The sequence below is a fragment of the Brevibacillus sp. SKDU10 genome, from assembly GCF_001645205.1.
Taxonomy (GTDB): Bacteria; Bacillota; Bacilli; order Brevibacillales; family Brevibacillaceae; genus Brevibacillus_B; species Brevibacillus_B halotolerans.
The window spans coordinates 57,672-114,072 of record NZ_LSSO01000172.1 but is presented as its reverse complement, the minus strand read 5'-3'; the positions used below and the strand labels follow the sequence as shown (position 1 = coordinate 114,072).

The following is a 56,401-nucleotide window of genomic DNA, read 5'->3' as shown; positions in this document are numbered from 1 at the left end:
TGCATGGCAGAGGTCTCCCGGCGGAAATCGTAGAGTATGAAGTAGATCGTTATAAGCAAAAATTATTTATTATCGCATGTCAGATCATTGAATTAGAGGCGGAGGAGAAATGATATCCTCCGCCGTTTTTTTGCTGAAGAAAAGATATAGCATGAACGGAGGTGAATGCAATGGGCAACGATATGGTTGTTGAGCTACTTTCTGTCCAGAAAGAGATGTTTAAGGTAAGGCAGGGCATGCTGGAATGGAAAAGAGACTCGGCTTCGTTGCAAGCAGCTCTGGGACAACTGGGACGCGGATTTTTACAAGAAGCTGATAGGATGGAACGGCGCATTAAAGAGGTGCGTTCTCAATTACAGCAACTGGGAACCTCCGTACAAGCCAAGCTTCGTGTAGAAATAGACGATCAGGCGACACAAAAAATTTCGCAGATGCGCAGTCAATTTAGCCAACCCGTGGTGGTGAGCGGCGGAGGAGATGACGGCGGCTCTGCTAACCCCTTTGCTGACCCCGTAGGGCAGGGGATGAGCTGGTACAAAAACTCAATCCCTGAATCTCAAGCTGCGGCAAAAGAACGCGGATTATTTATTGCCAAAGGAAAAACGGATGCCGAGGTCCAAGATTTAGATCGTAGTGTTGAGAAAATCATCCAAATCAACCCGGAACTAAGCAAGACAGAAGCTATAAACATCTATAACAAAAGTGACGATGTAAATGCAAAGGATAAGGCTGCATTTGCCGAATATGCTACCAAATTAAGTATGACTACAGGGTTTTCTGCTGACCAGAGCTTAAAAATGATGGCTCTATTACGCGACAGCACAGGAGTTAGTGATCCTGAGCGACTGGCAAATTCTCTTCAATATATGAGTAACAATATGAAGGATTTTAGCGATGATTTTGTACCCTCTATGATCAAATATACCTCCCAGCTAGGGATGGTAATGGATACACCAGAGAAAATGGCGATGATGGTCGGCGAAATTGGCAACATGGGTATTCCATCAAATGACATGCCGCTAGGCGCGTTAAAAGATATTGCCTTAAAAATGTCTTCTCAGGGTGAGCTGAGTAAAGTATTACAAAAAGGCTATGAGGCGGACGGGAAAAGTCCTGAGGAAGCCAAACGGCTAGCTGACATAGAGGCCATTCAAGTAACCCAGCTCTTGCATTCAGATAATAAAAGCGATAATCAGCAGGCGATGGGACGTATTTTTATGAATCTTGCTTCTATTAAAGATGATAATGTACGTCAAGAGATGCTAAATGCAGTAGGCTCAGGCTCTGGTAAGGAGCTATTGCAGCATCTAGTGCCGCTGATGGAGAAAACGGGTAAAATTTCTGCTGGCGAAGTTGAAAATAAAGTGGCTAATAATGAAGCAAATAAATCCTATAAGGCTGCAATTGACCAAAATCCTTGGTTTGAATATATGCAAGCCCAAAGTGAAGCCAAGGCAGCCATGGTGGACTTAACAGCTACAGTAGCCAAGGATTTAACACCGGTCATAAAAAAGTTAGCTGGTATATTGACTTTCTGTATCAAAACTTTTAATGAATTACCAGAGTTGGCTAGATATACCATAGAGGCGATAGGTATCTATACTCTTGCTAAAATGGCGAAGGGAAAGTCAGAGGAAGAGGAAGAAGAAGAAGAACCAGATGACAGTCCAGATGCAGGTGGGGAAGAACGTAAGAAGCGTAAGGGCTCGAAGAAAAAAAGAGGAGGCAAAAAGGGGAAAAGAAAGCTAGGGCCCTTTACATTCGGTGGAAAAAACACGGGAGGACCCAGCAAATCAACCAAAAATAATCCAAGTAGCCCAAGTAATAAGAAAAAAACTACGAAACCAAAAGCTAAACCCAAGCCAGCCAAGCCAGTTACTCCTAAATCTAAACCTCCTACTACAGTCCCTAAAAAAGCTGGCAAGCCCACTACCGGATTCGGCAAATTAAAGGACATTGGCGGTAAAGCTTTTGAAGGGATAAAAAGCTTTGGTGGTGCCGCGTGGGACGGATTAAAGAACCTGGGCGGCAAAGGCTTTGGTGGGGTGAAATCCTTTGGAAAAGGTCTGTTGAAAAAAATCCCTTTTGTAGGAGAAGCAATGGGCCTCGCCTCATTGGTTACCTCTGACAACAAACCGATGGAGCTATTAAAACTTGGTGGAAGTGCCGGGATGAAAGCGGCAGGTACTATGATTGGCGCTACAGTCGGCTCGATTGTGCCAGGATTAGGCACAGCGGTTGGCGGAGCAGTTGGTGGATTTTTAGGTTCGGTTGGTGGAGACTTCCTCATGGAAAAATTGCCTGATTGGTTCGGATGGGGCAAAGAAAAGCCAGAGACACCACCTGCACAAGTACCTCCAGCACCAGCACCGACTCCAGCTAGTGGTGATGCCAGCCCTAGTCAAATCAAGTCTGCGAGCAGTAAGCCACAAGATACGTTAACAACGACACCTGCACCACAAGTAACGCCGGCAGCTGCTAATGCCGCAAATAAGAAGGATACAGCTCAAAATCTATCGGTAACGGTCTCTTCCATGCCTATCACGCTACATGCAGATGGTGTGCTTCAGGATGTTGCAGGTATGATTCGATTATTGAAGGACCCTACTGTTACCAATGAAATTAAACGTATCATCGAGACTGCTTTCGTCAATGCATTAGAGACTAGAGGTGGAAAAGCATGATTCGTATGCAGGGAAAGTATCGGCTGACGTTTCCCGTAACCCCAGCAGAGGTGCAAATAAAAGGCTACGGAAATGATGCAGAAACATCTACCAGTATTTCGCTTGTTACCAAAAACAGACTATCTGCTAATCGAGCGAAGTCAATTTCCTTTGAGTTTTGGCTTCCAGGCGATATAGAATCTCCTTTAATCGAAGTGCAAGGCTATCAGGGACCACGTGAATGGTTAGCCGGTCTAGATCGAATCTCAGGGAAAGAGGTTCTGCTCACAATTGACGAGTTAAATTTAGCATGGAATGTCTTAATCGGCCCTGTGGATGGGACGTTTAAAGGAATGAATGTAGATTATTACGGGTCCATTGAATTACCGATTTTTATTAAAGATGAGTTCGTAGAGTGGTCTAGCAATAAAGAGCTTCTACAGCCGCCTGTGATCATGGCTAAGCAACAAAAGGCTCGTGCCAATACGACAGGAAAAACCGCAAAGAAACAGCAATCATCCCCATATCTTTTAACACCAGCCAAAAATATGATTCATCAGGATAGAGAGATGCGTAGCAAACAGCTTACTCGTATCCAAAAGAAAAATGCTGAATATAAAAGCAAAGCCTAGGAGGGAGCGGCTATGCGTGTGATTTATGGAAAAGATGCTACCCGACTTGATGTAACACCTGCCGTGACGGATGTTTCTTGGTCCTCATCCAGAGGACAGATTGCCCAGGTGTGTCAGATTCAGCTACGGAATCCCCCTGTATTAGCTGCTGCTGGCTATCTCATGATGTTTCCTAATGAAGCCAAGGAAAGCGAACAGCTCTTTCACGGCCCCTTAGTCGAATGGAATCGGGACGAAAAAACGAAGGAGCTGAGCGGAACTGCTTACGAGCTGTCATGGTATTTACAAAAAAATGATTGCTCAAGACCCTATTTGAAAGGGGATGCAGGGAAGGAGCTGGAGAGGATTATCCAGGGAGCAGGCATTTCGTTTCAATGCCCTGCCTTTGGATTTACGGTAAAGGAACGGCTCCCTTCCCAGCCGTACACCTCGTTGTTTACAGATATAGCGGAGAGAGCCTTTGAACGGACAGGACTTCGCTATTTTATCCAGCACCAACGTGATAAGCTGATTGTGCTGGCAGAGGGAAATAATCCTTATGTCCCTGTGTTTCAGGCTAATATGCTGGAGGCTAGCTCTACCGGGGAAAGCTTGGAGGAGGTGTACACGGCTGTAACGGTAGAACGCTATGAAGGAGATCGGGTAGCAGGCAGAGTCACGAGGGAACATCAAGATTTGATGAAAAAGATCGGACGGATGCAAAAAATCATTGATGCAGGCGAGGAGAAGAATCTCGCCTCTTTGGCGTCCAAACAGCTTGCTACGTTAGCTAAAATACCGCGAACACGCTCCATAACCGTTCGTCACACAAATTCACTCATTGCTAGATTGCGGGCAGGCTGGCTGGTGAAAATTCAGGAGATAAATGGTCAACAAAGCAGTTGGATCGTGACCTCCTGCAATACCCGATGGAAAAACAGGGAATTTGTGATGGACTTACAATTGGAATGGAGAGGATAGGATGCAACAAGCGATTAATAGATTGTTTACCCAAGCAAGAAGTGGCATTAGTGATACCCAGATCGAATTTGGCACGCTACAAAATTATGCCCCAGTGGTCATGAAACTAGATCAGGACCCAACGCCCCTAAAAGAGGTAGAGGATGATCTAGTATTCTTTAAAGATGAGCTATTTACAGAGCCTCAACTAGGGGCTACCTATGCTCTAATGAGATGTTCTTCGGGGCAATATCTGGTGCTGGGTGAGGTGAAATAAATGTTTCCTGCTTTAGAAAGTAATCGAGAGTTAACAGATACTCCTTCCCCGATACCCTGGACTTATAAATTGGATTGGACTACGTTTCAATTTATCAAAGGAACAGATGGTCGCCATGTAAAGACTAGTAATTATGCTGAGTATTTGGAAGAGATTGCGAAAAAAATCCTGCATACCAAACGATTTCAATATGCGATTTACAGTGATCGGATTGGGGTAGATTTTTTTGAGCATATTGGCAAGCTCCCTAAGCATGTACCTTTAGCCTTGATTAAGCGGGATATGGAGGATGCGCTGGAGGCTCATTCAGAGATTGAGCGAGCAGAGGTTATGGATATTCGATATCTAGAGAATCGAATAGGTTTGAGACTAGAGATTGAAGGGATACGGGGAAAGACTAAGGTGGTGGTAGATATTTGGAAACGTTAGAGCAGCCGCAAATGCCCGTCCTTAGAGAATCTCCAGATGAAATTTATCAACGAATCGTTAATCGCGCCCTTGCCTACGCTGAGGCGAAAGGCCAGACTCCTCCAGCAACAGAAGAAGGGGAGGTTTTTTATGATTTTTGGTACCCTTTAGCAGAAGAAATAGCTGATCAGCAGCTATTATTAGAATACGCTTTTCTTCAGGGCTTTGTTGTGTGGGCAGATGGTGAATTCCTGGAGGCGCACGGCATCGCAGAGGGTGTTGAAAAAAAGATAGGTGAAAGTGACGAGGATTATCGGAAACGTATTATCGATAAAAAACGAACGACAGAAGGAAACGGCCGCACTGAAGATTATGTTAGCTGGGCACTCGCGTTGGACGGAGTAGGTGGAGCTGTTGCTGTTGAGCATGAACGCAGTGACGTATCGGTCGACCTGTACCTAGTGGATCTTGATGGGGTGCCGGTCACTTCTGAATTTGCGGGCAGGATTAGAGGATTGCTTGAAAAAAAGCGAGTAGCTGGTCACGATCTACAGTGTCATTCTGCCGACATTTTCGACATTGAGGTCAAAGTCAGACTCAGTATGGCGGATGATACAAAACGCGATCAAACGATGCTCCTGCTAAAAAAACGAATACAGGACTATGTAAGAAAGCGCAACACCATTGTGTATCAGAAAATGGGCACGCTTTTTTGGGTTGATGGCATTACCGATTACGCTGATTACACGTTAAATGGCGGTACAAGCAATATTACAAAACCGCAAAAAGCCGTCTTTCATGTGATCATGGAGGTTCTGACATGATTCCATTTACGTACCGTGAACGACTGCCTCCCTATTGGTATGAAAACGATGTAGCAGAGATTCATTTTTCGGCAACAGGTCAAGAAAGCTTGTTTCAAAGAGAGAAGATTCAAGACATAGGTCGTCAATTTATTTTGCCGCAGGCTACCTACAGCTTGGATATTTGGGACTGGATTTATTTTAACGAAATCCAAGTGGGAGGCCATGAGGAAAGACGGCTGAATATCATACGAAAACGACTGTCCAGCCTCCCTTTTACGCTCGAAACACTTCGCTCAATCGGCAAAGAAGCAGGGGATCTTACAGAAATTGAAGAGGATTATCTGCAAAAAGAAATAAAATTCCATTTCAAAAACACACGGACAGTTCAAGTAACCCAATTGCTTGAAGACTTCGAGGCAATTCGACCCGTACATGTTAAAAAAGCAAATGTTACACTCTTTGATCTATTCGTTTGGCCTATAAGACATCAGAGGCGCAGCAGGGTTTTATCTCGTTCGAAGTTCCCCGGTCCTTTTTTACTGCCAATAGACGGGACGGCTCCTATCGATGGAACATGGTCGTCTACAGGTAAAGAAATCCTACATCGCATGCGATATGGATACGTAAAGCGTCACCACTTCGGGACGCCTTTTTATTTCCCGTACAGTACCCCAATCCATGGCTGGCCGATCGGATTAGCAGGGGTTCGCTCCTGCCTGCGCGTAACACTTGCTATGCAAGGGAATTTTCATCATCAAAGCAAGCTCCCTATGCGACTGGTACAAAGCGTGTTATTTCCAGGACCTAATTCATTTCCCATCGACGGAACAATCCCGGTAGACGGGAAAATGAGTTTTCAAGGCGGAAGAATTTCAGTAAGAGAGCGGATTAACGTCAAAATAACTCGAATTAGCCATAAGGCAGTGTCACCAGATTGGACAGAAAATGAATGCTATCCCATAAATACCTTGCCTATAGATGGCTCCTGGGCAATCCAAGGAATCGGGGCCACTCCCCTACAGATTGAACAATTTGGCGGCTCCCATAAATCAAAAATTCAAGTACGCCGCAAAGACGGTGTTTGTATAAAAAGGATGGTGATTGTGTAGTGGCACAGCTAACCACGTTGCACGGTAGAAACAGTATGGCGAAGGCTTTCGCGGGAGATGCGGCATTTCCTAAAGTAGCCGGCTTAGCCTTTGGCACAGGGGGGCATGATCCCAGCAACCCCGTAAAGGATAAAGCATTGACTGCTAAACAGGTGGATTTATTTAAAAGGGTCATCGTTATTCCTATCGAGACCCATTCCTATCCAGGGGACGGCATTGTGAGATTCTCCCTTACATTGACACACGACAAGATACCTGGGAATGCTTTCAGTGAGGCGGCTTTAGTAGATGAATCAGGAAAGGCCTTAGCGATTCAGACATTTGGGCTAAAAACGATTGGACCCAATGAGGAATTCTACTATGACTGGGAGGAGGTTTGCTAATGGAATACCAAGGCGAGGCCAGTAAATTAACAGGTAAGATTCAGCTTGTCAGTGAGGACCTATCTAACCCTACGTATTTTACCCCACAATTGGCGAATGAATCTTTCTTGAAGAGGATTGCGAATACGGAGGCAGCGTGTCTTACAAATACGGAGCAGATTGAGCGGACGTTAGGGATGGTTGATAATCTAGCCCAAAGTAAATTAAGCAAAGGTAAATCCTCTTTTGCTGGTAACGGGGTAGCGAAAACAATTGCTCACGGATTAGCTAGTACTCCTACTGCAGTTCTTATCACGGCTAACGAAAATCCTAAAGGATATCTTGGGGAAGTGTGGTACACCGCTGATGCAACTAATCTTAGTGTATTTAACAGTGGTTCAGCTACAACAGCTTTTACTTGGGTTGCATTTAAGTAAGGGGGTGTACTCTTTTGACATTATCTATTGGGGAATTGAAAGAACAAATACAAGTTGCTGGGGATAAAAGTGCTATCGTTACTCGGCTGGATATGCAGGCGTTGAAGACAGCTATAGAAAGCAAGCAAGGTAAAGTAGTAAATGCGTTAAGTTTGCAGACAATTAAAGATGGTATCTCTACAATGATTTTTGAGGCTGATTTATATTTTGCTTCAGAAAGGACTACACATGATGGGATTAATTACATTGGCAAAACGAAACTAAACAAGCTAGGGGAATCTGTGAAACTAAGAGAGTATACCCCAGCACAGATGTCTTTTCTTTTGAATCAAGGTCCTATCACGTTTGATAGCACACTTCAGTATTTTTATATGCAAGGAAACAAATTTGATTTAACTGGACAACTGATAGCTAATATAGGTCAGAGATCAGATATAGATAGTTTGGATAATGTCTATACAGCTAATTCAAAGTACCCTTCTGGCCCTCCATACGAATCTATTTTAACGGTAAAAAAATACACTAGAAATCTAAATTTACTTTGGGAGAAAACAATAACACTAAAGTTTTCTATTCATGAACCAGATAGAATTTGGGTAAATGATAGTTTTGTGGTAATTCAATGCGACCGCACTGAGTTAGTTTTTTTGGACACAGATGGTAACTATCTTTATTCAGACAGAAGAGGTTCAGGTTATTGGACGACTTATTACAATGTATTATCTAAGAAGGTTGTAGATGCGGGAGGTAAGAAAGAAACATATTTTTATAGGAACCTTTTGGATGGTGGTGACTTCTCCAGTGATACAACCTGGAGATACCAAGTAACAGACACTAAAATTACCCCGATATGGCAAAAAAAATACGGAACTAGAGTAGACGATTATGGGCAATGGGCAGTAGATGATAGTAAGGATATTTGTTATATGACAAGGATTATCGGAACAACAACTTATGGATATGAACTTTGTAAGTATGGGAGTGATGGTCAAATACTAGCAACTGCCAAAAACCTGCGAGCAGCTTCCATCTGCATTGGTAAAGATGGTTTTCTGTATGCATTGGGGGAGGACAAATTAATGAAAATAGATAGTTCATTAAAGGTTATGAGTGAAGGCTTAATATTACAAAGATCATCTCATAGTTCTATAGCCATTGCAGAATAGAAGTAAACAAAAGGAGGATTTTTCATGATTTATATAGAGCATGAAAACAGCGTTGTAACGTTTGTACACTATATGCCGTTCGATGAAGTAAACGGATTAGGCAAGAGTTCCGAAGAATTGCAAACAACTGGTCTATTGGTAGATTCGATTCCTCAGCCAGAGGCAAACGGAAAAATTCCTAAGTTATTTATTAATCCAAAAACTCAAGAATTGTGGTATGAGTATACGGATAGACCATTGAGTCCAGAAGAAGAAATTGTACGATTGAAAGCCCAGTTGAAAATTACACAAGATGCGCTCGATGCATTGCTGTTAAAATAGGAGGAATAAACGTGAATAAACTTTATTTTTACTGCATGATGAGATGGGAATCAGGAGCATGGGACGAGGAAGAATTATCAATAGCTGTTTCAAAAGGACATATTACTAAGAATGAAAAAGAGAACATAATATCCACTCAGCAATAACGTCTTTTCCATTCGGAGAGGGCGCTTTTTCATCAGAGAGCTGTTTATACGGCTCTCCAATTACAAAGGCGGTGATAGAGATGCCAGAAGTAAAAAAACCAGACATGCCGCTGTTACGCGAAACAGCCGAAGAGATTTATCAACGGATGTATAATCGAGCGAGTGAACTTGCTCAGGCCCGTGGTGAGACGCCCCCTTCCCCAGAAGAAGGCGAAATTTTTTACGATTTTCACTACCCGCTCGCATTAGAAATATCCGAGCAACAACAATTGGATGAATATCGCTTTTTGCAATGGTATTTACCCTGGGCAGACGGAGAATTTTTGGACGCCTGGGGATTATTTTTAGGTGTGAAGAGAAAAACGGCTGAGCCCGATGATCTGTATCGCCAACGCTTGATTGCTAAGGCGGGAGAAGAGGAAGGTTCAGGGGCTGAGTACGATTACAGGCGCTGGGTAAAGGAAGTACCCAATGTAGGAGAGCTGTTTATCTGGGGTGAGGCACCAAATACAGTGCATATTGCGTTAACCGATCAAAAAGGGCAACCAGCCGATGAAGCTTTAGTAGAAGCTGTAACAAAGCATCTAGCACAGCCAAATAAGCATAGTCTAAACGACAAGCTAGTGGTTCAGGCAGCGAAAGCATTGGAAGTAACAGTCAGCGGAGATTTGCTGGAGTGGGAGTCCTCTGCATCTGTAGATGAAATAAAACAGCAAATACAAGCTGACATTGTGGAATATATCAATAAGCAGAGTAAGAAGATTCTTTATTCTGAAATCTATCGCTTGTTTAAGGTAGCTGGTGTGGTAGATTATCGGAATGTTTCGTTAAATGATGCTCAGAAAAATATTGATCTCACCTTTTCAACCATACCGATTGTGAAAAATGTGACGGTGAGTACGCCATGACGATGATTCCAGAAAAATATCGGGCGATGCTGCCACCCTATTGGTATGAGAATCAGGCAGCGGTGCATCATTTTGAGGCAGGAGAAGCTGAGAGAGAGTACCAACAGGCTCGCAAGCTAGACTTAGAGCGGCAAATGATGATCACAACAGCTACATGGGGACTGCCGTATTGGGAGGATATGTTTCAGGTTACTCCCAAGCAGGGAGATTCCTATGAGACGCGACGTGCACGTGTCATGGCAAAGTATCGGGAGCGTTTGCCCTTTACGCCAGCGTTGGCAGAGAGTATTACCAGACTTTTTATCAAAGAACAGGCAACTGATCACGTTCTCATAGAGGAAAACCCAGATACAGGCTATTTCTATATCTCGGTTCCCATATGGTCAATTTATGACGTTGCCTCGTGGGTGCATGATATTCATAAGCGAAAGCGAGTCCCACATGTGTTTATGCCGCAGTTGGCAGTGTCAGACGAGATTCTGTTTCATGAAAGAATTACAATCAACCAGAAACGTTACCACAGGGTGCATGAGTTTCGAGCTGGTATGACTCCTCTTAAAGATCAAGATGAGGTGGTGATTTGATGGATAAAGCTTATTTGGCACGAGTTGCGGAGGACTTAGCAACTCGTGCCGCAAGTCTCATCGTAAACAATCAAACGGTTCAATTGAGGTCTGCCAAAAGAGAAGGAAGAAAGCTTGTAGTCATAACGGAGCCGGTTAGCGGAATCACGAAGGTATCTTCCTTAAAACTACTAGATGAGGCAGGCAATCTTATTACGGAAAGAATGGCTAATGTAGATGTGTTAAGTGATCAATCATTAGAATTTCGGTTTGAATTTGAAGTGAGAGGAGCGAACGACTGATGCCCTATAATCCTAAACTAGATTGGAACTATGACGATCCTGTCATGGAAACGGATATCAATAGATGGGAAAAAGGAATAGACGATGCGCACAAGCTGCTGGAACAGCATACAGTGGCTATTTCGGCTTTACAGATTGATGTGAAGACGATAAAAGATGCGGTGTTTAACAACTTTACGGATAATGTTTTTTTTGAGAACTTTGCAACACTGGACGATATCAAACTATCTGAGGGCTGGTATGACGAGGCTAACAAAAGGTTGGTGGTATAGTGGCTGTTATAAAAAAACTTGAAAAACAATTCGATGAACTTTCATATAGTTCCCAGACCCAGACATTAACCATACCAGGTTTAAATAATATTAAGTCTGTAAAAGTTAACACTGGAACCGTATCTTTTACAGTAAATGGTTCGATAGTAACTTTTAATTTATCAAGCGGCTCCTATACACGAAGAGTTCAAACAGGTGGCTCCTATACACCGCCTGATAGTAAAGAGGTAACTACTACTCAGGAATATATTACAAGTCATCCAAACTATTCTTTTCCAAGTAGCATTTCCTACAATAGCGGTGGTTATACTGGAAATCTCAGTAAGGATGGAAGCCCAGATAAAGTCAATCTTTCCCCTGGGGCCGCAGTGTTTATTTATCAATATACGCAAAAATATCGTGGTACAGTAACTAAACCTGGAAGTGATACGAGAACCTATGCCTATTATTATCAATATACGGTAACTATCGAGTATTCCGATAACTCTAATCCGACTATCGTACTCACGTCTCCAACCAACAACCAAACCCTAACCGAAAACGCTACGTTAAACATCCAAGGCACCGCCTCCGACACCGACAAAGACAACGTAGTCACAATAAAATACCGCATCAACAACGGCACCACAAGGGCGTTGCAATCCGGAGTATCCAACGGGAGCACGCCTATTTCTTTTGCCAAAACGCTAACATTCAGAACCAAACGTCTCTATGACGGCACCACCGATCTCACAGGCTCTGATTTAGCCGAAAACACCGATCATACCCTAACCATCTGGGCAGAGGACGACCAAGGCGGTAAATCACCCGAGGTGACCCGCAAGTTCCGAGTCGTCCACAATCGCCCTCCTGTTATCAATGGTCAAAACGAAGACCTCGGTGTATTTAGCGCTATCCCGTCGAAAACATACACCGTCACAGAGCCAGAGGGTGACGCGTTTACCATCACAGAAAAAATCAACGGCAAGGTGATTCGCACGTTCGCTGGAACTGACAGCAAAGAAAACACCGCAACAATCCCATTGGACACATGGTTACGCCTCTCCTTGACAGCGGTACACACTCTTACAATCGAGGCAACCGACAGCAAAGGCATGACCTCGACTCGATCGTATACCTTCCGACGATCAGCCGACAAGATAGCGTTTGCTCTAGGGAAACCATTCGGTACCGACATAGCTGCCAAACGCATCTTAGTGACAATTGACGCGACGATTCCTGCCGGTGCCGATTACAAAGCCGAGGTGTGTAACAACGCGTTCGACGAGTTGCCGACATGGGAAGACGCGACCAACCATGTTAAATTCAACCGAGGCTTCATTTTCACCAACAAGGAAAAAACAGCAGAAAAATGGGGCGTTAGCGTACGTTTTTCATTCACTAGAGGAACAGCAACTGAGCCAGTTATCGTAAGAGGATTCGGAGGTGCATTCGATTGATCCTGACTAAACCAAAAGCATTATCTCAAATTGAGAAGGAGAGGGAGCAGGAACAATTGCCCATCCAGACGTTAGGCCAAGAACTTGCAATGCAGAAAGTGGAGTTGGCACAAAAAGACATCTTGATCCAGACTTTAGGCCGCGAGATTACTGGTCTAAAGCTTGAATTAATTCAGATAAGGGGTGGCGCGTAAATGGAATTTTGGAGAATCGCATATCAGTATAAATGGGTGACCGCGGAGCAATTACGACTAGCCGTTAAAACGGAAAGTAACCCGTATGGAGAGATCACACCGGCCGATTACGAAGAGATTACCGGAATCAAATTCTAGGAGGGTGCGCATGGGAGAACACGACACTGTATCAATTTTACAAGACGTACGGGAGCGCATGGTCCGAGTGGAAGAAAAGGTCGACCACTTATCGCGTGACCGTGAAAAGCTCGAACAAGTACACGACAAAGCACGGGAAGCACTAGCGTTGGCCCAAGAAAACGCTCGTGACATTGCGGAAATCAAATCGGATTCGCGCCGAAGCTGGGGCGTAATTATCGGGATGGGAACGAGTTTTATCGGGTCCATCCTTATTTATTTTCTAACGAAATGAGGTCGAACATATGACGAAGCAAGAACGGCTAATCTCGCTAATAGCACCGCATGTAGTCGGACGCTATCCGTGCCCGTCCGGCGTTATCGCGCAGCTCATACTAGAGGTCGGATGGGACTTACGGACACCGCGCGATATGGTTACGGGGCACGAGTCGTACAATCTCGGCAATATCAAAGGAACGGGGCCGGCTGGTAGCGTTACGATCTTGACCACGGAATATTATTCGGCGGCGGACGTAGCGAAGGCTCGGGCCAGCGGTGATCTCGTAAAGATACTCGGCACTTCCGGTGCCAAGACGAAGGTACAAGTAAAGGCTCGGTTCCGAGCGTACAACAATTACGGCGAGGCCATCGACGACCATTTCGCTCTGCTGAAGAAACCGCGCTACGTAAATGCGGGCGTGTGGAAAGCGAAGACACCACGGGAGTTTGCGGAGGCAGTCAAACGGGGCGGGTACGCGACTGACCCTAATTACGTTACGTTAATTATGTCGATTGTAAACGGAAATAAGTTAGCCCGTTTTGATAAGCCGGGGGTCCCGGTACCTATAATGAAAATCGAGGAGGCGGTAAGCTTGGCGTTAAAAGAATGGCAATTCGAACTCGCTGATAAGTCGATAGATAATCTCGCGGCACAGGAATTACTGTCGGATGCGGCCGAATGGAAGGAGCGTTTACGGAAGGAGCCGCAGAAGGTAATCGAGGACATGCCGTGGCTGGTCTTCGTACTAGCAGATCGGGTATGGAGAAAGGTAGGTGCATAACGTGGAACTTACGTATGACATCGCGACGTTGGCCGCAATCGTGGCGGCTTTGACTGGAATCGCGAAAGGATTCGGGGTGCCGACGAAGTACGCTCCGTTGGTAGCGATTGTGCTTTCGGGCGTGTTCGTGTTCTTACCGGACGGGGCGCTAAAGACGAATCTATTGACTACGGTTGTGGTCGGACTGACGGCGGCGGGTGCATATTCGTATGTTAAGCCGGACAGTAGCGAGGGGAAAAAGTAGATAGCTCTAGTTAACCTTGAACCAGACTGAATCTAACCATATAAAGAATGACTGCCCACTTATTGGCCTAATGGCTGGTAGGTGGGCGATTTTTTTGTTGCATGTTCCCGTTATGTTCGCATGTAATAGGAACAAATGTTCTACTTCAACAGAGGGCGGCGGTCATTATGCTGGATTTGTTTGTTGAGACGATAAAACCTATCTCTCACACTCAATTAGAGGACGTACAGTATATCATCAACGATTCTATAAACAACAACAGGCCACTATTGGTTATCTGGTCGGATCAATCGGGAGCCCATACGTCATGGGGCTGGATCGCGGCTAATGATAACGAACAAATCAAGCTATTGACGGACTGGAGCTCACATACGATCCGCGTCAATCAAATCGTTGACATCATCGTATCACCTAACCTAGACTTGATAGATTGGCTATGGACGGAGGATGAGTTTTACTATGCAAAAACGAACAAAGATTAACGACCTATTCGGCTCCATGCGTATGGTATTGCCGGAACAACGCGAATGGTATCTAAAGCACCGAAGAGAGCTATCGTTACTACCGAAGCCTGATCTCGATCATGACGAAGTCATGGCGATTAACTATAGGCTGACGGAAAGTAAACGTTATAACATCGAGATAGCCGTTAAGTATTGGCGGGAAGTCTCCGAGAATGGAGGCGAGTTCCTGACGGTGAGGGGCGTTGCCAAGTCGTTTGATACGATTATGAAGCAGGTAAGGATCGAGGAGGAGAACGGGGATTGGACGTGGGTGGATTTCGGGAACATTGCGAGCGTTGTGTGATGTTTTAATTACGGTACGAGTTAAGCCCGGTTGAGGATGTCGGAGGCCACGTTAAAATTACGAGGGGGCAAGTTAGAAATGTACTACCGAATGGAAGCAAACATTCTTCGAAACCTACGGAAATTATGTCCTATATAATGAAAGAAAAATAACACATGGGTGCGTTCCCAAATATTGCAAGGGTGCGCACCTATATGTTAAAATGGGGTTGTTACGAAGAAAGGTCGTTTTTGAGAGCTGACGGAAAATCCCCGCTAAATCAACGTTTGACAACGTTATAACCTGATTAAAACATCGGGATGTGGCGCAGCCAGGTAGCGCGCACCCTTGGGGTGGGTGAGGTCCAGGGTTCGAATCCCTGCATTCCGACCATTTAGAATTTAGGCACTTCTTCAGCATTTCGATGCGAAGAAGTGTTTTTTCGAAAGAACAGCTTTATGCATTCGACCATCTGTATCCTTCCTTCGCTGAAAACGAAATCCAATCAGAAAATCATCCCAATTTAATTAATAAAAAGCTCCACTATAAGGTTGATAAGTTATCATTCTTAGGAGAAATATCAAACCAATTTATATAATCTCTCCCCCTGCCACCTGAATAATCCCTCTCTCTGGATTTTTACAAGGGCTTTTGACCTATAAAAATTATCCGCGTTTAAACGATAAAATAAATAGAAGCAATGAAATGTTTTGTTATAAAGAGGCTGATCATAGGCAAAACGCGAATGTTTTCTGTAAGATGACATGATTACATTCTGAAAAGTATAGCCATTTTGCAAGCTGCCAACAAAAGACTAAAAAGGTTTCCGCTTATGTTTCTATTTTGATTTGTAATAGAATGCAGGTAAAGATTTTCTTATGCCCGGGCCTTTTTTCTCTTGGCTCTATGGAAAGCCTTCCCTTATAATAGAACATAAAAGACAGAGGAGAATGGATGATCTAATTGTGAAAATAGATAGTAATCAGTTTGTTAAGACCCTTGCATCTAATGGGCAATGGACATCAAGTGATGTTACTCAGGTAGCACAATTACAAGGGCTATTGGATAATCAGACAAATCCAAATGGACAAGATCCCTTGTTTTCTGATGTGTTTGAAAATGAACTGCAAAAATATCAGCATGTAATCTCAAAAGAGCAGGTTCTAGCTGAATTAGATGGAACGAAACAGCAAAATAGCTGGAATTCCTCTCTAACTTACTCTTCACCTTCACTTGATCTAACCTCTAATAAGGACGAATCCATGACGTGGGGCCGCCAGCAGATTGTGGATAAAATTGAGCAGGTGAGCAAACGCTTTGGTGTCAACTCTTCCTTGGTCAGAGAGGTGGTCCGCGCCGAGTCTAACTTTAACCCTACTGCTACCTCTCACGCGGGAGCAAAAGGGCTTATGCAGTTAATGGACGATACTGCTCGTAGTGTAGGAGTAAGCAATTCTTACGATCCTGATCAAAATTTGATGGGCGGAACCAAATATTTGAGCAAACTACTAGATCGATATGATGGCAATGTTAAGGTTGCCTTGGCTGCCTATAATGCAGGATCTGGTCGAGTTAGAAGGGCTGGAATTGAGACAGATGAAGACTTTGATCGTCTAGCAGCTAATCTTCCTCAAGAGACACAGCGCTATGTCGCCAAAATAACGACGAAATTGCAAGCGGAAGTTTAGGTAGGGTATAGTAAAGAGGAGAAATTCTCTTAGGGGGACACGTAGATGGAACAACATCAACAACGAAGCGGTGGCAGCCAAGACTTTTTTGTCATTAAAGCAAAAGAAAACGGAGTACATGTTATTGGATTGACCCGCGGCACAGATACACGCTTCCACCATACAGAAAAGCTAGATAAGGGTGAAGTTATGCTAGCCCAATTTACTGAGCATACATCTGCTATCAAGGTACGTGGCAAAGCAATTATTCAAACCAGACATGGAGTTATTGATACAGAGGAATAATGGTAGAAAATGTAGAAGAGAAAGTGACCATAGGTCGCTTTTTTTCTTTTCCGGTATATAAAGTGAAGAAAATGTTGTTGACGTCTATCAGTAAGGATAGTATGATTAAGCTATAAGGAACAAATGATAGAAGTAGGAACAAATGTAACAGGAAATAATGGAATAATTTGTGAAAAGAGCCGCGGGCTAGTTTCGTATGAATGTCATACGATCTAGCCCTTTTTTGTTTAGAAAGGTTGGCTTTTTACACAAAAAAGGGAAGAGAGACAGCTTAGATAGGAGGGAGAATCCACATGTCATTTTTGGAGATGGTGCAAACAGATCATTTGTTTATCTTTCCAAATGAAACCCGCCAAGACGTAATCCTAGAAACCATGGCGAAATCATTATGGAGTAAGGGCTTTGTGCACGAGAGCTATGTAAACGCTGTCAAGGATCGTGAGCAGCATTATCCTACTGGATTGGAGTTGGCTGATGTACATGTGGCTATTCCGCATACGGATGCGTGTCATGTTAAACAGCAGACGATTGCATTGGGTCTTGTGAAACAGGGTACCAAGTTTCAGTGCATGGCAGATGCCAGCAGAACTATTTCAGTCAAGCTTATTATCATGCTAGCGATTGAAAAAAGTGAGGCTCATTTGGAGATGCTGGAAGAAATTATGACGTTCATTCAGGATGGTTCACGCTTGGAGGCACTTAGTCAGGCTAGCACACCAGTAGAATTACTTTCCGTTATCCAACCTGTTAACAGTTACAACCACTAATTTTAGGAGGAATTCATTATGGCAAAGAAAAAAGTTATGGTGATTTGTGGCACAGGTGTAGCAACTTCTACAGTGGTTATGCAGAAATTAAAAACGTTCTTCCAAGAAAAAAGATTAGAGGCTAATTTAGAGCAATCAAAAGTAAGTGATATTTTAAATAAAGGTGACCAGTATGATCTGATTATTTCTACTACAGCAGTTCCGGCTCAGTTACAGGATAAAGTGATTAATGCTGTTCCTTTGTTAACAGGAATTGGTAAAGAAAAAGTGTTTGCTGAAATTGAGAAACGGATGACCGCCGAATAGCCATTTTATTGAGTTAGGGGATGAGGAAATGGAGTATTTACAAAAAATTGTTAATTTAGGGCCAACTGTTGTATTGCCCATCATCATCTTCATTTTTGCAATTCTCTTAAAAACAAAGCCTGGACAGGCATTCCGGGCTGGACTCACTATTGGGATTGGATTTGTTGGGGTCAATCTGATTATCGGATTACTTAGCAGTTCACTCGGTCCTGCCGCTCAAGATATGGTCAAAAATTTGGGAGTGGAGTTAACGATTATTGATGTAGGCTGGCCGGCTAGTTCAGCCATTGCGTTTGGGACAACGATTGGCGCTTTTGCTATCCCGATTGGCCTTGGGGTCAATCTAGCGATGCTTCTTTTCGGACTCACGAAGACATTAAATGTGGATGTTTGGAACCTGTGGCATATCGCGTTTACAGGATCATTGGTAACAGTTATGACTAATAGTGTACCAATGGGGCTATTAACAGCGATTGTTCATGCAATCGTGTTACTTGTACTAGCAGACATGTCTTCAAAACATGTGTCAGAATTTTATGGTTATCAGGGCGTTACATTCCCGCATGGTACCTCCACTGCTTTTTATGTGATCGCCATGCCACTCGAAAAATTATGTGACATGATTCCAGGGTTACGCAGCTTAAAAGCAGATCCAGATTCTATCCAAAAACGGATGGGAGTGCTGGGTGAATCAACTGTGTTAGGTCTTATTTTAGGTATTATTATTGGTCTTTTAGCTGGATGGAGTGTCAAGGATGTTTTAACCTTAGGGGTAAATACAGCCGCTGTGATGCTACTGTTACCTCGAATGGTAGCTGTTCTTATGGAAGGGCTGTTGCCAGTATCAGAAGCGGCTTCAGAATTTGTTCGCAGTAAGTTTCCAGATCGCGAAGTAAATATTGGGATGGACTCTGCGCTAGCTGTAGGACATCCAGCCGCTATAGCTTCATCGTTAATTATGATCCCTATAGTGCTGGCATTAGCCGTACTTCTGCCTGGGAATAAGGTATTACCCTTCGGAGATTTAGCGACCATTCCGTTTATTGTCTGCTTAATGGTTCCTGTGTTTAAAGGAAACGTAGTACGTACGGTTCTGGGTTCGACGATCGCTCTGGGAGTAGGTTTATTATTAGCTACCTACGTATCTCCGCTCATTACTACCGCGGCAACTATGGCAGGGTTTAAATTCCCTGAAGGTGCTGCTGCAATTTCTTCCTTGGTCGATGGTGCCGTTCCTACCACAGCATTATTTGTTTTTGGGGCTAAGCTGGGTTACTTTGGTATCATTGGTATTGGCGTTATTGCCATAGGTACAGCCATTTATCGAAGACGACGGGAAAAAAGAGAGATACTACAACAACGCGAGATGTGATAAAAATAAAATAACGAAAGATCACTTGTTCCTTTAGATCATAAGTAAGGTTAACCAGGAGAGCATAATCTCCTGGTTCGTCTACGTTTGTCTCGCACTTTTGTGCCTGTGAAGAACAATTTCTGCCATTGGTATAGATTGAGTGATCGGTGTGGATCAATCTCCATAAATGAAAGGAATTGTGAGCAATTGTCAGGGATTCTGCTAAAAAGGGAAGGAATGGTGGCAAATGAAGAGACAGTTACTACAGATTGTAAAGGATGAAGATCCCAAAAATCCGCTGACTGACGAAGAGATTGCCGGAAAATTAGGAATTAGGAGGGATAAATGTACGTTGTTGCGTCAACAGCTTCAAATCCCTGATTCCCGCAAACGGCGGTTACCATTGCTACTAGCAGAAATGAATCGGATTTTAAAGGAGCATTCACAGATATCCGATCGCAAGCTAACAGGAGAGCTACGTAAAATAGGTTTTGAAATATCAAAATTTACTGTGATGAATTTACGGAAAGAACAGCAGGAAGATTGGCAAGAGATGCCTTTGGCTACCGGAACTAATACTTCTTTAGGCAAAGAACGGTCAGTACACCGAAAACTGCGTCAGTTTGCTGATTTGATCGAGAGCGATGGCTTTCTATTACCATTTGTCCAACAGGTGAAGGCAGTCATCTTATATCCGTACCAAAAGCTCCCCATTTTATTTCAGGGAGAAAAGGGAACAGGAAAGCGAGCTATAGCAGAAGCCGCTTTTTCCTTTGCAAAACAAGAGAAACAACTGAAATCAGAAGCCATTTTTACAGAAATAGATATACGCGAAATGACGGAAGACCCATTATTTGAGCAACGGATCTACGATACATTAAGTAGCTATAAAGATGTAGGTGGGGCATTGTATATTCGGGAAATTCAGCTTTTATCTCTTGAGTCTATAGAAACGGTGCTTAAGCGTGTACGAGAGATGGACTCACCCGTATTCATTTTTGCGTCCAGCACAAATACAGCAGGTTGGGATAATCCTGACTTACTGCATCGACTGTTTCCCATTCAGGTTCACTTGCCATCCTTAGCTTCATGGCCGAGAGAGTCACAGCTTCGGTTAATTGATGATATGATTCAGCAGCAAGCACAACAAGCGGGGTGCCCGATTCATAAGGATAAATGCGGCGAGCGTAAAAAACTGATGAATGGGTATACGGGGAACATTACGCAGCTACAAGCAGACATTCGCGCTTTTGTTTGTCACGAATTAATAGACTGGTTAGTTGAACATCTTTCTCCTGTCCAAGGTGATGAAAGAACAACACGAAGCGCTCTAACAGCATTAGCTCCTGACTCCATTTATCATTGGCTGCACATTCGATTTGCACAAATGAATCAACAGGGAGTTCGGCCTGAATTAATTCGACTCCGATTACAGCAGGAATGCCGTGAACGATTAAGAGATGACAGTGGAAAACGTAAATCAGAAGCCGAACGTGCACGTAGTTTAAGTATTTTTGTCGGAGAAAAGGTCATGCAAATGGTAGAGCAAATGCTATGGATTGCAGAAAAGCACCTCGTACTCGATCATGAAAAACTAGTAATGGCTCTTGCTTTGCATGTAAAAGGAATGCTAGAACGTTATCAGGTTACAGAGCCAAATCAGATATATCATGGGGATCAAAAAAGCGAAGCAGCTTCCTCCTACCTTTCTATGGAGTGGATTGTTGCTCAGGAGATGGCAGAGGTAATCAAAAGCACGTGGGGAATTAGCATTACGAAGGCAGAAACAGAAATGCTGGCTCGCTATGTAAAGCATTGCACCCTCATTGAAAAAAATTCACCAACTGTAGGTATGGTGTTGGTTTCATACGGCAGTATTGCTGAGAGTATGGCAGAACAATTGCATTCTTTATTTGGACAGCATCACATTCAAGCAGTTAGTCTCTCTGTAGATGATTCGGAGGAGCGCTTTTTGTCCAAAGTTAGCTCTGCGATTAAACGCGCAGATCATGGCATGGGAGTCGTTGTCTTGGCAGATGCGGGACGGATGGTAGGCAGTGAAGAGATTTGGCGAGAACATGTTCAAGTCGAAACATTGATATTTGCCCCCTTGAGCTTGCCATTTGCCATGGAGGTTATGCGCCGGTGTTTATATGCACCAAAGTCATTGTCTCATGTCGCGCAGGAAATTGTTCAATGGCGTATGCCTGTTTCTCCTTTTTTAGATGAGTGGAAAATAGTGAAACCCAAAGCGTTGATGTTGGTATGCTTGACTGGGGAAGGGGCAGCACGTCAGCTTGGACAAATTGTGAGCGAGCATGTCGGTGATCGTGGTGGTGATTTGCATTATTTATTTGCTAATACTCATACGGTACGCTCCTCCTATACAAAGTGGAAAGAGGAATATCATATTTTAGCTGTTGCAGGCACGATTGATCCATTGGTAGAGGGACTGCCATTCATCTCCTTACAGCATTTAATTGAGGGAAGTGGATTTTCGTTTTTAGATCGCTTGTTAATGGTCGGGGATTTGACCGTTGGACAAGCTTCTGTTGACCAACGAACACCGCTACACATGCAGGATTTAATAATGACCGACCTTATTTTTTCTGCTTGCAACATTTCGAATAAAAAGGAAGCCATTCTATTTCTTGCTAACAAGCTAGTAGAAAAAGGCTATGTAAAACCCGAATTCGTGCAAAAGGTGTGGGAACGAGAAAAGCTTGGGGCAACATCACTCGCAGGTGGTATTGCTATCCCGCATGCAGAACCTGCTCAGACTATCAATCCTGCCATTGCCATTTTGCAATTGGCTCACCCTCTGGAGTGGGAACCGGGAATTCAGGTAGACTGGGTGATCATGCTGGCAGTTAATGATACATGCCAATTTGCTGTGGAAGAATTAATGGAAGCATTGGAAGAACCAGCGAATATCCAGAAGATTACAACCAGAGGTGGGGAGGAAGGGAGATGGAATCAATGAAAAGTGTGACTCCTGGTACAAAAATATATAAATTGTTTGAGCACGATAAATTTGTATGTGAGGGTACGGAAGAAGTATTTCTCATTTCCATTGAAAAATTGACCAAGGAGGAGTTTAAAAAAAGATTGGAAGAAAACCCAAAGCTGCTAGACGGATAGACAGCGCAGAAAGTAATAGTTGACGGATATAAAAAAAGAAGTAAAATAAAGATGTAGAACAAATGTAATCAATAAGAACAAATGTAAAAAGGGGCCTTGGGCCGAATGCTTCCCTGTGTGGAGGTATTCGGCCTTTTGTTTTTTTAAAGAGCAAAGGAGGTTACAACATGACTACTGCCTGGCAATTACCTAAGATGATTACGGAGGGAAAGTTGGTTGAATTATTACATCAAATGTGGGTCATACGCTTTTTTGATGAAAAGGTGGATGAATTTTTCGCAAAAGGATTAATTCACGGAACAACCCATCTATGTGTCGGACAAGAGGCAACGGCGGCAGGTGCAATCGCTGTGCTTCAACCAGCGGATAAAATTACGAGTACGCACCGAGGTCATGGTCACTGCATTGCCAAAGGTGCTGATGTTAATAAAATGATGGCTGAACTATTTGGCCGTGAAACAGGATATTGCAAGGGAAAAGGCGGATCAATGCATATTGCCGATGTAGAGAAAGGCAATTTAGGCGCGAATGGAATCGTCGGTGGCGGTATCCCTATTGCAGTTGGAGCGGCGCTTACCTCACAAATGAAGAAGCTAGGCTATGTTACAATCAGTTTTTTTGGCGATGGAGCGAGCAATGAAGGCAGCTTTCATGAATCACTAAATATGGCGTCCATCTGGAAATTGCCAGTTATCTTTTTCTGTGAAAATAATCAATATGGAATGTCTGGTCCTGTAACGGAAATGGTGAATATTGAAAATATTGCGGATCGGTCAAAAGCATATGGTATTCCTGGTGTAGTAGTAGATGGAAACGATCTTTTGGCAGTCATGAATGCTGTAGCAGAGGCAGCAGAACGAGCTCGGCGTGGTGAAGGACCTACTTTAATTGAAGCCAAAACATATCGTTATAAAGGTCACTCCAAGAGTGATGCGAAAAAATATCGGACCCGTGAAGAAGAGCTGGATTGGCGGAAAAATCGCGATTGCATCAAAAGATTACAGGATGTCTTGATAGAAAAAGGCCTGCTTACACAAGAACAGGCCAAAGAAATAGAACAGCAGGCAAAGAAGGAGATCGAGGACGCAGTGATGTTTGCAGAAAAAAGCCCGATGCCTTCTCTAGATACGTTGGAAGAAGACGTCTACGCATAACGGATAAATAAAGAAGGAAGGGAACCTCATGAGAGAGATTACGTACTTAGAAGCGGTCCGAGAAGCGATGAGTCAGGAGATGCGTGTCAATCCAGATGTTTTTTTGATGGGAGAAGACATTGGAGTATACGGAGGAGCGTTTGGGGTGTCGCGTGGGATGATTGAAGAATTTGGTCCAGAGCGAATCCGCAACACACCGATTTCCGAAGCAGCGATTGCAGGAGCTGCTGTCGGAGCCGCTATGACTGGCATGCGACCCATCATGGAGCTACAATTCTCTGACTTCATAACCATTGCAATGGATCAGTTGGTAAATCAGGCTGCGAAAAATAGCTACATGTTTGGCGGGAAAGGGGGGGTACCGATGGTCGTTCGTACACCATCCGGTTCGGGTACAGGTGCCGCGGCGCAGCATACACAAAGCTTGGAGGCGTGGATGGCCCATATTCCCGGGCTTAAAGTGGTCCAGCCCTCAACTGCTTATGATGTAAAGGGGTTATTAAAGGCAGCCATCGACGATCATAACCCAGTGATTTTTTATGAACACAAGCTCCTCTATAAAACATCGGGGCATGTCCCAGAAGAATCATACAGTATTCCGCTTGGTGTGGCAGATGTTAAACGTGAAGGCACAGACGTAACAATCGTAGCCACTGCTATTATGATACACAAAGCATTAGAAGCAGCCGCCGAATTAGAAAAGGAAGGCATCTCTGTGGAAGTTATCGATCCACGAACATTGGTGCCATTAGATACCGACACCATTATTCGGTCAGTGAAGAAAACAGGAAAGCTGATTGTGGTTCATGAAGCGGTCAAGTTCGGCGGATTCGGCGGAGAGATTGTCAGCATGATTGCCGAGAGTGAAGCCTTCGATTATGTAGATGCCCCTATTAGACGATTGGGCGGTAAGTGGATACCAATGCCTTATAATCCAGTTTTAGAAAAGGCGGCAATCCCGCAGGTGCCTGATATTATACAAGCAGTAAAAGACACAGTGGCACATCGTTAGAAGGGGGAGAGGAACATGGCAACAGGAATCTTCATGCCTAAGCTTAGTATGACAATGGAGACGGGAACCATTTTGCAATGGTTTAAAAAAGAGGGAGACCTGGTAGAAGAGGGTGACCTACTACTAGAGGTGATGACAGACAAAATTAACATCGAAGTAGAGGCGTATGCAACAGGTACGTTACTAAAAATTTATGATGATGTGAACGCGATTGTACCTGTACAAAAAATCATCGGGTACATTGGAGAGCTAGGAGAACTAGTTCCAGACACACCGCCAGAGATAGAGGGAGAAGAAACACTTGCTGATGTAAACAAAGCTAGTGAGGAGAGCGAAGCAAAAAGAGAGACTTCTGCTTCTGAAGATGAAGCGAATAAAGTGCGGGCTACACCAGCGGCTCGACGTCTTTCACGAGAAAACGGTGTCGCATTACATGAGATGAAAGGGCGTGGAACAAATGGGCGCATTCATGCCGAAGATGTAGAAGCTTATGTTAAGCATGATCAAGAGAGAATGGTGACACCTCTAGCGAAAAAAATCGCCTCGAACACGGGAGTTCAGCTAAACAGCATACAGGGATCAGGTGCTAATGGAAAAATTACAAAGCATGATGTTCTACAAGCTCCTCCTAATCGTTTGCAAGTAGCTATGAACAGAGCAAACAGCACAAAATCATCTGTGGAGTTATCTCGTGTGAAATTGGAGGGGATGCGTAAGGTTATCTCTGAGCGAATGATCCGAAGTGTGACTACAGCACCGCATGTCACGCTAGTAACGGAAGTAGATATGAGCAATGCAATCAAGCTTCGCAAAAGCTTACTCCCAGTGATTGAGAATCAGACAGGATATCGGTTGTCGTATACAGAGATCGTCATGAAAGCGGTTGCGATAGCATTGCGTCAACATCCACAGATGAATGCTTCCGTTGAAGGTGACTACATTCTCTATAAACAGGAAGTGAACACGGGTCTTGCAGTTTCAGTACCAAACGGTCTAATGGTGCCCGTTGTCAAACATGCTGATCAGAAAGGCTTAGCGACATTAACGACAGAGTGTAAAGAGCTGGGGCGATTAGCAAGAGAAGCTAAATTGCTGCCTGATCAGATGCAGGGAGGCACCTTTACCATTAGCAATCTTGGAATGTACGACATTGATGCCTTTACACCCATTATTAATCAGCCAGAGGTTGCCATTTTAGGGGTTGGCCGTATTACGGAAAAAGCAGTTGGGATTCACGGAGAGTTAAAACTTCGTCCGCAGATGACTTTGAGCCTTTCCTTTGACCATCGGATCGTGGATGGAGCACCAGCAGCAGAATTTTTGCAAAGTATAAAACGCTCTCTTGAAGAACCATATCAGCTACTAGTCTAGGGGGAACAGCCATGAAAACCTACGATATTGTTGTCATCGGGGGAGGACCGGGCGGATACGTAGCGGCCATTCGCGCGTCAAAAGAAGGAAAGAAGGTGGCACTTATAGAGCAGGAACATTTGGGAGGAACCTGCTTGAATCGAGGATGTATTCCATCTAAAGCATTATTGAAGCATGCTGAAATGATTCATGCTATCAGAGATGCGCCCAAATACGGAATTGAGGTAGGAGAAATGAGGCTCTCCTTACCAAAAATGATGCAGAGAAAAAATCAGGTTATTAATCAGCTCCGTGGAGGAATTGCCCATCTATTGCGAACGGGAAAAATTGATTTCTATCATGGTAAGGGTGAGATTCAACCAGACCAGATCGTGGAAATTACGGGTGATAAACCAGAGAGAATGAAGGCCGGGTCAATCATTATTGCGACAGGCTCCTCTCCAGCCGTACCTCCGATTGAAGGATTAGATCAGGTAGCATATCACACAAGCGATACCATTTTTGATTTAGAAGAAATTCCTGCGTCTCTTGCAATTATTGGTGGTGGTGTTATTGGTGTAGAGTTTGCCAGCATTTTTGAAAGTTTGGGAACAAAGGTAACAATCATTGAAATGGCAGATCGCATTCTGGCTACTGAAGATGAAATGGCTTCACAGGTAGTAACAAAACATGTAGGCAAAATGGGAATTACGATTCTAACCAAGGCGAAAGTAGCTGCGGTGAAAGCCCTTGGCTCGCAAAAACAGCTTATTATCTACAATGAAGCTGGAGCAAAACAGGAGGTCGTAGCCGAAAAAATACTAGTCGCAATTGGACGTCGACCGAATCTGTCGGCATCTGATAACCTATCACTTGATACGGATGGTCCATTTATTAAAGTTAATGCACGTATGGAAACAAGTGTACCAAATCTATATGCAATAGGTGACGTGGTTGGCAATTGGCAATTGGCTCATGTAGCAAGTGCAGAAGGAATTGTAGCTGCTCTGAATGCGACAGGGCACGCTAAAGATATGGAATACCATATCGTACCAAGATGCATCTACACCTACCCTGAGATAGCAAGTGTAGGGCTAAGCGAGCGTGAAGCAAAAGAAAAAGGCTTTCAGGTAAAAACATCAATATATCAGCTCGCGGTAAACGGTAAGGCCTTAGCAAGCGGCCAAGCAGGAGGCTTTGTAAAGCTGATTGCAGATGAGACCTACGGGGAAATAGTAGGGGCTGTGATGGTCGGGCCACATGTGACTGAGATGATTTCACAAATTTCTGCTTATATGCAGTTGGAAGGTACCGTTGAAGAAATGGCAAATTTGATTTTTCCACATCCAACTGTATCAGAAGCATTACTTGAAGCGGCCAGCGATTGGCTAGGAAAAGGTATCCATTCGTAAAAGCTTGATATCTGTAGAGCAGCTTACATGGGACAATGGGACACAACTTGAAAGAAGAACTGGGGACGCCCTTCCTCAGTTCTTTTTTGCTCCTCTTATCTTAGTGATTTATGGATTGCTTACGATGGTACAGGAATTTGTAATCTTTTTCGCGCTCCTATGCGTTTATGTTTATAATAGATGAAGGATGATAGATGTAAGAGAGGTGAGACAATGGATTGGGCTGAGAAAAGGGAACTCGTGCGCGTCGCTAAACTATATTATTTTCAAGGACTAACCCAAGCAGAAATCTCTAAAAAGATCGGGGTTTCCCGCCCTGTAATATCCAAACTCCTACAAAAAGCAAAAGATGCTGGAATTGTAGAGATCATTATTAAAGATGAAACTGTAAACGTAGTGGAGATTGAACAAAAGCTAGAAGAAATGTTTTCTTTAGATGAAGCTATTGTTGTGCCTGTGAACGGAATAGAGAATCAGGAATTAATCAAGCAGCTAGTAGCTAAGGAAGCAGCCATGCATCTATCTAAATTGGCTAAAAATGTCAAGAGCATCGGATTATCATGGGGGACTACCCTATATCATATGGTAAATGAATACCCGTACGAACGAAATCCAGAAATGATGGTGTACCCTCTAGTCGGAGGGACAGGACGAAAGCACGTAGAAATCCATTCTAACCAATTAGCCTATGAACTCTCAAAACGAATGGGAGCAAACTGTGAATTTTTATATGCGCCGGCATTGGTAGAAACAGTAGAGCTCAAGGAACAGATTCTACAATCAGAATCCATTCGAGTTTTACTAGATCAAATTCGCAAGGTGGAAATTGCCCTGTTAGGAATCGGTTTTCTGGAAGAATCAACATTGTTTAACATGGGATATTTAAAAGAAGAGGAAATGGAAGAGCTAAAGCAAAATCAAGCTGTAGGGGATATAGGCTCCCGCTTTATCGACAAGGATGGCAAACAGATTCATATACCATTGAACAATCGTGTTATTGGGATTGACCTGCCCGATTTATTTCAGATTCCCACTGTTATTGCAGTGGCGACTGGGTTAGCGAAATTGACAGCAATTAGGGCTGCTTTACGTGGTGGTTATTTCCATAAATTGTTTGTAGATGAGCGTACAGCTAGAGAATTAATTGCTAAATCTGATGATAAAGGCAACAGTGAGGAGTAAGGAGGGAACGGGTTTGGAAGAGACAGTGATTGAAACAGAACTCTACTGCATAACTTGTCTTGGTCAAGCACCGCACACCGTCACATATGTACATGATATTTTATATATGGTTAAATGTGAGCAGTGTGGAAAAGAGAGCGTTATGGAACCAGATTTGTTGAAAGAAATTTATTCGCAGTATGTTGATCGAATTATTTCGAAGCCACAACGGATCACTCAGGAATTCAGAGAAGATTTGAGTCATTTCATCTCAACCATGCCGTACCGTGTCATCAGCAAACCATTTCGTACGTATAAGGAGCTAAAGGGTATTTTCCGCTATAGAAAAAAAGGCTACACTGATTCATCAAAGATAGATAAATAAGAGAAATCGTTTCTACTCCTTCGAAGGTATCACCAGCATTTTTCTCCCTGGCAGGCATAGCCTGCTTTTTTCTTTTGTAGAATGGAAAAAAGGGGGAATGCATAAAATGCCACGGCGATTTTTATTTGCAATGATGATCTCAGTAGGTTTATCTCTGATGCTGTCAGTTTTGCCGGTTTTTACAAAAAAAGGACCTGTCGCTGACGTCCCAACCTTTCGAGAATTTCCTAGACTCACAGTAAGTTCACACAATCTTGTGGATTTATTTACTTTACTGGAAACTCATTATAAGATAAGTCATGTAGAGTGGGATCAGCCTTCCATCATGCTCACGCTGTCCTTACCTGAAGACCACAAGAAAGTAAATGACCTCATGTATCATGATGCCTATTCAATTGTTTATGTACTGATGAATAAGACGACGAATGTTAAGCATGTCACCCTCCAATTCACTAGATCCAATGAACAACAAGCACAAAGCCCAGCTACGCTTCTGATCCAAGCAGATCGAGCCCAAATGGGACAAGAAGATAAATGGAAAAGCCCAACTGAACTAAGCGATGCAGAGCAGTATGTAAAGGAGCATTTTTTTGTTAAAGAAGCAACTTGATTACAGCAGAAAATTATTCCTTCCTTTAAAAGTGTGATATACTGTATGGCGATGGATTACTGCGTACCATTTTTTTGTGTTCAAAAACATTACATTCTTTGTAAAAAATGGGGACAGTGATGGAGCTTCAACGCTTTAAATGGAGGAGGCATAATGGGCACAGATCGAAATGCATATTCACAGGAATTAAAAGCTATCATCGAAGAAATTCAAGGTCGAATACAACAAACATATATTCAACAATATGTGGATGTCCCAGCTCTGGCTGAAAATCGACTCGCTCTCTTATTCTTCTTTTTACATGAGAACGGCTTCACAAAAGAACGAGCTCATCTACTCTCGGTAGCGACTGGGTTAGTACAATTGGGCATTGATACACATGAAACCGTACGGAATCATTATGAAAAAACGCTGGTTTCCGAACGTAATAGACAGTTAACCGTTTTAGCGGGGGATTACTACAGTAGTCTTTACTATAATATGCTCGCAGACGCTAATGAGATTGAAGCAATTCAAGTTTTGGCTGTAGGTAACCAATTTGCTCACGAAACGAAAATGAAGCTATATATTGCTCAGAAAGAAAATAAATTGACACAGGAGACGTATCTTACCTTGCGCAAAAAGATTGATACGGCTCTTTATGTAGCTTTTGTAGACAAATATGCAAAAAATGACTCTGTACGTGAATTTTGGACCAGCTTGTTTGAACAGACCTCAGCCTTTGAACAACTGATCGGGGAATGGGAGCAGTTGCAATGGCAAGAGCAAGCTCCAAACGGCTTAACACAATTTTTGCTACAGAAGCCAGGCTCTACAATCGCCAATGCAGTCGAAATGATTGAAGGGAAAGTCATGGAATTATTGCATATCTGTGAGCAATTGATCGTTACCTTAAAATCGGGCGACACACAAAGCGAGTTAGCGTGGATGACTTCCCGCTATACAAATCGCGTACAACGGTTAAAGCGGGCAGAGGAGATGTAGGCTTTGAACACAAATGGACAACCATCGAAGGCGGAATATGTACATTCCGTTTTTGAGAGCATCGCGAACGAATATGACCGTATGAATAATGTCATCAGTTTTGGCAGCCATTCATCATGGCGCAAGTATACGATGAACCAAATGCAGGTGAAGCCAGGAGATGCTTGTCTGGATGTTGCGTGCGGGACTTGCGATTGGACAATTAGCTTGGCCAAAACAGTAGGTCCTAATGGGAAAGTAGTAGGGCTTGATTTTAGTCAAAATATGTTGAATGTAGGAGCGTACAAGGTCGAAAAGGAAGGGCTAAGTCAAGTGCAATTAGTGAATGCTGATGCCATGAAAATGCCCTTTGAAGATAATACGTTTGATTTTGTTACGATTGGATTTGCCCTACGCAACGTGCCCGATGTGCAAACGGTGCTTAACGAGATGACACGCGTGGTAAAGCCAGGGGGCAAGGTTGTGTCTTTAGAGGTATCGAAGCCACCATTTATCCCATATCGTAAGTTATTTTATCTTTATTTCTATAAAATGCTGCCAATTGTTGCTAAAATGGTAATCAATAAGTATGAGGAATACGCTTGGTTACCTCAGTCCCTTACGAATTTTCCAGATAGTAAAGAGCTGGCTGAGATGTTTAGAAGAGCGGGGCTTGATCATGTACAGGTAAAATTGTTTATGGGCGGTGTCTCTGCCCTGCATATCGGTACGAAAAATCCATAGCCTATCCGCAAAATAGAATGGAAGTGCAAGTCAAAATGGTCTTTAATAAAGTGAAAATCATTCTCGAAATGATTAAATTTGAACATAGTATTTTTGCGTTGCCATTTGCTTTTATTGGGGCAGTACTAGGCAATATAATTATAGAAGGTACATGGCCTACCTGGGCAGAAATCTTCTGGGTTACGATAGCGATGGTAGCGGCAAGAAGCGCAGCGATGTCACTAAATCGTTTGATAGACCGTGTCATTGATGCAAAAAACCCGCGAACAGCGAAGCGTGCCATTCCGGCAGGATTGCTGTCTGTCACTGAAGTGCTTCTTTTTATTATTGTTTCTTTCTTGGTCTTATTCGTTGCTGCATGGCAACTAAACCCATTAGCAGTTAAGCTTTTACCACTTGCAGTCTTTGTATTAGTCTTATATTCCTATTGCAAACGATTTACGTGGCTCTGCCATTTTATCTTAGGTGTAGCCCTTGGCTTCGGGCCATTGGGCGGTTGGATTGCAACCACGGGTCAAGTAAATGGAACGGCAATGCTATTGTTCTTTACAGTCATGATCTGGACAGCCGGTTTTGATATTATCTATGCTTGTCAGGATACAGAGTTCGATGTTAAAGAAGGTCTCTACTCTGTCCCTAGTCGGTTTGGAATTAAGAATGCACTGATAATTGCTCGCTTCTGTCATTTGTTAACCATTCTAGGTCTTCTCCTGATGTATATGACGACTAATCTATCCGTATGGTTTCTTGTCGGCATTATTGCTGGGGCAGCGATTTTATTCTATGAACACAGTCAAGTTAAACATAACGACCTGTCTAAAATTGAAATTGCTTTCTTTGCAATGAATGGCATTTTTAGCGTAGTGATATGCTGCTTTACTGTTCTGGACTTGGTGATTCTATGAAAAAGATGAAACTAGGGGTAGGCATAACAGGAGCAAGTGGTGCAAAATATGGAATTCGACTAGTTGAAGAATTGCTAAGAGCTGGACATACGGTTCACTTGATGATAACAGAAGCTGGTTGGCAGGTTTTTCATGATGAATTGGATTTTGCACCTGCTGTGGATGAACGTGAGACGTTTTTACAAGGGTATTTTGAGAAATGCTCCGCAGGCGAGCTTCATTATTGGACGTTGCGAGATTTTAATTGTCCAATGGCGAGTGGCTCGTATAAGAGTGATGGGATGATTATTATCCCGTGTTCGATGGGAACACTTTCGGGTATTGCTCACGGTGCTTCCGGCAATTTATTAGAACGCTGTGCTGATGTAATGATTAAAGAGGGACGCAAGCTCGTGCTGGTCCCACGTGAAACACCCTTTAACGCGCTACATCTAGAAAATATGCTGAAACTAAGCCGTATCGGAGTCAAGATTCTCCCTGCGATGCCTGGTTTCTATCAACGCCCGCAAACACTTGATGACCTAGTGAATTTCGTGGTTGGCAAAGCACTTGACCAACTTGATGTGGAAAATCATTTGTTTACGAGATGGGGAGAGGGCCATGAGTAAAAGACAACTACAGGTCGGACAGATCTTATATACAAACACGCTTCCTGTCTATTTTTATGTAAATTTAGACCGCTTTTTGGGGAAAGCTGATTTTATCCAGCAATATCCTGCACAATTAAATAAAGCAATGGCAGAGGGGATCATTGACGTAGGTCCTATATCCTCCTTCAGCTACGCGGAACATGAAGATCAATATGTGTTAATGCCAGATGTATGTGTTGGTGCCAAAGGTCCTGTAGGTTCTATTTTCTTATTTAGTAAACGTCCGATTGATCAACTGGATCAAGCTCGCATTGCATTAACGAATACCTCTGCTACCTCTGTTAATTTGTTGCGGGTTATATTGGAAAAATTTAAGGGTATGAGCCCTGAATACACCACAATGCGCCCTGATATCAAGTCGATGATGGAGGAACACGATGCTTCCCTGCTAATTGGAGATGAAGCAATTCTAGCCCGTCAGCAGGATCTGGGATATTATGTGTACGATTTAGGACAGCTTTGGTATGAGCATACAGGATACCCAATGACGTTTGCTGTATGGGCCATTCGGAGAGAAGCTGTTGAAACACATGGTAAATTGTTGCATCAGCTTCATGAGGAATTTGTACGTAGCAAAAACAAGAGTCATGCCGATTGTAGTGAGATCGTTCAGTATGCTCACCAGCATTTTGGTGGCGACGTATCTTTCTGGGAAGGGTATTTTACTGGACTCATTCATGATTTTACGCAGGAACAAATTATGGGATTGGAACATTACTATGCTTGCACGGCTGATCTTGGTCTATTGCCCAAGCCGGTGAAAGTAGCATTTTGGGCAACGGACAACATTACTACTATGTCAACGAGTTAGGTGGATGAAATGAATCTGGTCGATATCTATATGCAAGTAAAAAGTGATGTTTCATATATCGAACGAGAACTGGAGCGAGCCATCAATCCAGAGTCTCGTGAACTCTACCAATCTTCTACCCATCTTCTGAAGGCAGGCGGAAAGCGAATCCGCCCTGTCTTTGTGTTGCTAGCGGGGAAATTTGGTGATTATAATGTGCAAAATTTATCTCAAGTAGCTGTACCGCTTGAGCTTATTCATATGGCTACGCTTGTTCATGATGATGTGGTGGATGATGCGAACAAGCGCCGAGGCAGAGACACCGTACGCACGAAATGGGACAATCGAGTGGCGATGTATTCTGGAAACTACATACTAGCAAGGGCTTTAGGCATCGTAACGCAATTACCTAATCCAGCGATCCATCAAATTCTCTCCAAAGCCATTGTGGAGATGTGTAAAGGAGAGATTGAGCAAGTTCGCGATTTGGGAAATTGGAATCAGGGCCTGCGTAATTATCTCCGCCGGATTAAACGCAAAACAGCGCTGTTAATTGCCATTAGCTGTCAGCTTGGCGCAGTTGCGACTAATGCATCGGCAGATGTAGTCCGCCGTATGTATCATTTTGGGTATAATGTTGGAATGGCTTTTCAAATTACAGATGATATCCTAGATTTTACAGGAACGGAAAAACAGCTAGGTAAGCCGGCGGGAAGTGACTTACGTCAAGGAAACGTCACTTTGCCAGCTCTTTATAGCGCTTATCAGGGCAGTACAAAGGATATCTTTCAGGAGTGGATTCGTAAGGGCGATATCAACTCTCGCATTGAACAGGCAATTCCGCTGATTCATCAGGGAGAAGGGATTGCTTATTCACAAGCGTTGGCTGAACGCTATATTAAAAGAGCGAAACTAGCATTAGCAGATCTGCCTGCATCTCCGACCAAAAAATCATTAATACAAATTGCTGATTATATTGGTGGGCGTAAATTTTAATCCAGAGTTGATGAAGAAGCCTCTTTCTTGTGGGAAAGGGGCTTTATGTATAAGGGAGGATCTGCATGATGAACAGATGCATGCCTCTTGCTATATGAAAATAACAACTTTTCCATATCGATCAAATTTATTGAAGTTTCTGCAACTGAGCGGTTGCTTGTACGACCTACTTCTGATAAAATTTTCGTTGGTACAAATATACATAGAGGTATGGAGGGCATTCGAATGGAAAAAACTTTTATCATGGTAAAGCCAGACGGCGTACAACGTAATCTTGTAGGAGAGATCGTTGCCCGTTTTGAGAAAAAAGGCTTTACTTTGGTTGGCGCTAAACTAATGAATGTGAGCCGTGAAAAAGCGGAAGAGCATTATGCTGAACATAAAGAGCGTCCTTTCTTTGGTGAATTAGTAGACTTCATTACTTCTGGTCCTGTATTTGCAATGGTATGGGAAGGCGACAAGGTGATTAGCACTGCCCGTAACATGATGGGGAAAACGAACCCAGCAGATGCAGCACCTGGTACAATCCGTGGTGATTACGCAGTATCTGTAGGCATGAATATCATTCACGGTTCTGATTCTGCTGAAAGTGCAGAGCGTGAAATTGGTCTTTGGTTCTCAAAGGATGAAATCGTTTCCGTAGAAAAAACGATCGCTCGTTGGATCTAAAATGACAAATTTCGTAAGAAGGGCCTTCCTTTGAAGGTCTTTTTTTCGTATCGTAGCAGGATTTGACGAATAGTGTAACGAATGGCTTGGAGTAAGGCAAAAGGGGGATACACACAGTGGAGGATAAAGACTTCTTGCAATTTATTGCACTGATTAAAAAGAAAACAGGGATTGATCTAGCGTTATATAAAGAAGCACAAATGAAACGCAGATTAACCTCATTACGAATCAAGCGCGGATATAACAGCTTTGTCGCGTATTTCGAGGCCCTGAGTAAAGATCAGGACTTATTTTACGAATTTTTGGATCGGATGACAATAAATGTTTCAGAGTTTTTCCGAAATCCAGGCAGGTGGGAGACGCTCGAAAATAAAATTTTGCCAAGATTACATGCAGAATCCCGTCGTTTAAAGGTGTGGAGCGCAGCGTGTTCTACTGGGGAAGAACCGTATACACTGTCACTTGTGTTAAAAAGAAAGCAATTACTAGCGTCCTCTAGCATCCTTGCTAGCGATATTGACGAAGGAGCGCTGGCGAAAGCGAAGCAGGGTGTTTATTTGGAGCGTTCCTTACAGGATTGCCCTAAAGATTTATTACAGAAATATTTTCATAAGGACCAGCTCACTTATCGTTTAGATCAAGAAATTAAAAATGCTGTGAACTTTAAAAAGCATAATCTGCTTGCGGAGTCGTTTGATACAGGCTTTGATCTAATTATTTGCCGAAATGTCTTGATTTATTTTACAGAAGAAGCGAAGCATGAGTTATATCAAAAGTTTAGTCGTGCCCTACGCCCTGGCGGCGTATTGTTTGTGGGAAGCACAGAGCAAATTTTCCAACCGCAACAATATCAGTTTGAAGTAGAAGATACGTTTTTTTATAAAAAAACTCTGTAAAATCGTAACGAAAGATGTATACCAATGATTTATTTATTGAACAATAGCTACTAGGAAGACAAACATTTCCAGATGGAGGCGACGAGTCAATGGATAAATCAAAGGTGATTGAAGCGTATCGACTTGGGCTCATCAATTTGCAGGAGTGCGGACAAATTCTAGGAGCGGAAACTCGCCAACTGGAAAACCTAGTAATGCAGAAGCGACTCTACTATCGTGAGCAGGCTGATCGACTGATAACAATCGATCATCTATAGAGATGGCAGAATGCTTCTCCTTATTGTGAGAAGCATTTTGTCTATTTTTGTTTTCATCTTAGGCTATGTATGATATTATATCGCTTAAAAGTGTTAAAGGATTTGACTGGAGGAGAGAAGAGTGAGATATATAACCGCAGGAGAGTCACACGGACCACAATTAACAGCTATTATTGAAGGAATTCCTAGCAATCTCCCCTTTTCATTTGACGAAATAAACAAACAATTACACCGTCGCCAAAAGGGGCATGGCCGAGGTCGCCGGATGCAGATTGAGAAAGATACTGTTCAGGTCGTATCTGGTGTTCGTCATGGTTATACAACGGGGGCTCCTGTTACGTTGATTGTTGAGAATAATGACTGGACCCACTGGCAAAAAATTATGAGTGCTACACCTGTGCCAGAAGAGGATGAAGCACGTCGTCGTGTATCACGTCCGCGTCCTGGTCATGCTGACTTGAATGGGGCTATTAAATATCACCAAAGGGATATGCGAAATATTCTGGAGCGCTCTAGTGCGAGGGAAACGACGATGCGGGTAGCCGTAGGTGCTGTGGCACGTCAATTGTTATCCCAATTCGGTATTCGGGTAGCTGGGCATGTTAAGCAGATTGGACAGGTAGTGGCCCAAGAACGTGAATTGTCCCTAGATGAGCTCATGCAAATAACGGAGGATTCGCCTGTACGCTGCATTGACCCTGATGCAGAGAAAAAAATGATGGAGCTTATCGATCGTGCTAAAGAAGAAGGCGATTCTTTAGGCGGAATTGTAGAAGTAATTGTGGAAGGTGTACCGATTGGTTTAGGTAGTTATGTGCAATGGGATCGCAAGCTGGATGCAAGATTGGCGCAAGCTATTATGAGCATTCAAGCCTTTAAAGGAGTAGAGATCGGAATCGGTTTTGAAGCGGCAGGCTTGCCAGGCTCTCAGGTACACGATGAGATTGAATGGACAGAAGGAAAAGGCTACAGTCGCAAAACGAATCGGGCAGGCGGCTTGGAGGGTAGTATGACCACTGGAATGCCTATAGTTGTGCGGGGAGTAATGAAGCCTATCCCAACTTTATATAAACCGTTAATGAGTGTAGATATTGATACGAAGGAGCCATTTGCAGCAACTATTGAACGTTCAGATAGCTGTGCTGTACCAGCAGCAAGTGTAGTTGCTGAAGCAGTCGTTGCTTGGGAAATAGCGCGTGCCATGTGTGAGAAGTTTCCGTCTGATGCTTTAGACGATATGGTGGCAAACGTAGAAGAATATCGAGCTTATACGGAGAGATTCTAATGGAAAAACGTACGTTACTAGTTGACTTGAACGAAAGAGCTTATCCTATTCATATTGGGGCGGGTTTGTTGAGCCAAACACCTACCCTATTGCAGGAGGCAAACATCAAAGTCTCTCAAAAATTATTCGTCATTACAGACGCTCATGTGGCGCAGCATTATTTGAAGCCGTTGCACCTTCAGCTAGAACAAGCGGGATACCAAGCTTTTTCCCACATTGTTGTAGCTGGTGAAAAAGCGAAGCAGTTTGCTGTTTATGAAGAGGTGATGACAGCTGCTATTGAGGCAGGACTTGATCGTAAATCTGTCGTGCTAGCGTTAGGCGGTGGAGTCGTAGGGGACCTGGCAGGCTTTGTAGCGGCTACATATATGCGTGGAATTGATTTTGTGCAAATTCCCACAAGCTTATTGGCTCATGATAGCTCGGTAGGTGGCAAGGTAGCGATTAATCATCGTTTGGGCAAAAATTTAATTGGGGCTTTTCACCAACCCTTGATGGTTATTTATGATGTGGATACTCTGCAAACATTGCCTCGTAGAGAAATCTCCGCCGGCTTTGCGGAAGTGATCAAGCATGGACTGATTTCAGATGAGGGCTTTGTTGGATGGCTGGAGGAGCATGCGAAAGGCCTAATGGAATTGGATGCAGAACTGGTTAGTGAAGCCATCTATCGCGGCTGTGCTGTGAAAGCGGCGGTAGTAGCCAAAGACGAAACTGAGCAAAATATCCGCATGACCTTAAATTTAGGTCATACCTTTGGTCATGCCTTTGAGGCGTTAACGGGTTACGGTCAGCTTAATCATGGTGAAGCAATCTCGATTGGGATGGTTTTAGCCGCCCGTTATGCAGAATCCATTGGAATGTCGCCAGAAGGTGTAGCAAAGCGTACAAAAAGAGTGCTTGCAGCCTTTGGACTCCCAACTCAATGGCCAAAAGAATTACATCCAGAAGATGTTTTAAGGGCAATGCATTTGGATAAAAAGGGCGTAGCAGGTACACTTACACTTGTTTTGCCAACATCTATGGAGCATGTAGAGATCGTGCCTAGGGTAAAAGAGGAAGATGTACTACGGTTTATGAGCGAAGAGTGGGAGGAATCACAAAAATGAGTAAGGTACGAGGGGTCCGTGGTGCAACAACGGTCACCCGAAATGATAAAAGTGAAATTTTAGAGGCAACAGCAGAGCTTTTACATGAAATGATTCATCAAAATAAAATTGAGACTGACGATATAGCAAGTGCTATAATAACGATGACAGAGGAGCTGGATGCTGTATTTCCAGCTCAGGCTGCCCGTGAGTTTTTAAAATGGGAGCATGTTCCCCTGATGTGTGCAAAAGAAATTCCTGTGGCTGGGAGTTTAAAAAATTGTATTCGTGTTATGCTTCACATCAATACTGATAAGTCTCCACATGAAATTACGCATATTTTTCTAGGGGAAGCAATTCGTTTACGCCCAGATTTAGTAAAAGAATAGTTGACAGTAGGGGCCAGGTTTTGTAAAGTAAGAGCAAGTTTTACTAGTTCAGAGCATGAAGTTAGTTACGAGCAAGTTAGTAAGTTAGACGAGAGCCGAGTAGAGTTGAGAAGAGATAGGTTGTATGAGACGAGGAGAGCTGAGACTGGTTTCGTTATGCTATAAACCAACACCCAGGACTCTTTCCTGGGTGTTTTTTGTCTTACATATTATCCCATCTTCTATACGACCATCCTCTTCTATCTTAAAGAAGAGAGGTGTGTTGTCCATGTTAGAGCCCACATTTCAAGAGGTGCAGCACTATGCATCTACACACAATTTTATTCCCATTCGCCTTACTTTGTTAGCTGATCAGGAAACGCCGATCAGTTTGTATCAAAAATGTACGGAAGAAGCAGCTTTTTTACTAGAAAGTGTTGAAGGAGGAGGACGCTGGTCTAGGTACTCCTTTATAGGACTACGCCCCTTTTTGCGAGTAGAAGCGATTGACCAGCAGGTGACGCTTCTTAAAGAGTCGGGGGAACGAGAGCAGTATAACCGCAATCCCATGGAAGTGCTGCGAGAATTATGTCAGCAGTATAGAGCGCCATCCATTGCTGAATTTCCACCATTAACAGGAGGAGCAATCGGATATTTGGGATATAATACATTGCGCTATGTAGAGACGCAATTGCCTAAGCACCGGAACCAACCGCTTGATATCCCGGATATGCATGTCGTTTTTGTAGATGAAATGCTGGTTTATGATCATGTAAAGCAAGAAATTCAATGCATGGTTCACATTAGGGTTTCTGAGGAGGACACAGAAGAATCGTTGCAGATGAAGTATGCAAAGGCTGGTGCCCGATTGGTCGCTTTGCGTGATCACATCCTGCATACACCTGTACCGAAGGACACAAGGCTACAGCAAAATCAATTAAGTCAGCTAGACGAAGCGGTCAAAAAGCCACAGACCAGTAGCTTGCAAAGCAACATGAGTCTCTCAGAGTATAAGACCATGATCTCCAAAGCGAAAGAGTATATTTCCAGCGGAGATATCTTTCAGGTTGTTCTTTCTCAGCGCATGACGATGAAGACGGATGTGGACCCATTTGCCGTTTATCGGATGCTAAGAACGACGAATCCATCTCCTTACCTGTATTATCTGCCATTTGGATCAGCGACTTTGGTAGGGGCATCACCGGAAGTGCTAGTGAAGGTTCAGAACAATAAGGTTGAGGTTCGTCCGATAGCTGGAACTCGCAAACGTGGAGCAACAATCGAGGAGGATGTGGCGTTAGAGCAAGAATTGCTGGCCGATCCAAAAGAATTGGCGGAACATCATATGCTAGTTGATTTGGCCCGCAATGATGTAGGGAGAGTCTCCAAATACGGTACGGTAAAGGTGGAAAACCCCTTACATGTAGACCGTTATTCGCATGTGATGCATATTGTCTCGGATGTGTCAGGAGAGATGCGTGAAGATTTGGATTGTTTTGATGCTCTTCTTGCCGCTTTTCCTGCTGGTACTGTATCTGGGGCTCCTAAATTGCGAGCGATGGAAATCATTGCAGAATTGGAGCAAGATGCTCGTCACACGTATGCAGGCTCGATTTGTTACTTCAGCTTTACTGGAAATTTAGACAGTTGCATTACGATTCGTACCCTGTTGTTTACACAAAATCATGTGCATATACAAGCAGGAGGCGGCATCGTCGCTGATTCAATAGCGGAGCTAGAATATCAAGAAGCAATGAATAAGGCAGCAGCAATGGTCAAAGCGCTAGAAAAGGCAGAGCAGCAGTTTCAACCAAAGGGGGTAGCGTTATGCTAACGACCTCCTTAGATAAAATTACCCGAAAGCAACACCTGGATCGTACGCTGGCTCGATTAGCGATGGGTGAAATCATGGATGGAAAAGCAACGCATGCACAGATCGGAGCATTTTTAGCGGCACTCAGGGTAAAAGGTGAACAGGTTGAAGAATTGATTGGCTTTGCAGAAGCCATGCGTGAACGAGTTAAAGCATTTCCTGTTGCTAAGCAAAACGTGATTGATACATGCGGCACAGGGGGAGACGGTGCTTCTACCTTTAATATTTCAACTGCCTCAGCCATTGTAGCCGCAAGTGGCGGTGTTAGTGTCGCCAAGCATGGAAATCGTGCTGTTTCTAGCAAGTGTGGTAGCGCTGATGTGTTAGAAGCACTAGGGATTCCGATTCAACTGACGCCTGAGCAAGCGGCAGAATGTCTGGAAGAAACCAACCTTTGCTTCTTATTTGCGCCACTTTACCATGAAGCAATGCGCCATGCGGCTATACCGAGAAAAGAGCTGGCGATACGGACGGTCTTCAATTTACTGGGGCCATTAACCAATCCTGCTCGGGCTGATCGCCAGTTATTAGGCTTGTACGATCGTGGATTGCTGGTTCCGATTGCCAAGACATTAAGTGAGTTAGGTGTATCGAGAGCCATGGTTGTTGCTGGACTAGACGGTTTAGATGAACTAACGATTACAGGGGAAAGCGAAGTAGCTGAATTAAGAGATGGTCAAGTATCGTCGTATCGACTTGACCCGGAGCGGTTAGGATTGAGGCTTGGGACCTCCGCAGAGCTTACAGGGGGCGATGCAGCAGAGAACGCGTTAATCCTAGAGCAAATTTTTAAAGGAGAACGGGGGGCGAAACGCGATATTGTGCTGCTCAATGCAGGTGCCATTCTGTACCTCACGGATAACGTAAGTAGCTTGCAAAAGGGTGTCATCCGGGCTGCTGAGCTGATCGACAATGGAAATGCAATACGTAAGCTTGAACAACTACGTCAGGTCATGAGGAGGGTTCATCATGCTTCGTAAAATTGTGGAGCAAAAAAAAGGAGAGGTGGCGACCCTGCGTCAAGGAACAAATCTTCAACAGATGCTAACGGAGATGAAAGCACTGCCAGCTACTCGCGGTTTTGTCAACGCTCTTACCACAAGCCCTCGGAAGGTAAGCTTAATTGCTGAGGTAAAAAAAGCTTCTCCGTCAAAAGGCATCATTCGTGCTAATTTTGACCCTGCCGCTATTGCTGCGTCTTATCAGGAAGCTGGTGTAGATGCGATCTCAGTGTTAACGGACGAAACGTTTTTTCAAGGTGAACTAAGGTATCTACAGATGATCAAAGAATTGGTCCCTCAGCCGTTGTTACGCAAAGATTTTACTATTGATGAATATCAGGTTGCTCAATCAAGAGTGAGTGGAGCGGATGCTATTTTATTGATTGCAGCCATTCTGGATCGTGAACAAATCAAGCACTTTTATCAAATGGCAGTAGAGATCGGACTAGATGTGCTAATAGAGGTTCATGATCAAACGGAATTAGAGCAAGTGATGTCGGCAGTAGAGCCTATGCTGCTCGGCATTAATAATCGAGATTTGCGAACCTTCACCACGAATCTACATACTTCCGTAGATCTCTTGAAGCTGATTCCTAGCGGCATTCCTGTCGTAAGTGAGAGTGGGTTAGCGACAGCGGAAGATGTTCACTTAGTCGGGATGGCAGGAGCGCGCTCCATTTTAGTAGGTGAGCAGTTCATGCGTCAGCAGGACGTGGTTCGAGCCGTTCGTGAGCTAATGCAAGATCAACATATGAAGCCTCAGGTGATTTCACGAGGTGACACAATATGACCGCCTTAAAAATTTGTGGGATTAAAGACGCGAATACACTCGTCTTATTGCAGAAGCTTAGCGTGGAATATGCAGGCTTGGTGTTTGCCGAAAGTAAGCGCCGGGTGACAGTAGAGCAGGCTAGGACTCTGGTTGCAGAAGCTAAGAATTCAGCGGATGTAGATGTTTTAGAAAATATGAGATTACCTTTCCCGCGTCTAGTAGGGGTTTTTGTGAATCCAGATGTATCTGAGCTTGATCGCATAGTGAACCAGGTCCCTCTGGACGTGATCCAATTGCATGGCCAAGAAACGCCAGAATTTTGTCAAATGGCCCAAAAACGCTTTGGCAAGCCCGTATGGAAAGCGATTGGCATCGGGACAGAGAGTGACTCCGTTACAGAAAAGCTTGCCTCCTACAAAAATAGTGTGCAAGCCTACTTATTTGACACGCATGACCCAAAACAAGCGGGAGGTACGGGTAAAAAATTTGCCTGGGCGCACATTCCCGATTTGCAACGAATGGTAGCTCCCTTACAAGCAATCATTGCTGGTGGTATTTCAATAGAAAATGTAGAAACCTTACTTAGCAAATATGCACCAGCCTTAATTGATCTTTCCAGTGGTGTAGAGACCAATGGTGAAAAGGATGCTCACAAAATAACAATATTAGCGGAAAGGGTGAAGCAGCATGGCACAAGCTACGAATGTACGAGATGAATCTGTCCTACGATCAGGTCGATTTGGTGAATATGGGGGCAGATTTGTTCCTGAAACCTTAATGAAGGCTTTAATCGAATTGGAGAAAAGCTTAGTGGAAGCGTTGGAGGATGAGACTTTTCATGCAGAGTTAAATCAATTTCTGCGCTTTTATTCGGGCAGGCCGACTCCCTTTTATCATGCTGAACGTCTGAGTGAGCATCTGGGAGGAGCTCATATTTACTTAAAACGAGAAGATTTAAATCACACTGGCGCTCACAAATTAAACAATGCCTTGGCACAAGCGTTACTGGCTAAACGAATGGGTAAGCAAGCTATTATTGCCGAAACAGGAGCTGGCCAGCATGGGGTAGCGAGTGCAACTGTAGCCGCGCGTCTTGGACTTTCTTGCAAGGTTTTCATGGGAGCAGAGGATATTAAACGTCAGGAGTTAAATGTTTTTCGGATGAAGCTTTTAGGAGCAGAGGTTATTCCAGTATCATCAGGAACAGCCACGTTAAAGGATGCTACCAATGAAGCAATTCGCTATTGGGTGAGTAATGTAGAAGAAACCTACTATGTAATTGGTTCGGCGATGGGACCTCATCCATATCCCTATATGGTGCGGGAGTTCCAAAAAATCATTGGAACAGAGACACGAGCCCAATCTCTGGAGCAGCTTGGGCGCTTACCTGATGAACTTATCGCATGCGTCGGAGGGGGGAGCAATGCCATTGGCTTTTTCTATCCATTTGTGGGGGATCAGGTGAGATTGACTGCAGTAGAAGCAGCAGGAGAAGGTGTGGATACAGACAAGCACGCGGCAACATTAACAAAAGGACGTCCAGGTATTATTCATGGCTCCCTTACATATCTGTTGCAGGATGATGATGGACAGGTGCAGGAAGCCCATTCCATTTCGGCTGGACTTGATTACCCAGGTGTTGGTCCCGAGCATTCCTATTTAAAAGACTGCGGCAGAGTGGAGTATGTGGCAATTACTGATCAGGAAGCTTTAGAGGCTTGCCAATTGCTTACGAAATTAGAAGGGATACTACCTGCCTTGGAAAGCTCTCATGCTATAGCGGAAGTTATAAAGCGCGCTCCGCGAATGAGTTCCGATCAAATCATCGCTGTATGCCTGTCTGGACGCGGGGATAAAGACGTTCATACCTTACAAAACCATCTGAGCAAGGAGGAGAATTAAGATGCAACATACCATGACAAGAATGGAAGAGCTGTTTGCTGATCGAACAGTAAAACGATTCATTCCTTTCATAACGGTAGGAGATCCTTCTTTAGATGTAACCTTTGAACTGGTTCACAAGCTCATTGAAGCAGGAGCTGATGTCATTGAGCTTGGGGTTCCCTATTCTGATCCTTTGGCGGATGGGCCGATTATTCAACGAGCTTCACAGCGTGCCATAGCGCAGGGTGTGAAATTAAAAGATGCTATTCGATTAGGAGAAAGGCTACGTGCATCAGGGGTAAGCATTCCGCTGGTGATCTTTACATATTGTAATCCAGTCATGCAATATGGTGTGGAACGTTTCTTTGCTGATTTACGGGCGTATGGACTTGACGGTGCCATTATCCCAGATTTGCCGTTTGAGGAGAGTGCGGAGGCGCGTGGGGCGGCAAAGAAAAATGGAATACATTTGATTCAATTAATTGCGCCAACATCACAGGAGAGAATCGCAATGATCGGCAAAGAAGCAGACGGTTTTTTATATTGCGTATCGTCTTTGGGCGTTACAGGGGTTAGAGATAATCTTCCGCTTGAATTAGATGATTTAATTAAAACTGCTCATGAAAACAGCAGTATACCTGTTGCAGTAGGGTTTGGGATTTCTTCTCCTGAACAAGTTCGCGCTGTTGCGGGTTATGCTGATGCTGTGATTGTGGGAAGCGCAATTGTCAGAGAGGTTGAGAAAAATCTCGAGGCCCTCTCTAGTGAGGAGATGCGAAACAGCGGATTAGAACGTGTGAAAAAGTTTGTAAAATCCTTATCCAATGAGTTAAAATAACAGAAACAAAAAAGCATGGGGTGAGGACAAGTGCTACCAAAAGAGCGAATTTTAAATGTTCCGGTGTACAAACCTGGAAAACCTATCGACGACGTGAAGCGCGAATTAGGACTTACAGAAGTAATTAAATTGGCTTCTAATGAAAATCCATACGGTTATTCCCCAGTTGTAAAAGAAGCGATGCTTGCTGCTATGAATGATCTGGCTATCTATCCAGATGGTGCAAGTATGCAACTTCGATGGGAACTTGCAGAATTTTTAAACGTACAACCTGAACAATTGATTTTCGGAAATGGTTCTGACGAAATTGTACTAATGATCTCCCGTGCTTATCTGGAGAAGGGGACCAATAGCGTAATGGCTACCCCGACATTTTCTCAATACAGATCTAATGTGACGGTAGAGGGTGCTGATTTACTCGAAATCCCACTAAAGAATGGCGTCCATGATTTAGAGGCGATGCTAGCTGCAATCAATGAACAGACTCGAGTGGTTTGGGTATGCAACCCTAACAATCCATCTGGAACAATGAATACATCTGATGAGCTGCTCGCTTTTTTAGAAAAGGTGCCAGCTAACGTATTAGTTGTACTGGACGAAGCTTATTACGAATATGTAGTGGATGAAAATTACCCTCAAACCATACCGCTCCTTGATAAATATAAAAATATGATTATTTTACGTACATTCTCGAAAATCTATGGATTGGCGGCTCTGCGTATCGGGTATGGTATAGCTAATCCAGATGTCGTCTCACATCTGAATCATGTGCGTGGACCGTTCAATACAGGTTCCCTGTCGCAAGTCGCAGCACGTGCAGCGATTTCAGATCAGGAATTTGTGACACAATGTAGCCAGAAAAATCGTCAACAAATGAAGCGAATCACAGACAAATGTGATGAACTAGGCTTACACTATTTCCCTTCTCAAACCAACTTTGTTTTATTGGAGGTAAAGAGAGATTCTGACGAGGCCTTCCAATACTTGTTGAAAAAAGGAATTATCACACGTTCAGGCAATGCGCTCGGTCATCCCGGTTATCTGCGTGTCACGATTGGAAATAGCGAGCAAAACGATGAGCTGTTAGCAGCTTTGGAAAGTCTAGTGACAGAAGCTGTTAAAAAATAACGAAATAAATAATAGGGCAAAAATAGTAAGATAAGTAGTGGAGCAGGCCGGTCAACACCGGCTTTTTCTACTATCTATGTGTTCTCCTTGGTTCTCATGCAAAATATGAGGACAGGTATAGACGAAAAATAGAGAGATTTCTTTGGAGTGGAGCGGAGAAAATGAATAGAACAATTGCCATTCTGGGAGTAGGATTAATAGGAGCTTCCATTGGACTTGCGTTGCGTCAGAACCCTCTCAACAGAATTGTCGGGTTTGATTTACACCAGGAACAATTGGACAAGGCGATAGATAAAGGAGTTATCCATTCTGGAAGCACAGACCTGCAACTTGCTGTGAAGGAAGCGGATATTATCTTTATTGCGGCTCCCGTAGAGCAAATCCATCATCTTATGCGATCGCTTGCTCAATTGCGTTTAAAAGAAGGAACGATTATTACGGATGTAGGGAGCACTAAATATCAGGTAGTACAAAGTGCGCACATTTTACGTGAGAAAGGTGTTACGTTTATCGGGGGTCATCCCATGGCAGGATCTCATAAATCAGGAGTAGAAGCAGGAAATGAACGTTTGTTTGAAAATGCTTTTTATGTGCTTACACCAGATGAAGAGACACCTTTTGAGCAAGTAGAGCTTTTGCAGGAAGTGCTTGAGCCATTACGTGCAAAGGTCATTGTGCTACAGCCTGACGAGCATGATGAAATCGTTGGGGCAATCAGTCATTTTCCTCATTTGATCGCTGCTCTATTAGTCAATCAAGTATCGAAATACAACACGCAAAAACCATGGTATCATCGATTAGCAGCAGGCGGATTTCGTGATATCACTCGTATTGCCTCTAGCAATCCTAAACTGTGGAGAGATGTTTTATTAAGCAATAAGACATATCTGTTACAGATCGCTCGCGATTGGCAGGAGGATTTTACTGCGATTATCCATGCGCTGGAGCAGGAGGATGCAAACGAGATTGAGTCGTTTTTCCAAGATGCGCGTGAATTCCGTGACTCGATACCGGAACGACGCCCAGGGGCTATTCCAGCTCTACATGATTTATACATTGATATTCCTGACCATCCAGGTGAGATTGGTAGAATTACCACTTTACTGGGAAGTAAGGAAATTAGTATTACTAACATACAAATCAGAGAAACACGCGAGGACGAATATGGCGCGCTGCGAATCAGCTTTCGCAATGAAACAGAGCTGGCAAAAGGCATAGAACTCCTTCGGTATTTTGATTACAATGTGTATCGTAGAGACTAAAAGAGGGAAGTAAAGAGAGGAGTAAAGTCATGTTAACCATTCAACCAGCTAAGAGAATACAGGGTGAAACACAAGTACCTGGAGATAAGTCGATTTCGCATCGGGCTGTCATGTTTGGGGCACTGGCAGAGGGAACCACGCATATAAGTGGTTTTTTACAAGGAGCAGATTGCTTGAGTACGATTGATTGTTTTTCCCGTATGGGCGTTGTAATAGAGCGAGAAGGTGATCGTGTAACAGTTCATGGGAAAGGCTGGTTTGGATTGCAAGAACCGGATCAAAAGCTTGATGTAGGCAATTCGGGTACCACCATTCGTTTAATGAGTGGTATTCTAGCTACGCAACCATTTCATTGTGTAGTAGAAGGAGATGAATCTATTGCGAAACGTCCGATGAGACGAGTAGTAGGTCCTTTGCGTGAAATGGGCGCCAAGATAGATGGCCGAAAAAATGGTGAGTTCACCCCGTTATCCATACGTGGAGGCGATTTGAAAGGCATAACCTATACTTCTCCAGTGGCTAGCGCGCAAATAAAGTCTGCTGTTCTCTTAGCTGGCTTGCAAGCTCAAGGAACCACAACTGTTGAAGAACCAAGCGTATCGCGCGATCATACCGAACGAATGTTGCGAGCTTTTGGTGTCCAAGTAACCCAATCTGGAAAGAGTGTCAGCGTGCAAGGCGGGCAAAAACTGATTGGTAGAGAGATCAGTATACCAGGAGACATTTCATCTGCCGCTTTCTTAATTGCGGCTGTTATGATGCTGCCAGAAAGCGAGCTTCTGATTAAAAACGTGGGAATTAACCCAACACGTACTGGAATTATTGATGTAGTCCGCGCGATGGGTGGGACTATTGAATTACGCAATGAACGAGTAGTTAACGAGGAACCCGTAGCAGATATTTATGTAGCTCATACAAAATTGCATGGAACTGTTATTGAAGGTGATCTGATTCCGCGTTTGATTGATGAAATTCCTGTGATTGCCGTAATGGCTACTCAAGCCGTAGGAGAAACGATTATCCGGGATGCTGCAGAATTAAAAGTGAAGGAGACAGATCGAATTGCAACCGTGGCAAGCCAGCTAGGGAAATTTGGTGCAAAAGTTCAACCGACTGATGATGGCATGATCATTACCGGAGAATGCGACTTACACGGCGCAGATATCAACAGTATGGGTGACCATCGTATCGGTATGGCAATGGCTATTGCGGGATTGGCATCACAAGGTGAAACAATTGTGCGACAAGCTGAAGCAATCGACGTATCGTTTCCTGGCTTTGCTACCTTACTTGCTTCCATTTGTCAGCGGTAAGTGTAGAGGACTTAATTAACTAAGTGATCAGCGTTTAGTAGGGGTAGCTTCTATCATCATTGGTAGGAGCTATTTCTTGTTTAATGATAGATTTAAATGAAACAATCGGGGGTCTTAGTCGAAGATACGTCCAAGGGCTGAGCCGATATCAAATGTGTTATGCTACAATTAACCCAACGCACAAACGGATGTCGTTTAGAGAGGAGAAGTTCATGCGTCAACCGGAAGAAAAACAATCATCTTTACATTCCCACCGCTCGCGCCAAAAGCGGATAGGTCCTTGGCAGTTAGCCATAACGGTTTTAGCAATAGGGATTGGTATTCTAGTAGATCAACTTTTTTATACGAACGTTTTAGCAACAGTCTTAAAGTTTTGGCCGTTGCTCCTAATTATCATTGGAGTTGAATTGATTTTCCGTCAATTGTTCCAAACATCTGAGAATAGTCCAGGCTGGAAACTGGATGCTAGTAGCTTGATCCTAATGGTTGTGATTCTTATGGGGGCAAACGTTTACCAAGCTTTCTCTAATGGAAACATTATGGAGCTAGTAACGAATCGGCTTTATAAGGGGCCTGTGCAATTTGTTACAGTCATGGAAAAGGATTTGGATGTGGCTGATATGCAAACGCTTCGGCTTACAAATGATTTTGGCAAGGTTATGGTAGAGGGTGCGGCGGATGGCCGTTTTCATATTCGTGTTGATGGGAATGTGAAAGCTGATTCGAAGCAAGAGGCCCAGCAAAGAGCCAAGGATATAGAAGTAAGTGTGGAACAAGGACAAGAAACCAGTATAGAGATCAGAGATAACTACAATAAGGCTAGAGATTTAACCTTATATGTGATGGTTCCCGAAAATACGGAGATTGTCTCTGAGGTAAAAGCAGGTGTAACGGACATTAAGAAGGTAAGTAAAGCAGATGTGAAATCAGATGCAGGTAAGGTTACGGTTTCTGATATTACCGAACAGCTAAAAGTTAGTTCTAACGCAGGTGCTATTGAGGCGACAAACATTTCAAATGCAACACTCCGTTCAAATGTAGGAATGATTACGGTGAGCGGATCAGTGCAAGGAACGCTGGATGTAGGAAATGATGCCGGTAAAATTAATGTATCAAGTGATGCAGTTCTCAATGGGCCATGGCAACTGCACTCGGATTTAGGGGCTGTTATGATACATATCCCAAAAAAGAGTCAGGTGACATTAACGGCAAGTACCAAGTTAGGAAGTATTACAGGGAATGAGTTAGAAGTTGAACGTAGCGGAGCAAGTGTCAAGACGGTCAAAACCTTGGGAGATGGGACCTTTCCGATCCAGGTATCAACTGATTTAGGAAGTATCACTTTTGATGCTACACGATAATGAAATAAACCCCAGCAATGGAAAGAATTTCGTAAGGAAAGCTCTCTCCTTGCTGGGGTTCTCTTTCTTTATAAAATACGTACTTTTTAAAAATATACTCACGATAAAAATAGTTTGACAAGTTACTAAATATGGGTATAATTAGAAGTACAGTATGGTTTCTCTCCACTCCTATCCAAATATTTTGCACAAGTGTGCTACCGTTGATTGAATGCGCTTTCATTCGATCAACGGTTTTTTTTGAATCGAATTGTCTGAAGCCTAAAATCTTGGGAATAATCACCGGAATTTCACATATGCTCGTAGTAAAGGTAATCTCACTAACGAAAAGATCTAGAGGAGGACGAGCATGGATGGGCTTCTCACGATAATTCGTAACGCTTCAGTTGTTACACAGCATGCGGTGAAACAAGCGGATATTTGGATTCAAAACGGTAAAATTGTGCGCACTCACACCGATACATTGCGTAGAGAATGGAGTAGTGGACAAGCTAGAGTAGAAATTGATGCTTCCGATTATTATATTTTGCCTGGATTTTTGCAGGTAATGAAAGCACATTCACTCAATTATCGGCCTACCCAATCGTACGTTCAGCAGATCCAAATGCTAGTCGAACAAGGAATTACAACATTTATTGATACGATTAAGATAGGCAAATGGATGGATGAGTCACAATGCATGTACCAGCTATCTCCCCATTACAATAGTCCACTTGATTATGCAGTTCGAATCGAAATCATGGCTTCTGAGTGCCATTACGATCGGATTCGGCAATTAATAAAACAAGGATTCCGTCTCATCCAAATTGTAGTGTGTACAGTAGAAGAAGTGCACCGAATTAACTGGAATAGACTATATCCGCTCCTTCTGCAGGAGGGAGTGTCATTACATTTGCACATTTTGGGTGAAACCATTTCCCGAGAAGATCGTCAGATTATCATAGAAGCATGGTTGCAATATTGCCATTATGGAAAAATTCGCACCTGCATAAATGAAAATCAAACAAAAGACGTAATAAAAGAAGCGATTTCTTTTTATCATCTCCAGCCGGTTGGGAAACTTGAAGAGAAACAGAAAGAGCATGGATGGATCTTGAAGCACTTAAGAGATTGGTATTCGCACCATTCGCTATATGCTTCCATCAAGGAATTAACTGTCCCATCACAATTTTGGGCGCGTGGACAAGCAGAGCGGATCCTGTCCTTAACAGTACGACTAGCTTCGACGAACGTTGCAAAGCTGGCTGGCTGCTATCCGATTAAAGGAAGCTTGTTGCCAGGTGCAGATGCTGATTTATTGTTCCTAAAAAAAGACAAATGGTTGACAAATCATTCTATTTCCACTATGCTCATTCTTAGCGAAGTATGTAATCCTGTGAGAGTTATGTCGAAAGGCGTCTTTATTTATCAGAACGGTACTCATCATTCGACAATTGGTGCAGGAAAACATCTGAGGCCATTACGGCCATATAACTACGCGATGTAACCCCGTCATGGGGTTTTTTCATACTGTTCTTACTATGATGAAGTCCCCTGTTTTTCTTCTTAGTTACTCTACGTAGGCTGCTTTTGCATAAGAATTGGTGAGTTGTAGAACGCGTCCCTTCAGAAGGGCTATGCTTTTCCTGAAGGCGGATTCTTCATCGCTGAAAAAGTTTATGCCTTTTCCGCAACTTTTGGTGATCTGCGTGGTCTAATTTAGTGCATGGGTCACTGGGGAGTTTGGAATCGCTTAGGAGGTAAACCTAGTCAATGACCGATTCCCAGTTAATTCGCGAAATAAAAGAGGGCAATATTGAGAGTTATGCCGAGCTGATACGTCGGTATGAAAGGAAAATCTTGACCTTTGTTGCCCATATGCTGCGCCAAGCACATCTGGAGCATATAGCCGAGGACATTTGTCAAGAAACCTTTTATAAAGCGTATAAAAGCCTTCATTCTTTCCGAGATGTGGAAGCTACATTTTCAACATGGCTGTATACCATTGCTCGCAACACCGTATTGAGTGAATTGCGTAAAAGTCGTAACGCTGACGTTTATTTGGAAGACAGTGTTCAGGTTCCGAGCATTTCCTTTGAACGGCTCCCTGAACAACAATTGTTGCAAACAGAGCGTGAGGATCTGGTGAGACAAGCGATTAATAATCTTCCTGAAAAACAACGGTCGGCGCTTATTTTACGTGAGTATGAGCAACTGGATTACAATGAAATTGCCAAAATCCTCGATCTTACGGTTAGTTCGGTTAAATCTCTTTTATTTCGGGCTCGACAAAGCATTAAATTACAATTGGAATCCTATTTTATTGATTCTCAATTGGAAGAAGCCGAAGGGATGAGTAAGCGATGAGGTGCGATGAAGCACAAGAAATGTTACATGACTATGCACAGGGTGATTTGCCAGAGTTATCGGAGCGCAGGCTTCAGAACCATCTGGCCTGTTGTGACTCCTGTCATTCAAAATATGATGTATTACTAGATAGCGACAAATTCATACAAATGCATAAAGATGACTACATAGCTAATCCACCTGCCACTTCGATTGTAGATGCTGTCATGGCACGCATTTTATCGGAAGAGAAATGGGCCATTCCGATTGGGAAAAAGGTGTTTACACTAACCGTGCGTATGCGGCGTATTGGACTTAGTGTGGCCATGGTACTTTTAATGATATGTTCCTTCACTCTTTATCATAATTCAGATGACAATCTTAATTCGTTTGTACCTTATACTGCAAAAGCAGAAGCTCTGTCCTCTGATAATGTCAAATCTGAGGTAAGTACAGCCTCTGAATCAGATCAAGATGTGGTAGTTCAGACAATTGATTCTGGCGGTGAAACAACTGCTCCGTTAATAAAACAACAAAAAGAGATGCGTGTTAATGTGATTACCTCTGATATGGAACCGTCGTCGAATAAGCCGAATTATAGTGTCATTCTAAGCTTTTTTGGAATTTTAATTACGGTTTTGACTATGAGTTGGTTTACAAGAGCTTAAAATCATATAAAATAAAGGAAGAGGACCGTCATTTTGACGGTCTTTTATCGCTTAGTTATAGAAATGGGGTGTTTCGCATGCCAAAAAAATGGCTGCGTATCATTGAGGAAGCTGTTAATAAAATCGAAAATGATGAAATGGAACTTGGATTGCAAGTTTTACATAAAATAGGTGAACACGGCAAAGAAATTCCTGAAGTAATGTTCTGTTTGGCAGATGTCTGGTATGGACTTGGACATAATCAGGAAGCAATTAAGATCATTCAAGATTTGCTAGCAAATCCCACTATACCAAAAGAGATGGATCAGGAAGCCAAAATTATGGCTGCGGAGATTGCGTTAGACGAAGCAGACTACGATGCTGCCCATGAATATCTGTATGCGCTTAAAGAGGAAGGCTATGATGAGATTCAATTGTATCTCCTACTGGCTGACTTGTATGCTATGCAGGATTTAGAAGAGGTAGCTGTAAAGTATTTAAAAATTGCTCACGAACGTGATCCAGAAAATGAAGAATTGCGAGCGGCTTTAAGCGAGATGTATATGAAAACAGGCGAGGTGCAGGAAGCCATAAACCTGTTAGATGAAATTTCTGAAACCACGTTCCATGCGCTTGTATTAAAAGCACGTACATTTGCTCAGCAGGGTCAATTTGAAGAAGCCTATCAACTCTATACAAAGGCAGTGCAGTACGAACAATTACCAGAGGTTGTATATGGCTGTGCTTTGATGTCTTTCTATACCGACAAATGGGAAGAAGCAGAGCGCTATATCCAGCTCTTGATTGCGATTGATGAAGAATATGTAATCGCCTATCCGCTGCATAGTGATATTTTATTATCCCAAGGAAAGACAGAAGCAGCGATTGATGCGCTGAAAAAGTATGTAGATCTTTCTGGTTTTGATGTAGAACATATCCGCCGTTTAACAGCTCTATTAATGCAGGCTGGTCGTTATGAGGAATCAAAAGAATATCAGAAGTTATTGGAGCAATGGGATTTACAGGAGGAGACAAACGAAGAATAAATCAGCAGGTTGAGTTGAAGGTAATCAAACCGCCTGATTGGACTTCATTAGCAGTTCTCTACTTCCCATGCCATTTAAAAAGCACAGTGAAAGCTGTGCTTTTTTTATTTGTCGCATCACCTAATAGGCTCATTTGCTTTCGAATAATGATTTGAGATGTGTCCAAGGTTTTCTTTATCAAAATGATTGGAGCAGGTTTAATCCTAGAATGAACTGGGCAACAATGGAAGTAAATCTGCAAAGTAAGAAGGGATGCGCAATGAAATTAGCTGAAGTACTCGTTTACGCTGATATTGCCCAATTACATCAGATTGCGAGACATTATGGTTATCAGTGCGATCCGCATTCGAAAAACGAGTTGGTCACTACTTTAATGACCGGGCTGCGACATCAAAAGACAATACGAGCGGAGCTAGAGCAGCTTTCTTCGGCTGATCTGCACTTCCTGTTGCTGTTATTTCTGGATAAACGCGAGCGGTATACACTCGAGGATTTACTAGCAAAAGCAGCAATTGCACAAGTAGAGGAGTGTGAGAAAAAGAAGGAAGAGGCGCGTAAAAAAGTAGCGTTTGCCTTAAAACGAGGTTGGATTTTTCCAGCGAAGGGTAGGCTGCAAGGACAGTTTGAAATCCCAGTTGATATTCGTGAGCTGTATGTACAGACATGGATACAGCACTTGCCTGGGATAAAAGTCCAGAATGAGGTCCCTAGTGCTTACCGTGATGAAGGAACGGCTTTATTAGATGATATGCTGATTTTGCTCCGTTTCCTGCAAAATGAGCCTGTTCCTCTTACTCAAGATGGAGGCATGTACAGACGCTTTCAGGTACAGCTATTTCATTTTTTAAGCGTAAAAGAGGAACCGCTTGCTCCACAGAAATGGCGTTTTGGATATGGATTGCATTTTGACCTATATCCAGACCGATTCTCGCTACTTTATGATTTTTGTTACCATAAAGGTTGGATTGCTGAGGATGGGAAGCATGTTTTTATCACACCGATTGGTTTAGAGGTTCTCCAACAAGGAACTAGCCTGCATACTCACAGTGAATGCATCCGTTTTTGGTTTCGTTTATATAAACGAGCGATTCCTAATCTTCCCTTGTTGGTTCAGTTGATAGCGATGCTAACTTCTAATCAATGGTACTCCTCCCAACAGCTATCCGATTTGTTACTACCTTGGATGAAGTCTTTTTATTATGACAAACGAGAGGAAATCCTATCCAACCGTATTTTAAAAATGATGGTTCATGTTGGATTGCTAAAGGTAGGACAATCGAGGGCAGGCGAGTGGGTTTATGAAAGAACGGACGTTTGCGAGGTTTGGCTGCGAGATTATAACGGTTTTGTCGATACCACCATATTAATGAAATGAGGGACTAGTCATGGAACAGTCCAAGTACTTGGGCAATGGTTTTATGTCGGGATTGCTATCGGAGATCATGATTGATCAGCAGGTGAGACAATTTCGCAAGCGCACACTATATAAAGAGATTGATGAAGCATTGGCTGTAAAAAATAAGGAAAAGTTTCTGATGCTGACAAATGAATTGAAAGAATTAC

66 protein-coding genes and 1 tRNA gene (1 of these 67 running past the window's edge) are annotated in these 56,401 nt (G+C 43.3%); all 67 read left to right on the top strand.

What is annotated here, in order from left to right; all coding sequences use genetic code 11:
- Positions 1-170: 170 nt before the first annotated feature.
- Entirely contained in the window at positions 171-2,684 is a 2,514-nt protein-coding gene (locus AYJ08_RS15630; protein ID WP_064018500.1) for a phage tail tape measure protein, read from the top strand.
- Positions 2,681-3,295 carry a hypothetical protein gene (locus AYJ08_RS15625; RefSeq protein WP_003336528.1) on the top strand — a complete coding sequence of 205 codons (615 nt, stop codon included), beginning with the start codon at positions 2,681-2,683 and terminating at the stop codon, positions 3,293-3,295. Before AYJ08_RS15630 ends, AYJ08_RS15625 begins: the two co-directional genes overlap by 4 nt.
- 12 nt (positions 3,296-3,307) lie before the next feature.
- Positions 3,308-4,255 carry an XkdQ/YqbQ family protein gene (locus tag AYJ08_RS15620; protein WP_031412174.1) on the top strand — a complete coding sequence of 316 codons (948 nt, stop codon included), beginning with the start codon at positions 3,308-3,310 and terminating at the stop codon, positions 4,253-4,255.
- 1 nt (position 4,256) lies between these two features.
- Positions 4,257-4,511, top strand: coding sequence for a hypothetical protein (locus AYJ08_RS15615; RefSeq protein ID WP_064018499.1), 255 nt, complete (start codon positions 4,257-4,259; stop codon positions 4,509-4,511).
- Positions 4,512-4,940, top strand: coding sequence for a DUF2634 domain-containing protein (locus AYJ08_RS15610; protein WP_064018498.1), 429 nt, complete (start codon positions 4,512-4,514; stop codon positions 4,938-4,940). It abuts the gene before it with no gap.
- Complete coding sequence (locus AYJ08_RS15605; protein WP_064018497.1) at positions 4,928-5,743, top strand: baseplate J/gp47 family protein; 816 nt, start codon at positions 4,928-4,930, stop codon at positions 5,741-5,743. Before AYJ08_RS15610 ends, AYJ08_RS15605 begins: the two co-directional genes overlap by 13 nt.
- Complete coding sequence (locus AYJ08_RS15600; RefSeq protein WP_064018496.1) at positions 5,740-6,834, top strand: hypothetical protein; 1,095 nt, start codon at positions 5,740-5,742, stop codon at positions 6,832-6,834. The genes AYJ08_RS15605 and AYJ08_RS15600 overlap by 4 nt, the downstream gene beginning before the upstream one ends.
- Entirely contained in the window at positions 6,834-7,217 is a 384-nt protein-coding gene (locus AYJ08_RS15595) for a hypothetical protein (protein WP_064018495.1), read from the top strand. Before AYJ08_RS15600 ends, AYJ08_RS15595 begins: the two co-directional genes overlap by 1 nt.
- Positions 7,217-7,633 carry a hypothetical protein gene (locus AYJ08_RS15590; protein WP_064018494.1) on the top strand — a complete coding sequence of 139 codons (417 nt, stop codon included), beginning with the start codon at positions 7,217-7,219 and terminating at the stop codon, positions 7,631-7,633. Before AYJ08_RS15595 ends, AYJ08_RS15590 begins: the two co-directional genes overlap by 1 nt.
- Positions 7,634-7,647: 14 nt before the next feature.
- On the top strand, positions 7,648-8,799 hold the full coding sequence (locus tag AYJ08_RS15585) for a hypothetical protein (RefSeq protein ID WP_064018493.1): 1,152 nt from the start codon (positions 7,648-7,650) through the stop codon (positions 8,797-8,799).
- Between the two features lie 24 nt (positions 8,800-8,823).
- Positions 8,824-9,120: a hypothetical protein gene (locus tag AYJ08_RS15580; RefSeq protein WP_064018492.1), complete on the top strand. Its 297-nt coding sequence runs from the start codon at positions 8,824-8,826 to the stop codon at positions 9,118-9,120.
- An 11-nt stretch (positions 9,121-9,131) separates the two neighbouring features.
- Positions 9,132-9,266 (top strand): hypothetical protein, encoded by a 135-nt coding sequence (locus AYJ08_RS24770; protein WP_255365468.1) that lies wholly within the window; start codon positions 9,132-9,134, stop codon positions 9,264-9,266.
- Between the two features lie 80 nt (positions 9,267-9,346).
- Entirely contained in the window at positions 9,347-10,174 is an 828-nt protein-coding gene (locus AYJ08_RS15575; RefSeq protein WP_064018491.1) for a baseplate J/gp47 family protein, read from the top strand.
- Positions 10,171-10,758 (top strand): putative phage tail protein, encoded by a 588-nt coding sequence (locus AYJ08_RS15570; RefSeq protein WP_064018490.1) that lies wholly within the window; start codon positions 10,171-10,173, stop codon positions 10,756-10,758. Before AYJ08_RS15575 ends, AYJ08_RS15570 begins: the two co-directional genes overlap by 4 nt.
- Positions 10,758-11,039 (top strand): hypothetical protein, encoded by a 282-nt coding sequence (locus tag AYJ08_RS15565; RefSeq protein WP_064018489.1) that lies wholly within the window; start codon positions 10,758-10,760, stop codon positions 11,037-11,039. The genes AYJ08_RS15570 and AYJ08_RS15565 overlap by 1 nt, the downstream gene beginning before the upstream one ends.
- Positions 11,039-11,311: a hypothetical protein gene (locus AYJ08_RS15560; protein ID WP_064018488.1), complete on the top strand. Its 273-nt coding sequence runs from the start codon at positions 11,039-11,041 to the stop codon at positions 11,309-11,311. Before AYJ08_RS15565 ends, AYJ08_RS15560 begins: the two co-directional genes overlap by 1 nt.
- Positions 11,311-12,750: an Ig-like domain-containing protein gene (locus AYJ08_RS24040; protein ID WP_197490705.1), complete on the top strand. Its 1,440-nt coding sequence runs from the start codon at positions 11,311-11,313 to the stop codon at positions 12,748-12,750. The genes AYJ08_RS15560 and AYJ08_RS24040 overlap by 1 nt, the downstream gene beginning before the upstream one ends.
- Positions 12,747-12,944, top strand: a complete 198-nt coding sequence (locus AYJ08_RS15550; protein WP_064018487.1) for an XkdW family protein — start codon at positions 12,747-12,749, stop codon at positions 12,942-12,944. The genes AYJ08_RS24040 and AYJ08_RS15550 overlap by 4 nt, the downstream gene beginning before the upstream one ends.
- The gene (locus AYJ08_RS15545; RefSeq protein WP_022583978.1) at positions 12,945-13,082 is read left to right on the top strand and encodes an XkdX family protein; all 138 of its coding nucleotides are present in this window, start codon (positions 12,945-12,947) and stop codon (positions 13,080-13,082) included. It begins immediately after the preceding gene.
- 10 nt (positions 13,083-13,092) lie between these two features.
- Positions 13,093-13,356, top strand: coding sequence for a hemolysin XhlA family protein (locus AYJ08_RS15540; protein ID WP_003341744.1), 264 nt, complete (start codon positions 13,093-13,095; stop codon positions 13,354-13,356).
- 10 nt (positions 13,357-13,366) lie between these two features.
- Positions 13,367-14,122 carry a glycoside hydrolase family 73 protein gene (locus AYJ08_RS15535; protein WP_064018486.1) on the top strand — a complete coding sequence of 252 codons (756 nt, stop codon included), beginning with the start codon at positions 13,367-13,369 and terminating at the stop codon, positions 14,120-14,122.
- A 76-nt stretch (positions 14,123-14,198) separates the two neighbouring features.
- Entirely contained in the window at positions 14,199-14,366 is a 168-nt protein-coding gene (locus tag AYJ08_RS15530) for a hypothetical protein (protein WP_231929122.1), read from the top strand.
- A 167-nt stretch (positions 14,367-14,533) separates the two neighbouring features.
- On the top strand, positions 14,534-14,848 hold the full coding sequence (locus tag AYJ08_RS15525) for a hypothetical protein (protein WP_231929121.1): 315 nt from the start codon (positions 14,534-14,536) through the stop codon (positions 14,846-14,848).
- Positions 14,826-15,173 carry a YolD-like family protein gene (locus AYJ08_RS15520; RefSeq protein ID WP_064018485.1) on the top strand — a complete coding sequence of 116 codons (348 nt, stop codon included), beginning with the start codon at positions 14,826-14,828 and terminating at the stop codon, positions 15,171-15,173. Before AYJ08_RS15525 ends, AYJ08_RS15520 begins: the two co-directional genes overlap by 23 nt.
- A gap of 295 nt (positions 15,174-15,468) precedes the next feature.
- A tRNA-Pro gene (locus tag AYJ08_RS15515) sits at positions 15,469-15,545 on the top strand.
- 557 nt (positions 15,546-16,102) lie between these two features.
- Positions 16,103-16,840 (top strand): lytic transglycosylase domain-containing protein, encoded by a 738-nt coding sequence (locus tag AYJ08_RS15510; protein ID WP_064018484.1) that lies wholly within the window; start codon positions 16,103-16,105, stop codon positions 16,838-16,840.
- A 45-nt stretch (positions 16,841-16,885) separates the two neighbouring features.
- On the top strand, positions 16,886-17,125 hold the full coding sequence (mtrB, locus tag AYJ08_RS15505) for a trp RNA-binding attenuation protein MtrB (protein WP_003338534.1): 240 nt from the start codon (positions 16,886-16,888) through the stop codon (positions 17,123-17,125).
- 293 nt (positions 17,126-17,418) lie between these two features.
- Positions 17,419-17,892 (top strand): PTS sugar transporter subunit IIA, encoded by a 474-nt coding sequence (locus tag AYJ08_RS15500; RefSeq protein WP_064018483.1) that lies wholly within the window; start codon positions 17,419-17,421, stop codon positions 17,890-17,892.
- A gap of 18 nt (positions 17,893-17,910) precedes the next feature.
- On the top strand, positions 17,911-18,198 hold the full coding sequence (locus AYJ08_RS15495) for a PTS sugar transporter subunit IIB (protein WP_064018482.1): 288 nt from the start codon (positions 17,911-17,913) through the stop codon (positions 18,196-18,198).
- 28 nt (positions 18,199-18,226) lie between these two features.
- Positions 18,227-19,570, top strand: coding sequence for a PTS galactitol transporter subunit IIC (locus AYJ08_RS15490; protein WP_064018481.1), 1,344 nt, complete (start codon positions 18,227-18,229; stop codon positions 19,568-19,570).
- A 229-nt stretch (positions 19,571-19,799) separates the two neighbouring features.
- Positions 19,800-22,535: a PTS sugar transporter subunit IIA gene (locus AYJ08_RS15485; protein WP_064018480.1), complete on the top strand. Its 2,736-nt coding sequence runs from the start codon at positions 19,800-19,802 to the stop codon at positions 22,533-22,535.
- On the top strand, positions 22,523-22,693 hold the full coding sequence (locus AYJ08_RS24035) for a hypothetical protein (RefSeq protein ID WP_197490700.1): 171 nt from the start codon (positions 22,523-22,525) through the stop codon (positions 22,691-22,693). The genes AYJ08_RS15485 and AYJ08_RS24035 overlap by 13 nt, the downstream gene beginning before the upstream one ends.
- Positions 22,694-22,860: 167 nt before the next feature.
- Positions 22,861-23,847 carry a thiamine pyrophosphate-dependent dehydrogenase E1 component subunit alpha gene (locus AYJ08_RS15480; RefSeq protein ID WP_064018479.1) on the top strand — a complete coding sequence of 329 codons (987 nt, stop codon included), beginning with the start codon at positions 22,861-22,863 and terminating at the stop codon, positions 23,845-23,847.
- Positions 23,848-23,875: 28 nt separating this feature from the next.
- Positions 23,876-24,859, top strand: a complete 984-nt coding sequence (locus tag AYJ08_RS15475; protein WP_064018478.1) for an alpha-ketoacid dehydrogenase subunit beta — start codon at positions 23,876-23,878, stop codon at positions 24,857-24,859.
- A gap of 15 nt (positions 24,860-24,874) precedes the next feature.
- Positions 24,875-26,230: a 2-oxo acid dehydrogenase subunit E2 gene (locus AYJ08_RS15470; protein ID WP_064018477.1), complete on the top strand. Its 1,356-nt coding sequence runs from the start codon at positions 24,875-24,877 to the stop codon at positions 26,228-26,230.
- An 11-nt stretch (positions 26,231-26,241) separates the two neighbouring features.
- The gene (lpdA, locus tag AYJ08_RS15465) at positions 26,242-27,621 is read left to right on the top strand and encodes a dihydrolipoyl dehydrogenase (RefSeq protein ID WP_064018476.1); all 1,380 of its coding nucleotides are present in this window, start codon (positions 26,242-26,244) and stop codon (positions 27,619-27,621) included.
- 213 nt (positions 27,622-27,834) lie between these two features.
- Complete coding sequence (locus tag AYJ08_RS15460) at positions 27,835-28,803, top strand: sugar-binding transcriptional regulator (RefSeq protein ID WP_064018475.1); 969 nt, start codon at positions 27,835-27,837, stop codon at positions 28,801-28,803.
- 13 nt (positions 28,804-28,816) lie between these two features.
- Entirely contained in the window at positions 28,817-29,167 is a 351-nt protein-coding gene (locus AYJ08_RS24535) for a hypothetical protein (protein ID WP_031414514.1), read from the top strand.
- Between the two features lie 106 nt (positions 29,168-29,273).
- Positions 29,274-29,777, top strand: coding sequence for a hypothetical protein (locus AYJ08_RS15450; protein ID WP_064018474.1), 504 nt, complete (start codon positions 29,274-29,276; stop codon positions 29,775-29,777).
- A 153-nt stretch (positions 29,778-29,930) separates the two neighbouring features.
- The gene (locus AYJ08_RS15445; RefSeq protein ID WP_064018473.1) at positions 29,931-30,761 is read left to right on the top strand and encodes a heptaprenyl diphosphate synthase component 1; all 831 of its coding nucleotides are present in this window, start codon (positions 29,931-29,933) and stop codon (positions 30,759-30,761) included.
- 3 nt (positions 30,762-30,764) lie between these two features.
- Positions 30,765-31,484, top strand: coding sequence for a demethylmenaquinone methyltransferase (locus tag AYJ08_RS15440; protein ID WP_064018472.1), 720 nt, complete (start codon positions 30,765-30,767; stop codon positions 31,482-31,484).
- 35 nt (positions 31,485-31,519) lie between these two features.
- Positions 31,520-32,389: a UbiA-like polyprenyltransferase gene (locus AYJ08_RS15435; protein ID WP_064018471.1), complete on the top strand. Its 870-nt coding sequence runs from the start codon at positions 31,520-31,522 to the stop codon at positions 32,387-32,389.
- On the top strand, positions 32,386-32,997 hold the full coding sequence (locus AYJ08_RS15430; RefSeq protein ID WP_064018470.1) for a UbiX family flavin prenyltransferase: 612 nt from the start codon (positions 32,386-32,388) through the stop codon (positions 32,995-32,997). The genes AYJ08_RS15435 and AYJ08_RS15430 overlap by 4 nt, the downstream gene beginning before the upstream one ends.
- Positions 32,990-33,850 (top strand): menaquinone biosynthesis protein, encoded by an 861-nt coding sequence (locus AYJ08_RS15425; protein WP_064018469.1) that lies wholly within the window; start codon positions 32,990-32,992, stop codon positions 33,848-33,850. The genes AYJ08_RS15430 and AYJ08_RS15425 overlap by 8 nt, the downstream gene beginning before the upstream one ends.
- Before the next feature lie 9 nt (positions 33,851-33,859).
- Positions 33,860-34,825 (top strand): polyprenyl synthetase family protein, encoded by a 966-nt coding sequence (locus AYJ08_RS15420; protein WP_064018468.1) that lies wholly within the window; start codon positions 33,860-33,862, stop codon positions 34,823-34,825.
- 225 nt (positions 34,826-35,050) lie between these two features.
- Entirely contained in the window at positions 35,051-35,494 is a 444-nt protein-coding gene (gene ndk, locus AYJ08_RS15415; protein ID WP_031414523.1) for a nucleoside-diphosphate kinase, read from the top strand.
- Positions 35,495-35,610: 116 nt separating this feature from the next.
- On the top strand, positions 35,611-36,390 hold the full coding sequence (locus AYJ08_RS15410) for a CheR family methyltransferase (RefSeq protein WP_064018467.1): 780 nt from the start codon (positions 35,611-35,613) through the stop codon (positions 36,388-36,390).
- Positions 36,391-36,479: 89 nt separating this feature from the next.
- On the top strand, positions 36,480-36,647 hold the full coding sequence (locus AYJ08_RS24030) for a hypothetical protein (protein WP_003338558.1): 168 nt from the start codon (positions 36,480-36,482) through the stop codon (positions 36,645-36,647).
- Positions 36,648-36,768: 121 nt separating this feature from the next.
- Positions 36,769-37,932: a chorismate synthase gene (gene aroC / locus AYJ08_RS15405; protein WP_031414527.1), complete on the top strand. Its 1,164-nt coding sequence runs from the start codon at positions 36,769-36,771 to the stop codon at positions 37,930-37,932.
- Positions 37,932-39,041, top strand: a complete 1,110-nt coding sequence (gene aroB, locus AYJ08_RS15400; protein ID WP_064018466.1) for a 3-dehydroquinate synthase — start codon at positions 37,932-37,934, stop codon at positions 39,039-39,041. Before aroC ends, aroB begins: the two co-directional genes overlap by 1 nt.
- Positions 39,038-39,409: a chorismate mutase gene (gene aroH / locus AYJ08_RS15395; protein ID WP_064018465.1), complete on the top strand. Its 372-nt coding sequence runs from the start codon at positions 39,038-39,040 to the stop codon at positions 39,407-39,409. The genes aroB and aroH overlap by 4 nt, the downstream gene beginning before the upstream one ends.
- Positions 39,410-39,677: 268 nt before the next feature.
- Positions 39,678-41,222 carry an anthranilate synthase component I gene (gene trpE, locus AYJ08_RS15390; RefSeq protein ID WP_064018464.1) on the top strand — a complete coding sequence of 515 codons (1,545 nt, stop codon included), beginning with the start codon at positions 39,678-39,680 and terminating at the stop codon, positions 41,220-41,222.
- Positions 41,216-42,241 (top strand): anthranilate phosphoribosyltransferase, encoded by a 1,026-nt coding sequence (gene trpD / locus AYJ08_RS15385; protein WP_064018463.1) that lies wholly within the window; start codon positions 41,216-41,218, stop codon positions 42,239-42,241. Before trpE ends, trpD begins: the two co-directional genes overlap by 7 nt.
- Positions 42,231-43,052, top strand: coding sequence for an indole-3-glycerol phosphate synthase TrpC (gene trpC, locus AYJ08_RS15380; protein ID WP_064018462.1), 822 nt, complete (start codon positions 42,231-42,233; stop codon positions 43,050-43,052). The genes trpD and trpC overlap by 11 nt, the downstream gene beginning before the upstream one ends.
- The gene (locus AYJ08_RS15375; protein WP_064018461.1) at positions 43,049-43,750 is read left to right on the top strand and encodes a phosphoribosylanthranilate isomerase; all 702 of its coding nucleotides are present in this window, start codon (positions 43,049-43,051) and stop codon (positions 43,748-43,750) included. Before trpC ends, AYJ08_RS15375 begins: the two co-directional genes overlap by 4 nt.
- The gene (gene trpB / locus AYJ08_RS15370) at positions 43,722-44,936 is read left to right on the top strand and encodes a tryptophan synthase subunit beta (RefSeq protein WP_031414536.1); all 1,215 of its coding nucleotides are present in this window, start codon (positions 43,722-43,724) and stop codon (positions 44,934-44,936) included. Before AYJ08_RS15375 ends, trpB begins: the two co-directional genes overlap by 29 nt.
- A gap of 1 nt (position 44,937) precedes the next feature.
- Complete coding sequence (gene trpA, locus AYJ08_RS15365; protein ID WP_064018460.1) at positions 44,938-45,756, top strand: tryptophan synthase subunit alpha; 819 nt, start codon at positions 44,938-44,940, stop codon at positions 45,754-45,756.
- A gap of 30 nt (positions 45,757-45,786) precedes the next feature.
- Positions 45,787-46,884 (top strand): histidinol-phosphate transaminase, encoded by a 1,098-nt coding sequence (gene hisC, locus AYJ08_RS15360; protein WP_064018459.1) that lies wholly within the window; start codon positions 45,787-45,789, stop codon positions 46,882-46,884.
- Between the two features lie 161 nt (positions 46,885-47,045).
- On the top strand, positions 47,046-48,146 hold the full coding sequence (locus AYJ08_RS15355; RefSeq protein WP_064018458.1) for a prephenate dehydrogenase: 1,101 nt from the start codon (positions 47,046-47,048) through the stop codon (positions 48,144-48,146).
- Between the two features lie 29 nt (positions 48,147-48,175).
- Positions 48,176-49,459 carry a 3-phosphoshikimate 1-carboxyvinyltransferase gene (aroA, locus tag AYJ08_RS15350; RefSeq protein WP_064018457.1) on the top strand — a complete coding sequence of 428 codons (1,284 nt, stop codon included), beginning with the start codon at positions 48,176-48,178 and terminating at the stop codon, positions 49,457-49,459.
- Between the two features lie 212 nt (positions 49,460-49,671).
- Entirely contained in the window at positions 49,672-50,820 is a 1,149-nt protein-coding gene (locus AYJ08_RS15345) for a DUF4097 family beta strand repeat-containing protein (RefSeq protein ID WP_064018456.1), read from the top strand.
- A 349-nt stretch (positions 50,821-51,169) separates the two neighbouring features.
- Positions 51,170-52,306, top strand: coding sequence for an amidohydrolase family protein (locus AYJ08_RS15335; protein WP_064018454.1), 1,137 nt, complete (start codon positions 51,170-51,172; stop codon positions 52,304-52,306).
- A gap of 266 nt (positions 52,307-52,572) precedes the next feature.
- Positions 52,573-53,166, top strand: coding sequence for an RNA polymerase sigma factor (locus tag AYJ08_RS15330; RefSeq protein ID WP_003338575.1), 594 nt, complete (start codon positions 52,573-52,575; stop codon positions 53,164-53,166).
- Complete coding sequence (locus AYJ08_RS15325; protein WP_031414549.1) at positions 53,163-53,813, top strand: anti-sigma factor family protein; 651 nt, start codon at positions 53,163-53,165, stop codon at positions 53,811-53,813. Before AYJ08_RS15330 ends, AYJ08_RS15325 begins: the two co-directional genes overlap by 4 nt.
- Positions 53,814-53,890: 77 nt before the next feature.
- Positions 53,891-54,838, top strand: coding sequence for a tetratricopeptide repeat protein (locus AYJ08_RS15320; protein ID WP_064018453.1), 948 nt, complete (start codon positions 53,891-53,893; stop codon positions 54,836-54,838).
- 259 nt (positions 54,839-55,097) lie between these two features.
- Positions 55,098-56,213 (top strand): hypothetical protein, encoded by a 1,116-nt coding sequence (locus tag AYJ08_RS15315; RefSeq protein WP_064018452.1) that lies wholly within the window; start codon positions 55,098-55,100, stop codon positions 56,211-56,213.
- Between the two features lie 10 nt (positions 56,214-56,223).
- Positions 56,224-56,401: the 5' portion of an IDEAL domain-containing protein gene (locus AYJ08_RS15310; protein WP_018670086.1), read on the top strand. Its footprint extends 29 nt past the window's final position; the window shows 178 of its 207 coding nt (coding positions 1-178); its start codon is at positions 56,224-56,226; its stop codon lies off the right edge, out of view.

What these genes read in the sequence shown, in the direction of transcription:
- AYJ08_RS15630 (WP_064018500.1), top strand. Translation starts at nt 171, where the DNA reads ATGGGCAACGATATGGTTGTTGAGCTACTTTCTGTCCAGAAAGAGATG.
- AYJ08_RS15625 (WP_003336528.1), top strand. Translation starts at nt 2,681, where the DNA reads ATGATTCGTATGCAGGGAAAGTATCGGCTGACGTTTCCCGTAACCCCA.
- AYJ08_RS15620 (WP_031412174.1), top strand. Translation starts at nt 3,308, where the DNA reads ATGCGTGTGATTTATGGAAAAGATGCTACCCGACTTGATGTAACACCT.
- AYJ08_RS15615 (WP_064018499.1), top strand. Translation starts at nt 4,257, where the DNA reads ATGCAACAAGCGATTAATAGATTGTTTACCCAAGCAAGAAGTGGCATT.
- AYJ08_RS15610 (WP_064018498.1), top strand. Translation starts at nt 4,512, where the DNA reads ATGTTTCCTGCTTTAGAAAGTAATCGAGAGTTAACAGATACTCCTTCC.
- AYJ08_RS15600 (WP_064018496.1), top strand. Translation starts at nt 5,740, where the DNA reads ATGATTCCATTTACGTACCGTGAACGACTGCCTCCCTATTGGTATGAA.
- AYJ08_RS15590 (WP_064018494.1), top strand. Translation starts at nt 7,217, where the DNA reads ATGGAATACCAAGGCGAGGCCAGTAAATTAACAGGTAAGATTCAGCTT.
- AYJ08_RS15580 (WP_064018492.1), top strand. Translation starts at nt 8,824, where the DNA reads ATGATTTATATAGAGCATGAAAACAGCGTTGTAACGTTTGTACACTAT.
- AYJ08_RS15575 (WP_064018491.1), top strand. Translation starts at nt 9,347, where the DNA reads ATGCCAGAAGTAAAAAAACCAGACATGCCGCTGTTACGCGAAACAGCC.
- AYJ08_RS15570 (WP_064018490.1), top strand. Translation starts at nt 10,171, where the DNA reads ATGACGATGATTCCAGAAAAATATCGGGCGATGCTGCCACCCTATTGG.
- AYJ08_RS15565 (WP_064018489.1), top strand. Translation starts at nt 10,758, where the DNA reads ATGGATAAAGCTTATTTGGCACGAGTTGCGGAGGACTTAGCAACTCGT.
- AYJ08_RS15560 (WP_064018488.1), top strand. Translation starts at nt 11,039, where the DNA reads ATGCCCTATAATCCTAAACTAGATTGGAACTATGACGATCCTGTCATG.
- AYJ08_RS15545 (WP_022583978.1), top strand. Translation starts at nt 12,945, where the DNA reads ATGGAATTTTGGAGAATCGCATATCAGTATAAATGGGTGACCGCGGAG.
- AYJ08_RS15540 (WP_003341744.1), top strand. Translation starts at nt 13,093, where the DNA reads ATGGGAGAACACGACACTGTATCAATTTTACAAGACGTACGGGAGCGC.
- AYJ08_RS15535 (WP_064018486.1), top strand. Translation starts at nt 13,367, where the DNA reads ATGACGAAGCAAGAACGGCTAATCTCGCTAATAGCACCGCATGTAGTC.
- AYJ08_RS15525 (WP_231929121.1), top strand. Translation starts at nt 14,534, where the DNA reads ATGCTGGATTTGTTTGTTGAGACGATAAAACCTATCTCTCACACTCAA.
- AYJ08_RS15520 (WP_064018485.1), top strand. Translation starts at nt 14,826, where the DNA reads ATGCAAAAACGAACAAAGATTAACGACCTATTCGGCTCCATGCGTATG.
- AYJ08_RS15510 (WP_064018484.1), top strand. Translation starts at nt 16,103, where the DNA reads ATGGATGATCTAATTGTGAAAATAGATAGTAATCAGTTTGTTAAGACC.
- mtrB (WP_003338534.1), top strand. Translation starts at nt 16,886, where the DNA reads ATGGAACAACATCAACAACGAAGCGGTGGCAGCCAAGACTTTTTTGTC.
- AYJ08_RS15500 (WP_064018483.1), top strand. Translation starts at nt 17,419, where the DNA reads ATGTCATTTTTGGAGATGGTGCAAACAGATCATTTGTTTATCTTTCCA.
- AYJ08_RS15495 (WP_064018482.1), top strand. Translation starts at nt 17,911, where the DNA reads ATGGCAAAGAAAAAAGTTATGGTGATTTGTGGCACAGGTGTAGCAACT.
- AYJ08_RS15490 (WP_064018481.1), top strand. Translation starts at nt 18,227, where the DNA reads ATGGAGTATTTACAAAAAATTGTTAATTTAGGGCCAACTGTTGTATTG.
- AYJ08_RS15485 (WP_064018480.1), top strand. Translation starts at nt 19,800, where the DNA reads ATGAAGAGACAGTTACTACAGATTGTAAAGGATGAAGATCCCAAAAAT.
- AYJ08_RS24035 (WP_197490700.1), top strand. Translation starts at nt 22,523, where the DNA reads ATGGAATCAATGAAAAGTGTGACTCCTGGTACAAAAATATATAAATTG.
- AYJ08_RS15480 (WP_064018479.1), top strand. Translation starts at nt 22,861, where the DNA reads ATGACTACTGCCTGGCAATTACCTAAGATGATTACGGAGGGAAAGTTG.
- AYJ08_RS15475 (WP_064018478.1), top strand. Translation starts at nt 23,876, where the DNA reads ATGAGAGAGATTACGTACTTAGAAGCGGTCCGAGAAGCGATGAGTCAG.
- AYJ08_RS15470 (WP_064018477.1), top strand. Translation starts at nt 24,875, where the DNA reads ATGGCAACAGGAATCTTCATGCCTAAGCTTAGTATGACAATGGAGACG.
- lpdA (WP_064018476.1), top strand. Translation starts at nt 26,242, where the DNA reads ATGAAAACCTACGATATTGTTGTCATCGGGGGAGGACCGGGCGGATAC.
- AYJ08_RS15460 (WP_064018475.1), top strand. Translation starts at nt 27,835, where the DNA reads ATGGATTGGGCTGAGAAAAGGGAACTCGTGCGCGTCGCTAAACTATAT.
- AYJ08_RS15450 (WP_064018474.1), top strand. Translation starts at nt 29,274, where the DNA reads ATGCCACGGCGATTTTTATTTGCAATGATGATCTCAGTAGGTTTATCT.
- AYJ08_RS15445 (WP_064018473.1), top strand. Translation starts at nt 29,931, where the DNA reads ATGGGCACAGATCGAAATGCATATTCACAGGAATTAAAAGCTATCATC.
- AYJ08_RS15435 (WP_064018471.1), top strand. Translation starts at nt 31,520, where the DNA reads ATGGTCTTTAATAAAGTGAAAATCATTCTCGAAATGATTAAATTTGAA.
- AYJ08_RS15430 (WP_064018470.1), top strand. Translation starts at nt 32,386, where the DNA reads ATGAAAAAGATGAAACTAGGGGTAGGCATAACAGGAGCAAGTGGTGCA.
- AYJ08_RS15425 (WP_064018469.1), top strand. Translation starts at nt 32,990, where the DNA reads ATGAGTAAAAGACAACTACAGGTCGGACAGATCTTATATACAAACACG.
- AYJ08_RS15420 (WP_064018468.1), top strand. Translation starts at nt 33,860, where the DNA reads ATGAATCTGGTCGATATCTATATGCAAGTAAAAAGTGATGTTTCATAT.
- ndk (WP_031414523.1), top strand. Translation starts at nt 35,051, where the DNA reads ATGGAAAAAACTTTTATCATGGTAAAGCCAGACGGCGTACAACGTAAT.
- AYJ08_RS24030 (WP_003338558.1), top strand. Translation starts at nt 36,480, where the DNA reads ATGGATAAATCAAAGGTGATTGAAGCGTATCGACTTGGGCTCATCAAT.
- aroB (WP_064018466.1), top strand. Translation starts at nt 37,932, where the DNA reads ATGGAAAAACGTACGTTACTAGTTGACTTGAACGAAAGAGCTTATCCT.
- aroH (WP_064018465.1), top strand. Translation starts at nt 39,038, where the DNA reads ATGAGTAAGGTACGAGGGGTCCGTGGTGCAACAACGGTCACCCGAAAT.
- trpE (WP_064018464.1), top strand. Translation starts at nt 39,678, where the DNA reads ATGTTAGAGCCCACATTTCAAGAGGTGCAGCACTATGCATCTACACAC.
- trpD (WP_064018463.1), top strand. Translation starts at nt 41,216, where the DNA reads ATGCTAACGACCTCCTTAGATAAAATTACCCGAAAGCAACACCTGGAT.
- trpC (WP_064018462.1), top strand. Translation starts at nt 42,231, where the DNA reads ATGCTTCGTAAAATTGTGGAGCAAAAAAAAGGAGAGGTGGCGACCCTG.
- AYJ08_RS15375 (WP_064018461.1), top strand. Translation starts at nt 43,049, where the DNA reads ATGACCGCCTTAAAAATTTGTGGGATTAAAGACGCGAATACACTCGTC.
- trpB (WP_031414536.1), top strand. Translation starts at nt 43,722, where the DNA reads ATGGCACAAGCTACGAATGTACGAGATGAATCTGTCCTACGATCAGGT.
- trpA (WP_064018460.1), top strand. Translation starts at nt 44,938, where the DNA reads ATGCAACATACCATGACAAGAATGGAAGAGCTGTTTGCTGATCGAACA.
- AYJ08_RS15355 (WP_064018458.1), top strand. Translation starts at nt 47,046, where the DNA reads ATGAATAGAACAATTGCCATTCTGGGAGTAGGATTAATAGGAGCTTCC.
- aroA (WP_064018457.1), top strand. Translation starts at nt 48,176, where the DNA reads ATGTTAACCATTCAACCAGCTAAGAGAATACAGGGTGAAACACAAGTA.
- AYJ08_RS15345 (WP_064018456.1), top strand. Translation starts at nt 49,672, where the DNA reads ATGCGTCAACCGGAAGAAAAACAATCATCTTTACATTCCCACCGCTCG.
- AYJ08_RS15335 (WP_064018454.1), top strand. Translation starts at nt 51,170, where the DNA reads ATGGATGGGCTTCTCACGATAATTCGTAACGCTTCAGTTGTTACACAG.
- AYJ08_RS15330 (WP_003338575.1), top strand. Translation starts at nt 52,573, where the DNA reads ATGACCGATTCCCAGTTAATTCGCGAAATAAAAGAGGGCAATATTGAG.
- AYJ08_RS15325 (WP_031414549.1), top strand. Translation starts at nt 53,163, where the DNA reads ATGAGGTGCGATGAAGCACAAGAAATGTTACATGACTATGCACAGGGT.
- AYJ08_RS15320 (WP_064018453.1), top strand. Translation starts at nt 53,891, where the DNA reads ATGCCAAAAAAATGGCTGCGTATCATTGAGGAAGCTGTTAATAAAATC.
- AYJ08_RS15315 (WP_064018452.1), top strand. Translation starts at nt 55,098, where the DNA reads ATGAAATTAGCTGAAGTACTCGTTTACGCTGATATTGCCCAATTACAT.